The following is a 55969-nucleotide window of genomic DNA, read 5'->3' on the forward strand; positions in this document are numbered from 1 at the left end:
ACCGTCGCGGTGCTGGACACGGGCATCGACGCCACCCACCCGGACGTGGCCGGAAGCATCGTCGGGGCGCTCGACTTCACCGGCAGCCCCACGGGCCCCAAGGACGGGCACGGGCACGGCACCCATGTGGCGTCCACGGTCCTCGGCAGCGGCGCCGCGTCCAAGGGGCTGCGCAAGGGTGTCGCCCCCGGCGCCAAGCTGCTGGTCGGCAAGGTCTGCGACGACGCGGGGCAGTGCCCCGACGACGCGGTCATCGCGGCCATGGACTGGGCCGCCCACTCGGGGGCCAAGGTCGTCAACATGAGCCTGGGCGGCGAGCCGACCGACGGCACGGACCCGAAGAGCCAGGCGCTCAACGAGCTGAGCCGCGCCACGGGAACGCTGTTCGTGGCCGCGGCCGGAAATTCGGGTTTTGTCGCCCAGAAGGTCGTCACCCCGGGTTCCGCCGACGAGGCCCTGACCGTGGCGGCCGTCGACAAGAACGGCGACATGGCCGGTTTCTCCAACCGCGGACCGCGGATAGGTGACGGTGCCGCCAAGCCCGACATCGCGGCGCCCGGCGTCGGCATCGTCGCGGCGCGCGCCGCGGGCACGTCCATGGGCGCGCCGGTGGACGAGTACTACACCGCGTCCGACGGCACCTCGATGGCCACCCCGCACGTGGCAGGCGCCGCGGCGATCGTCGCCCAGCAGCACCCGGACTTCTCCGGTCAGCAGATCAAGGCGCTGCTGATGGACACCGCCGACGACCTGGGGCACGACCTGTACGCCCAGGGCGCCGGCCTGGTGGACCTGGCGACAGCCACCAACCCGCGGGTCGTGCCGAAGGGCAACCTGAACTTCGGCCGCGAGGCCTACCCGCACGCGCCGGTGACCAAGAAGATCACCTACACCAACCGCGGCGACGAGGCGACCACGTTGCATCTCACGATGCCGGTCTCCTTCGCCGACGGCACGCCCGCCAGGTCCGGCCTGTTCACTCTCAGCGCGGACAAGGTGGTCCTCCCGGCGGGCGGCTCCGCCGAGGTGTCGGTGACGCTCGACGGCAGTGTGCTGGGCACCGACGGGGCGTACGGGGCCTACAACGGGGTGCTGACCGCCCGGGACGACTCGGGCGCGATACGGCTGAGCTCGGGCGTGCACAGCTTCGTCGAGGACCAGAAGTTCCCGCTGACGGTGAAGGTCGTCCCGCCCGCGGGCGCCACCGACGTCCGCTACGGCACCGCCACCTTCATGCCGGTCGACGACAAGGTCTACCTGCACCCGGCCCTTGTGGACACCGCCACCGGCGCGGAAACCGTGACGGAGCAGCTCTTCCGCGGCGCCTATGCGGCGGAAATGCCCGTCAGCTGGCGGGACGCATCGGGTGAGTGGCAGCAGGCCGCACCGTTCGCACCCGAGGTGAACCTCACCAAGGCGACCACGGTCACCCTGGACCTGCGCGAGGCCAAGCCGCTGAGCGTGCGGTACCCGGAGTCGACCGAGACCTACTCCGCGTCCGCAACCGCCAACCGGGTCTCGGCGACCGGCGCGTGGTCGCACAGCACGGTGCTCCAGGCGGACTACCAGGCCGGCGAACCGCACTGGTGGGTGCTGCCGACCGGCAAGGTGAGCATGGGCGCCTTCACCCATGACTTCTACAGCTCGCGGACGACTCCCGTCGTCACCCTGCGGGCCACCGGCGGCGCCGCGCCCATCAGCCTGTCCGCTCGCTATGTGACCCCTGACGTCTCGCTGGGCGAGACGCAGATGTGGTTCGGCAACGACGGCGACCCGGTCTTCCGTGAGGCCGCGATCCCGGTCCCGCGACTGCCGGTCAAGGGGCACCTCCCGGTGGTCTACGGGGGAGGCGGGTCCGCCGCCGAGCTGGCGGACGTCGACGCCCGGGGCAAGCTCGTCCTTCTGACGCCGTCCGACATCTGCGCCGGCACGTGCGACTTCACCAAGCTGCGCGACGAGCGGGTGGCGGCGGCGGCCGCCGCCGGCGCCGTCGGCGTGCTGGTCGCGGCCCCGGAGCTCACCTCGCTGGGCCGTCCCTCGGAACTCGACCAGTGCCTGGTCGGGCCGCAGAGCTGCCCGGCGCTCCAGACGTACGGCGCCCTGCCCGTCGTGAGCGTGCCCTACGCCGAGGCCGAGGGACTGATCAAGCGCCTCAAGGCCGACCGGGGGCAGGTCAAGATCGATCTGGGCGGCAGCGCCGTGCCGAAGGTGTACGTCGCCCGGTACCACGACGAGGGGCAGATCCGGCCGAACGACTACCGGGTCGAGAAGGGCGACCTGGACAAGGTCGACCTCTCCTTCCACGCGGCACGGCCCGGAGTGGTCCACCAGCTGAGCTGGATGCAGCACCTCAAGGCCACGCCCAACACCTCGCAGGTGTCCCTGCCCCAGCCGGCGACGCAGCAGAGCATGACCGTCTTCGTCAAGCGGCAGGACGACGCGATCAGCCGGTTCACCGCATCCTGGGCCGAGCCCGGAACGGACTCCTTCCTGGAGCACAACCGCCAGGAGATGAGGGACATGGTCCTCACGGGCAGCGACGCCATCCACTGGAACGCGGGCCCCTCCGTACCCGGAGCGGTACCGCAGGTGCGGACCGAGTCCGGCTTCACGGTCCCGGTCGGACTGTGCGCGGGCTGTCGGCAGGGGGACACCTTCTATCCCACTGTCTACCTGACGGGCAGCGGGGGCGGGCGCCAGGCGCTCATCGGCATCATCGGCGACGAGCTCATCCAGCACACCTTCTCGGATGTCCCGAGCTGCGGGCCGGTCGTCTCGCCCACCTTGCCGAACCTCGACTACACCTGCGACGTCAAGCTGCGCGACGCGTCCGGTGACGAGATCGAGCGCCGCACCGAGCACCTCCCCGACGAGAGCTACGAGCTCCCCCTGTGACGGCACCCCAACACCTCAAGGAGACCTACACGATGAACACCGGTGTGCCATCAGCACGGCGCCGCAGAGGAGCCCTCGCGGTGCTCGCCGCCGCGGCGGTGCTGGCGCTCTCCGGCTGCAAGGGCGGTGACCTCGTCTCCTACGACCTGCCGGCGAAGTCGGCCCGGTACACGTTCGAGGCGCAGACCGACGGCGTCAAGACGGTGTGGGAGTACACCTCGGCCACGGCGACCAAGAACGGCGCACCGTCCCTGAGCCCGTGCATGGGCGATGTGCTCGGCAGCAACAAGGCGGCGTGCCGGCCGGAGCCGCTGATCTTCCTGCGCTACGACTTCGACCTGGCCCTGGACAACACCGCCCCGGCCGGCAAGAAGCACGAGATCACCGTCGTCGCCTACTACCAGGAAAGCCTCACCGCCTTGCCCAAGGTGACGTCCCTGAAGGCGGAGACCACCTTCGACGGGGGCAGGACGTGGCACCCGGCGACCACCAGGGCCGCCGGCAAGGACACCTTCACCGCGACGATCGACAACCCCCTGCGGGACAAGGCCCCAGGCGGTGTCGGACTGAGGATCAGCGCGACCGACAGCCAGGGCGACACCGTCAGGCAGACCATCCCGACGGCGTACACCCTGCGCTGACGGGGATCCGCACGACGCAGGCAGGGCCCGCCGGAGGTGACCGGCGGGCCCTGCCGTGCGGTTCGGGACTACTTGAGGAGGTAGGCCTTCACGACGGTCTGCCGGAAGGAGTTGCCGGCGGTGTCCTTGACGTACGTGCGGAAGCTGACGGATCCGCCCTTGGCGTTGCGCGGGTGGTCCACGGTCACGGTGCGCTCGGTGCCGGAGCCGGCGACCTCGGCCGGGCGCCAGGTCCTCCCCTCGTCGTAGGAGACCTCGGTGGTGAAGGTGCGGATCGCCACCTCCGCGGCGCCCACGGGACGCTGGATGACCACCGGCACGCGGAGCTTGTGCCCGGCCCGGGCGCGGTTCCACTCGTCGAGCTCGGGGGCCATGCGCACCGCGTACAGCGGCAGCGCCTGACGTGCCGTCGGGGTCTGCGACCGGAACCGCCACTCGGCCCGCAACTGCGTGGAGACGGAGCTGCGCGGGGCCAGATCGCGGTCCTGCTCGAGCGTCAGGCGGTAGTCGGCGGGCTCGGTGTCCTCCGGCACGGCGGCGTACCCGTAGAGGTAGGGGACCTCCTCGCCGTTGCGTGACAGCTCCCACTTCGGCTCACTGCTGCTGCTTGTCCCGGCCAGCAGGTCCATGCCTCCGTTGGCGGCCTCCTGGACGCCGAACCACATGTCACCGCCCTCGCGGTAGGTGTCCATCTGCTCGGGCGAGAAGCCGACGGCCTGCACCGCCTGGTTCCAGCGCTCCTCGAACGCGCCCCCGGCCCGGTAGCCGCGCAGGGTGCTCAGGTACATCTGTCCGCGCGGGCTGTCCGGGTCGAAGATGTTCCACTGGTCGAAGCCGGTCTGCCAGCGCAGGCCATCGGCGGCCGAGAAGTAGTCGACCCGCCGGTCCGGCAGGCGCAGCCCGTCCATCCGCTGCAGGGGGAACCGGACGTTGTCGACGTACATGTAGAGCAGGCGCGTCGCGGTGGTGCCGGGCGCGGTGGCGGCGAAGGTGGTGGTCACCGCGGCCAGTTCGGACTTGCGGGGACGGTAGCCGGGGTCGGCCGGGATGGCGCCGTGCACCGGCCGGGTCAGGTAGTAGGCGGAGGAGGGGTTGCCGCCGCCCGGGGCGGGTTCGCCCCAGACCGAGCTCACCAGGTAGGTGAACGCGGAGTCCTTGGCCCGTGCCGTGGGGGTGGCGTACAGGTTCTCGATGTGGTCGTCGCCGACCGCGTCGTTCACGGTGACGGACAGCAGTTCGTCACCCTGGCTGATGGTGCCGATCTCCGTCGAGATGATCCGGGCGGTCCGGCTGGGGGCGGAGATCGTGACGGGCTTGGCGGCACGGGCGTCGATGACCGCCGACCGGTCGGCGGTCGTGACGACCTTCGGCACACCCACGACGGTGGCCTCGGTGAAGTCGCCGTCGAAGAAGAAACCGCTCACCGAGTAGGTCCCGTTGGGCAGGCGCAGCGCGGTGCCGGCCTTGCCGAGCAGTTCGCGCTCGTAGGTCCTGCCGTCGGCGGAGTCGATCAGCAGGTAGGCGTACTCGGGGGCCTCGCCGGCGCGGTCCTTCAGCTCCAGGCGCAGCTCGTGGGAGGGCTGCTCCAGGTCCATGCCGAACGGGACCCGGACCGACACACCGCCGTCGGTGGTGGTCGCGCGGACGACACCGCTGTAAGCGGCGTACGCGGTGGTGGCCCGCGGGTCCACGGTGAGGGTCACGTCCGCGCTTTCGCCGGCCGGCACGGTGACCTGATCGGCGCTGAGCCGGAAGAGCCCCTGCGGCGCGGGCTCGCCGAGTCTGCCGTGGCGCGCGGTGTGCGTCAGGTGCAGGGTGACCGGCGCGGTGCCCGGGTTGCGGTAGGTGATGGTCTCGGCCACCGGCGGCCGTTCGCCGTCGGACCACTGGAGGAGGCCGAAGTCCAGGGCGGTGGGCTCGGCGGTGACCTGCTGGTCGACGGCGCGGGCGAGGTCGACGCGGCCCGCGCCCTGGTAGTAGGCGCCGAGCTCCTTGGCGCCGGCGGTGGAGTGCATCAACTGCCGCTTGACCTGCTCCGGAGTCCAGTCCGGGTGCTGCTGGAACATGATGGCCGCGGCGCCGGCGACGTGCGGGGTGGCCATCGAGGTGCCGCTCATCGCGACATAGCCGTCATCGGCGGAGGTCCCGCCGGCCATGGCGGCGGTGACGTTCACACCCGGGGCGATGAGGTCGGGCTTGAGCCCCGAGTCACCGGTGCGCGGACCGACCGAGCTGAACTCGGCGCGGTCGTCGTCGGCCTCGGCGGCGCCCACGGCCAGGGCCCGGTCGGCGGAGGCCGGCGAGGAGACCGGGCTGCTCGCCCCGTTGTTGCCGGCGGCTGCGACGACCAGCGTGCCGTAGTCACGCGTGACGGCCTCGATCATGGCCTCCATCGCGTCGGTGTCGGGGGTGTCGGTATCGCCCAGGCTGAGGTTGACCACCTTCGCGCCCTGCCGGGCGGCCCAGGCGAGCCCCTCGATGACGGCGGAGTTGTCGCAGCTGCCGTCCGCCGTGCAGACCTTGCCCGCGAGGATCCGCGCCCCGGGCGCCACACCCTTGTACCGGCCCCCGGAGGCCGCACCAGAACCGGCCACCGTGGACGCCACATGGGTGCCGTGACCGTTCCGGTCGGCGGCGTCCGGCTCGCTGGTGAAATTCGCCGAGTCCACCACCAGCCCCTTCAGGTCCGGGTGGTTCGGGTCGTAACCGGTGTCCAACACCGCGACCTTGACCCCGTCACCGGTCAGGCCCTTCTCCCACGCGTGCGGCGCGCCGACGCGCGGCACCGTCGTGTCGAGCTGCACCTTGGCGCGGCCGTCGAGCCACACCCGGCGCACCCCCGCGCCGAAGGCCGCCGCGCCCGCCTCGCCGGGGGCGATGCCCTTCCAGAAGGCGCCCGCGTCCTCGCGGCGTTCGGACAGCGTGGCGAAGGAGGTCCCGGCGATGGTGTCGACCTCGCCGGCGCCCGCCGCGGACAGCCGCCGCTGGGCGGTGGCGGCGTCACCGGTGTACTGGACGATCAGCGGCAGACTCTCGCGCCGCCCGTGCTCGCCGTTCGCCAGCGCCGTGACGTTGAACAGCGCACGGTCCACGCGGTCCGCGGCGAGCAGCGGCAGCGCGTCGACGGGTATGACCGTCCACTCGCCGCGGTGCTGCCGCTTGACGAACCTGATGTCCGCGCGGCCCTCGGCGGGCTCGACCGACACGCTCTGCCTGCCCGAGGGGTCCGTCTCGAGCGTGACCTTGTCCCCTGTGATCAGGGTGACCTGCCGCCGCGCGGTTCGGTCTCCTTCGGCCTGGCCCTGCGCCGTCACGGTGCCCGGCCCGGTTCCGTGGGCGGTGCCGGGGGTCACGGTCAGTCCCGCCAGCAGGGCCGCGAGGGCCGCCGCCGCCACCAACTGCGGCCGGGGGCTTGTGACACCCGTCCGCCATCTGTTGTCCATGTGCCTCATGGGGGCAGCGTGACCCCCGGTGCCCGCCGTGGTCAGCCCCATGGAGCTGGCGTTCACAGGACAAGTCACCTTTGCGCCACGGCGCGCAGCGTCCGACGGGGCCTCGCGCGGTCGAGAGGCCGACGCGGTCGGCCGGCCCTCGTCGCCGTCGCGCCGTCACATTCGTGCGAGCGGCCTCGTCTACGTGGTGTCGGAGCCCGTGCGCCCGCCCGTCCCCGTAGTGCGAGGAGAACCCACGATGACCGGTCAGCCGACCGCTGAGGACCTCACCTGCCCGGCCGACGCCGAGGAATCGGCGGTCGACGACCTCACCCGCCTCGTCGAGGCCGTCGCCCGCTCCACCGGCGACTCGCCGGAATCGGTCGTGGCGGGGCTGTCGGACGACATCGTGGCCGGGCTGTTCGTCTTCCTTCGGGCGCACCGCGCGGACGAGGCCGGCCGGCGCGCGGCGCGGCAGCCCGGCGTGCGGTGAGCGCGGCCGGCTGCGGTCCTTGCACCATCGCTTATGCACTGGATGTATAGACGGCATGTATAGTCAGGGGTCATGGTCACCACTCTCGCGCCCCGCCGTGGCGGCACAGCCGCCGTCCAGGCCGCCGCCGTGATGGCCTTCGGGCTGCTGCTCGGCTGGGCCACCTATCGTCTGCACGGCACCTCACCCTGGTTGGAGCGGGCGACCAACTCGTCGTCGACGTGGATCCTGTGGACGGCCGCTGCGGGTGCGCTGATCCCGGTGAGGGCCCTGGCCGTCTGGGGTGGCGCGGCGATGATGCTCGCCACCTGCTGCGGCTACTACACGGCATCCGCACTCGGGCACACCTTCGGAGCCGGGGGGCTGGGAACCGCCGCCGTGTGGGGTGCGGCGGGGCTCGCCGGAGGACCGCTGCTGGGATGGGCCGGATGGACGGTGCGGCGCGGGCAGGGCGCCGTCAGGGCCGTCGCCGGGGCCGTGATCGCCATGGTGGTGCCGGCTGAGGGCCTCTGGCTGGGGCTGACCCTCCGTTACTGGGGAGAAGCGGCCGTCTTCCTGTCCGCCGGCGCGCTGCTGACCGCCCTCCTGACCGTCTGCCTGGCGCGCGCCGGGGTGCGCCGCTTCTGGTTGTGCCCCCTGCTGACCCCGGCGGGCGCTTTCGTCCTCTACCTCGCCGAGCTCTACGTCCTCGACGCGCTGCTGTGAGGAGGGCTGAGGTGTCGGGCCCCGCCGCCTGCTTCCGGGTGGGGCGGGGCCGGGCGCCGGTGGGCGCGTCAGTCGAAGAGTTCCTCGACGAGGTCCTCCGCGGCCTCACCGCCGATCTCCTCGGCGATCTCCTCCACGATCTCCTCGACGATATCCCCGAAGATGTCGTCCATGTCCTGAACCCTCCCTGACTGTCGCGCGGCGCGCTGTCCACCGACCCGGACAAGCCCGTGATCGTCCGTTCAACGTACCGCTTCCGGGCGGGGGTTGCCGCATGCGGGCGGTGAGGCGCGGATCGCGTCAGAGGCCGTCGGCCGGCCTCGCCCGCCGCGCCCGCCGCGCCCGCGACGACTCCGGCCGCCGGCCGGAAGCCGCCCCGCCGTCCGCGGGAAGCCTCGTCGGCGGGCTCGCCCCCCTGGGTGACCCGCGATGGTGACGTCGCCTCGCCCGCGTCGCCCGCCGCCCCTGCCGCGCCCGCCTCGCCCGTCGCGGTCAGCGCGTGGCGACGGGTCGGCCCAGGTCGATCCACTCGCCGTTGCCCGCCGTGCGCAGGCGCCGGGCGAGACCGGCGTCGTCGAAGGCCCGCTCGATGTCGGAGCGGCCCTCGCTGAAGTGCGCCCATCCGTCGCAGTGAGCGGCCACCACCACCGGCGACCCCAGCACCGCGGCGGCGGCGCTGGCCCGCTGCGCGGTGAGCGTCAGCGGTCGGCCGCGCATCTTCGACGGCACGCGCGCGGCGCCCACGAACAGCACGGCCACGTCGACGGGCGGCATGCGGCGGGCGACCTCCGCCACCACGGCGAGTGAGGCGTTGTCACCGCTGACGTAGACGGTGGGGAGTCCGTCACCGGACAGGACGAAGCCGGTGACCTCGCAGTTCACATGGCCCTGCTCGTCGCGCTCCCCGTCGTCGGGGCCGTGCTGGGCGGGGACCGCGTGGACGGCGACGGTGCCGCCGGAGGGACGGGGGATCTCCACGCTCTCCCAGAGCGGCAGCGCCTGGGCCGGGGGGCCCAGACGCCGTGCTGCGGCGGGGCCGGTCAGCACCAGGGGCGTACCGAGGGCGAAGGCGCGGCCCCGCGTGTCCAGGTTGTCGGGGTGGAGGTCGTGGCTGACCAGGACGGCGTCCACCCGTCCGAGGTCGTCCTCCGCGGCCGCGGGTCCCGCGGTCTTGGTGAGGTATCCGTGCTCGCCCGGGTCGTCGAAGGTGGGATCGGCCACCAGGCGCAGCCCGCCGATGTCGATCACCGTGGTGGGTCCCCCGAGGACGCTGACCGCCCCCGGGTGGCGGGCGGGAGTGACCCGATCGTTCATGACGGCACCTTTCCGGTGGGGATGTCCCACCGTACCCGCTGACGCCGGTCCTGCCGTCCGTCGCCGCGTTCCGTCGCGCGGCCCCCACCGGCAGGCGCCCCGCGGCGGCGGCTGCCGCCCCGTCAGGGGCCGTGCGCCCTCGGACGCCGGGGTCGGCGACGGCCGGTGCGGCCGTCGGCACCCGGCGGAGCGGCAGGCCCGGCGAGCGGCTGGACCGAAGCGGTCGCTCGTCGCGGGTGACGGCAAATCAAACTACTTGCCCGTAATTTCCTTCAATGTTCTACTACTAATTGCACGGGCAAGCACCGCGGTGTGGGGACGCCCCTTGCCCGGAACATGGGGACGCGGCCTTGCGGTGATGAGCCACCGCGAGGCCGCACATGGCATGCCGTGCGGAGCCCGTTCTGTCGCGGCCCGTCACAGCACCTCGAGCAGGCGCTCGGCCAGTCGGACGGCGAAGGCCCGGTACCGCCCGGTTGCGCGCCTTCCCGGAGACGGGGGCCGCTTCGCTCCTGCGCTACTTGCCCGGCGTTCCGGAATCGCGCAGGGCCGAGAACGCGGCGCGCAGTTCCCTGGTGAAGATGCCGGGGACCTCCCAGGCCGCGAAGTGCCCGCCGCGAGGCGCCCTGTTGAAGTAGACGAGGTCGTGGTAGGCCCGTTCCGCCCAGCTGAGCGGTGCCTGGTAGATCTCGCCGGGGAACACCGTGATGGCCGCGGGGATCGACACCGACACGGCGTTGAAGTTGTTCGCGTTGTTCTCCCAGTACAGGCGTGAGGAGGAGACCGCGGTGTCGGTCAGCCAGTAGAGGCTGATGTCGTCGAGGATCTCGTCCTTGGTGAGCACTCGAAGCGGGTCGCCGTCGCTGTCGGTCCACGCGGCGATCTTGTCGTACATCCAGGCGGCCAGACCGGCGGGGGAGTCCGTCAGCCCGTAGCCCTCGGTCTGCGGGCGGGTGACCATCATCGCCGAGTAGCCCGAGCCCCTCTGGTAGAAGGCGTTGAGCTTGTCGTACGCGGCCTTCTCCTCCTTGGACAGGCCGCGTGGCGCCGGGTCCTGGCACTGCAGCTTCTCGGCGATGTCCGGGGGGACGGTGGCCGGCATGGTGACGTGGATGCCGATCAGGCCGGGAGGCTTCTGCGCCGCCATCTTGTCCGACACCACCGCGCCCCAGTCGCCGCCCTGCGAGACATAGCGGTCGTACCCCAGGCGCCGCATCAGCACCGCCCAGGCGCGGGCGATGCGATCGGGGTTCCAGCCGGTGGTGGTGGGCCGCTCGGAGAAGCCGTAGCCGGGCATCGAGGGGATGACGAGGTGGAACGCGTCCCGCGCGCGGCCGCCATGGGCGGTGGGATCGCTGAGCGGGCCGATGACCTTGAGGAATTCCAAGACCGAGCCGGGCCAGCCGTGGGTAAGGATCATCGGCAGGGCGTCCTGGTGGCGGGACCGTACGTGGATGAAATGGATGTCGAGCCCGTCGATCCTGGTCTTGTACTGCGGCAGCGAATTGAGCTTCCCCTCGATCTTCCGCCAGTCGTAGTCCTTCGCCCAGTAGCGCATGAGGTCGTGCATCGTGCCCAGTCGGACGCCCTGAGACCCGTCGCGGACGGTCTCACGGTCGGGCCAGCGCGTCGCATCGACGCGGCGGCGAAGCTCGGCGAGATCCGCTTCCGGGATGTCGATGTGGAAAGGCCGAACGCCGGCGTCGTCCGCCGCCGCCATCGCCGTCTCCGACCTGCGCGATGCCAAGCCGAAGGCCCCCGTGGTCGCGGCGGTCGTCACGGCGGCGGAGGAGAGCAGAATCTTTCGCCTGGAAAGCACATTGGAAAAGCCGGGCATGTCAGATCTCCGGTCGTCCCGATGATGGTGGGCAGTCCCGTGCCGCCTCCCTCATGGGCGTCGACGGACATGCCGCTCGGAATCGCCGCATGTCGAGGGAGCGCGGCGAGACGAGACGCTATGAGGCCTTTCCTGCCCCTGCAACTCGTCAGCGCGGGCCGGTACCCCGCGGCCCCTGGCGCCGCCGAGTGCTGACGCCGCCGACGTGTCATCGTGGTTCTCACGACGCTGCGGGCACGCGCGGGTCACCTCGCGCGGCCCGCGCCCGAGACGGCAGGGGAGACCGAGTGGCATCGTTGCGCGACTTCGCGGAGCTCGCCCGCACCGAGCAGGGCCTCGGCGTGGTGTCGACGCTCCGCGCCGACCGGAGCATCCAGTCCTCCGTGGTCAACCTCGGGGTCATGGGGCATCCGCTCGCCGATGGCGAGGTGGTGGCGTTCGTGACGTACGGCAGGGTCAAGCTCGGCAACCTCAGGGAGCGCCCGCGGCTCGCCGCCTGTGTGCGCTCCGGGTGGCGCTGGGTGACGGTGGAGGGCGCGGCCGGGATCATCGGCCCCGATGACCCGCACCCGGCGTTCGACGCGGACAGGACCCGCCTGCTGCTCCGCGAGATCTTCACCGCGGCGGGCGGCACCCATGACGACTGGGACGAGTACGACAGGGTCATGGCCGCGGACCGCCGGGCGGCCGTCCTGGTGCGCCCCGAGAGGGTCTACGGCGTCTGAACGCGTCCGCCGCCGCGCTCTGCCGGACCGCGACCGCGGACGGGGCACGCCGACGCCGCGGTCACGGCTCGGCCGGTGCGCGGGGCGGTGCGCTCGACGCAGGGTGACGCGGGGCACGGTGGGCTGTTGCGTACCCTTGCGGCATGCGCATGCGCCCCACATTGAGCTGGACGCCCACCGAGGACCTGCCGCCGGGCACCGCGGACGTCGGTCCCGTCGCCGAGGCGCTGGACGGCGGCGGTGTGCTCGTGCTCAGCGGGGCGGGCATCTCCACCGAGTCCGGCATCCCCGACTACCGGGGCGAGGGCGGCAGCCTGAGCCGGCACACCCCGATGACCTACCAGGACTTCGTCGGCGGCGCCCAGGCCCGGCGGCGCTACTGGGCCCGCAGCCACCTCGGGTGGCGTACCTTCGGCCGCGCCCGCCCCAACGCCGGGCACCGGGCGGTGGCCGCCTTCGAACGGCACGGACTGCTCAAGGGAGTGATCACCCAGAACGTCGACGGTCTGCACCAGGCCGCCGGCAGCGAGGGCGTCGTGGAGCTCCACGGGAGCCTGGCCAGGGTCGTCTGCCTCACCTGCGGCGCCCTCACCTCGCGCGGCGAAGTCGCCCGGCGGCTGGAGGAGGCCAACGCCGGCTTCGAGCCGGTGGCGGCGGGGATCAACCCCGACGGGGACGCCGACCTCACCGACGAGCAGGTCGGCGACTTCCTTGTCGTGCCCTGCGCGGTCTGCGGCGGCGTCCTCAAGCCGGACGTGGTGTTCTTCGGCGAGTCCGTGCCGCCCCGGCGGGTCGAGCACTGCCGCGAACTGGTCCGTGGGGCGACCGCGCTGCTCGTCCTCGGCTCCTCCCTGACGGTGATGTCCGGGCTGCGCTTCGTCCGGCAGGCGGCCGAGGCGGGGAAGCCGGTGCTGATCGTCAACCGGGACGAGACCCGCGGCGACCGCTACGCCCTCAGCCGGGTCGCGCTCCCGCTGGGGGCCGCCCTCACCGCCGTGGCCGACCGGCTGGGCGTCCCCCTCGACGGCCAGGAGGCTGGGGCCCCGGCGAACCGGTGACGGCGGGCCGGGGCCGTGCCGGGTGGGTGCGGCGCGAGCACGGGGCCGGTCCGTCCGCGGTCGTTCGCCGCCGACGGACCGGCCCACTGCTGCACGGATGCCCGGGGCCCTGAGAGGGCCCCGTCTCAGCGCAGGCCGAAGGCCCGGATCACCGTCTGGTGCACGGCGTTGCCCGCCGAGTCCTTCGCGGTCGCACGCAGTGAGACGAAGGACGCCTTGTGCGGGGCGTCCAGGCGGAAGCGGCCGTCCGCGCCGCCGCCGGCGGCCTTGTGCCAGGTCCGGCCGTCGTCGTAGGAGAGCTCCAGGCCGGCCTTTCCGATCGTGCCGGTGAGCCCGGCGCCCCACAGGTGGGCGGCGGTGACGGACAGGGCGTCGTGCCGTCCCGCGCGTCCCGCGGCGTCCGTGCCGACCCGGTAGTCGAGCTGCAGCAGCGGCAGAACTCCGGTGGCGGCGTCGGTCGGCGCCTCCGAGACGAAGTCCCACTCGGTGCGTGTCCGCGTGGAGTACGGGGTGTAGTCCACGTTCCGCTCACTGGTGACGACCAGCCTGTACGGCAGCTTGCCGGCGCTCGGCGCGTCGCCGAAGACGTTCGTGAAGTTCCCTTGTGCCAGTTGGGTGGCGCCCTGGTACAGGGTCTGCTGCTGGGTACCGGCCGGGTCCTGGTTCCACCCGACGTGGTTGCCGCCGCCCCAGCCCGGGATGTCGATGTACATCTGGTCGCCCTTGCGGGAGGGCGGGACGTTGTTGAAGAAGGTGTCGTTGAGGAAGGGGCGCTGGATCGGCTTGAACCACTCCTCGGACTGCCTGCTGCCGGCCCGGTAGGCGGTCCTGGCACCCTCCTCGAAGCCCACCGATTCGGCGTTCACTTGCTGGTGCCAGCTGACGCCGTCGGTCGACACCCAGTCGGTCCGCTTCCCGTTCGCGGGCTCCGGCATGAGGGGGCCGGAGGTCCAGTCGACGCCGTCGAGCCACTCGTAGCGGAACTCGCTGCCGGGTACGTCCCGCTTGGGGCTCGCGAAGGTGACGTCGATCCGGGCCAGGTTCTTCGCGTCGCCCTTGACCGTCATCTTCGACGGGATCTCGTTGTGCCAGACGTGCGCGAGGTCGTAGACGTACGGGCTCGCGGTCTCGGATTCGACGGTGATCGCGGTCTGGCCGGCCTCGACCTGCCGGATCAGCTGCTCGCCTTCGTCGGCGCCGAGCAGACCGACGTCGAGAGCGACGGCCCGCTGGCCCCATGGCGCGTAGGAGCGCAGCGGACGGCCGTACCCGTTCTCCACCACCAGCATGAGCTTCGCGCCGGCGGCGATCGCGTGTGCCGCCTGGTCGATGTCGCTGACCTCGTCGCTGTGCCGGACCACCACGGCCTTGCCGCGGGCGTCGAGGTGGGCGTAGTCCGCGCTTGAGCCCTGGCCCGCGAGGACCAGCGGCAGTTCGTGGGTTCCCCTGGCCAGCGGGGTGACGCCCTCCTGGCGGAGGATGCCGGTGAACTCGGTCGAGCGGGTGGACACCGCCAGCGCCGGCTTCTCGCTGCGCCAACGGGCCGTCAGCTGGAAGTCCCCGTGGGTGACCTTGCGGCTGGTGGGCTGCGCCCAGATGCTGTCGTAGTACACGCCGTCGGCGGACAGACCCGACCTGACGCCGTTCATCACGCGGTTGTAACCCAGCTTCTGGAACGTCACGTCACTGCGCTGCGGGGTGGTCATCTCGATGCGCTTGGCCTTGGACGCGTCGAACGTGACCGTGGCGTCGTGGTCCAGCATGACGTCGGGGTCGCCCAGCAGGGCCAGGCCCTTGGAACGGGGACCGCCGGCGCCCTGAACCTCCTGGTAGGAGAGCACCGAGTACAGGTCGTCAGGCAGGAACAGCTCCTCGGTGCCCGAGGGTCCGACGGACAGGATGAAAGGGTTCGTGTCGCCGGCCCGGAGCAGCCAGAAGTCGCCGGACGTGGGATTGCCCTCGGAGTCCTTGAACCTCAGGGTCAGTTTGTGCATCGTGGCGAAGCCGAGGGCGACGGCGGTGTGCGCCACGGGCCTGCCGACCGTGTCGGTCGCGATGATCCGGCCCGAGTAGTGGTTCCCGGAGGTGCCCGCGGCTCCGTCGATCGTCACCGTGACCTCGGCGGTGCCGTGTGCGGGCACGACCACGTGGGAGGCCGACAGGCGGAACATCCCGTCCGGGGCCTGCGCCGCGTCGACGGACAGGGTGAGCGAGACCGGCGTGGCGGTCATGTTGGTGTAGGCCACCGGGCGCGAAGTGGCGCCGCCCCCGGCCTGGGCCGCGTAGGCGGTGGCCGAGGCGAAGACTCCGGCCTGTGCTGCCGCCGCGACGTCCAGCCGGCCGCTCCCCGCCTCGAAGGCGTCGTATGCCGGGGTCTGCCGGGAGCTGCTGGCCAGCAGGTCCTTCAACTGCGCACCGCTGAGGTCCGGGTGGGCCGCGGCGAGCAGGGCGGCGGCGCCCGCGACGTGCGGGGTGGCCATGGAGGTGCCGCTCATCGACTGGTAGGCGCCCTGGCCGTTGCCGGTGAATCGGGAGTTGGCCGCGAGGATGTCGACGCCGGGGGCGGTGATCTCCGGCTTCAGCGCGCCGTCGATGCGGGGGCCCCGGCTCGAGAAGGACGCGAGGGAGTCGGCGGAGTCGACCGCGCCCACGGTGAGCGCGGACGTGGCCGTTCCCGGTGCGCCGACGGTGCCCGGACCTCCCACGTTGCCCGCGGCGACCACGAACAGCGCGCCGGTCTGGGCGCTCAGCCGGTCGATGGCCTGGCTTATCGGGTCGGTCCCGTCGGACGGCTGGTCGGTGCCGAGGCTCATGTTGATGATCTTGGCGTGCTGGTCGAGGGCCGCCCACTCCATGCCGGCGAGCGCATAGGAGATGTTTCCGCCGCCGGAGTTGTCGAGCACCTTGCCCACGTGCAGCCGGGCGCCCGGCGCGACGCCCTTCTCCTTGCCGCCGGAGGCCGCACCGGTGCCGGCGATGATCGAGGCGACGTGGGTGCCGTGCCCGGCATAGTCGTCGGTGTTCTCGTCCGGCACGAAGCTCTGCCGGCTGACGATGCGGTCCGCCAGGTCCGGGTGGCCCGCGTCGACGCCGGTGTCGAGGACGGCGACGTCCACGCCCTCGCCGGTGTCACCGCCCTGCCAGACCTGCGGGGCGCCTATCTGCGCGGTGCTGTCGGCGAGGTCGGCGCGGATGGGCGCGTCGAGCCAGATGTGCGCGATGCCGCCGCCGAAGGACGGCCGGGTGTTCCGGGCCCTGGCGCCGTCCCCTGTGGCCGTCCCGGCCACGGACTTCCAGAAGTCGTCCGCGCGCGAGCGGTCCGCGGTCAGGGCCGCGCCCTGGATGCTGTCGAGATTCCGCACCCTGGTCGCGCCAACGGGAACGGCGGACGCGCGACGCGCGGCACCGGCCTGCGTGTAGGAGACGATCAGCGGCAGCCGGTCGCTGTGCGCGTCGTCGTACCCGTCCGCTACGAGGTCGGTGATGTTGAACAGCTCCCGGTCCAGGGCGCCTTGGGCCAGGTAGGGCAGCACGGACACGGGGTAGACGTACAGGTCGTCGCCCGCCGTGACGATGCGGGTCGGCGTCGGCAGCCCGTCGGCGCCGCGCACGGTGACGGTGCCGCCGGACCGCCCCAGCCCTCGCGCCGCCTGACGGGTGCGCACCACGTCGCCGGTGATCAGCGTGACGGAGTGCTCGCCGGCGGGCACCTCGGCCGCGGCGGAGGCGGGCGGGGGAGCGGGAGTGCCGGAAGAGGTCGCGGCTCGCGCCGTGACAGGGTTCACGAGGGCGAGCACGGAGGCTCCGGCGATGGCCGGGACGCTCCAGCGTCTCAGGTGTCTGTTCAAGGTGTCCCCGGTAAGGGTCCGGGCAGAGGGCGATCGACCTCTGCCGTTCAAGGGCGCCGGCCGTTGTGGATCGGCACGCCTGGGCCGGGTGATCATATGGACGTTTCACATCGCTGTGAAGAGTCATGTTTTTGTGGTGAACCTTGGGGCAACGACGCGAGCCGGTCCAGCCGGCGGCACTGGGGGAGATTCGCGCCCGCCGGAGTCGTCGCGCGCGTTCGGGCCTGCGACTGCGGCCGGTTGAGCCGTGCCCGGTGGCCCCGTGACCGCCGCCCCCTGGGAGTACCGAGGGTGCGTGCAGCGCCTGTCGCGTGACACCCCTGCCGCGAGCGACTTCGCCGCAGCCATGGCGGTTCCGCGTCCCAGGCGCGTGCGCGAGGCGGAAAGCCGTCCTTCCTCGATCGGGCGGCTACGCGTCGGGGCAGGAGTCGGCCGTCCGCGTTCTCGTCCAACCGTCGCCGATCACCTTGACGCCGCTGTACGTCAGGAAGCCCCCCTTGCCGGCGGGCGGCTTGGGCTTCACTTCGGCGCCGCCGCCCCCCGACGAGCGCGCGGCGAGTGAGCTGCCCACCGCGGACACCGTGCAGGCGAGCTGCAGCATGGCCGGATCCGTGAGCGGCGTGACGCCTTCGGGCAGCAGCACCAAGACCGTGCCGTCGGACTCCGTCGACACCTTCGGCCCGTACGTCACCACGGGCAGTTCCGTGGTGACCTTCTTCGCGGTCTCGTCGTGGTTGGGTCCGCCGAAGAGCATGTCGACGGCGCCTTCGAGGTTCCCGGGCTCGGTGGTGTCGCGCGCGTGGGCGATCAACCGGCCGTCCCGCAGGAAGTAGAGATAGACGGTTCCCAGCTCCGCGGTCCGCGAGCGGGGAGGCACACCGCGCGCCGCCTCGCCCGCCTCGATGACGCCGGACGGGGGGACCCCGCAGGCCGTCAGCGTCGTCGCGGCGGTCAGCCCCGTCACGAGCGCCGCCAGCCGCGCCCGCTTCACCGGGCACTCCCGCCGGCACCGGCGCCGCCGCCGACGGTGTGCTCACCGGTTGCCGCGGCGGCGGAGTCGCGGTGCAGCGGGAGTTCGACCGTGAACACCGCGCCGCCCCAGGGCAGGTTGGCCGCAGCGACCCGGCCGCCGTGCAGGCGCACGTTCTCCGCCGTGATGGCCAGGCCCAGCCCGCTGCTCTCGCTCCTGGTGCGCGAGCTGCTCGCCTTGTAGAAGCGTTCGAAGATGTGCGGCATGGCTTCCTCGGCTATCCCCGGCCCGTTGTCGGACACCTCGATGACGGCCCACGCCGCGCCCGCGGGCTCCTCCCGCATGCTCATGCCCAGCCGCACCGGCGGCTCCCCGTGCCGCAGGGCGTTGCCGACCAGATTGGCGAGCACCACGTCGAGCCGGCGAGGATCGACCCGCGCCCGGAGCGCGCCGGGCGCGGGCAGGCGGGTCTCCACCCGGCCCTGCCACCCCCGGGCGGCCAGGGTGTGCTGCGCGAAGTCCGCCAGGTCGATCTCGTCGACGTTGAGTTCGGCCGCGCCCGCGTCGAACCGGGAGATCTCCATCAGGTCGTTCACCAGCACGCTCAGTCGGCTGGTCCCCTCGCTGATGAGCCGCAGCGCCTCGCCGGTCTCCCGGTCCAGCCGCAGCGCGTTCTCGTCCAGGACGTCGGTGACCGCCGACATCGCCGCCAGCGGCGTGCGCAGTTCGTGGGAGACGTCCGCGACGAAGCGGCGTGCCTGGGCCTCCATGCGGCGCAACTCCGCGACCGACCGTTCGAGCGCTGCCGCCGTGTGGTTGAAGGACTGCGAGAGGTCGGCCAGTTCGTCGGATCCGTTGACGGCCAGACGGACGTCGAGGTGTCCCTCGGCCATCCGGCGCGTCGCCCCGCGCAGGGCCCGCACCGGACGGAGCACGCCGCTCGCGGCCACCAGCGCCAGGACGACGGCCAGGGCCAGCGCGACCAGTGTGGCGTGCTCGATGGCGCTGACCATCGCCTTGACATAGGCCTGTTCGGTATCCTGCGGCACGACCAGGTACATCACGAGCCCGGAGAAGCCGAATTGCTTCCCGCCGTCGTCGTAGGTGACCGGCATTCCGACGACGAGCCAGGGGCGCCCGCCGTCGTTCACCCGCTGGAACACCGCGGCGCGCTTGGTCGCCACGGACCGGCGCAGTTCCGGGGTGAGCTTGTCGAAGTCGGTACTCGGCGCGGAGGCGCGGAGGCTGCCGTACGTCGCCAGGACCCGCCACCCCTGCGACTGGTTGGAGCTGAGCACCTGGCTCACCGCAGCGTCCAGGTCCGACTGGTCCGGCGGCAGGGGGATCGTGGGCGCCTGGTCGTTGACGCCGGCCCGGAACTGCCGGATCACGGCGTCCTGGCTCTGCTGCAGCACCCCCGTGCGGGCCTCGCGGAAGGTCACGGCTCCGGTGCTCAGGGCGCCGGCCATGGTCACCAGGACGAAGGCCACGACCAGACGGAAGCGCAGGCCGCGCAGCGGGAGCGGGAGTTTCGCCAGTGCCGCCCGGTGGAAGCGCCTCCACCCGGGGCGGTGCCCGGGCTGATCGTGCCGCTCGGCCGCGACGTCCTCCCACCCGCGTGAGGACCTGCGCGACCGTACGGTTCCACGGCGGCTCACGTGGTCCCGAAGCGGTAGCCGAAGCCGCGGACGGTCTGGACGTACCGGGGGGCGCCGCCGAGCTTGCCGCGCAGTCGCTTCACACAGGCGTCCACGAGCCGGATGTCGCCGTAGTAGCTGTGCTCCCAGACCGCCTCCAGCAGCTGCTGGCGGCTGAAGACCTGTCCGGGCGAGGCCGACAGGGTCAGCAGCAGCCGCAGTTCGGAGGGGGCGAGTGCCACGTTCTCACCCCGGTGCGTCACCACGAGCCCGGCGCGGTCGATCATCAGCTCCCCGTGCGACTCCGCCCGGGGCCGGACGGTGTCGGGGGCCGACGCGTCGTGCCTGCGCAGTACGGCGCGTATGCGTGCGTCCAGGACCCGCGCCTGCACCGGCTTGACGACGTAGTCGTCCGCGCCGGCCTCCAGCCCCACGACGACGTCGATGTCGTCGCCCTTCGCGGTGACCATGATGATCGGCACCTGGTCCCGCTCACGTATGCGCCGGCACACGTCGAGACCGGATATCCCCGGCAGCATGAGGTCGAGGACGACGACGTCCGGACGGAAGGGGTGGAGCTGTCGCAGCCCGTCTTCGCCCGTGGGGGCGGCGAAGACCTCGTGCCCTTGGTGGCGCAGTCCCAGTTGGACGGCCTTACGGATATCTGGGTCGTCTTCGACAATAAGGACTCGTGGCACCTCGCCAGTCTAAGCAGGCGAGGATCGGCGACCGGCCCGGACGGGGGCCCTCCCGCGAGCTGTTACAGAAGGGTCATACGCGGGGTGCGCGGCTGACTTCCCGTGCGTAGGCTGCCGCAAGGGGCTCGTTATCCGTTCGTTATTGCGCTGCCTCACGGCGATCATTTGAGATGACCAGCTTGGGTTGCCATGCACGCTACCCACCGCGCCGGACGCCACCGCTCCTCCCGTCGCAGACGCCGTCAGCGCCGCCGGGGCCGGAGCTACCTGGTCGGCGCGCTGGTGCTCACCGGACTCCTCGGGTCCGTGGCGTTCTTCCTGGGCGACGGGCGCGGCGAGGCCGACAGTGGTGCGGGGCAGGCGCGGGGTGCGGTGCCCGTCACCTCCCCGCCGACACGCACCCCGACACCGACACCCACGCCCACGCCGACGCCCACCGTGAAACCGACGCCGACGAAGATCGATGTGCCCGCGACGGGAAGCGGCTCGTTCGTCACCGCGCAGGCGAGCGGCGAGAAGGTCGGCCGGGGTCCGCGTCCGCTCCGGTATGTGGTGAAGGTCGAGACCGGTCTGGACATCTCACCCGACCAGGCGGCCGCCGAGATCGCCGACATCCTCGCCGCCGCCCGGGGCTGGAGCCGCAACCCGGCTTTCGCGTTCCAGCTCGTCGGGGCCGGACAGCCGCATGACCTCACGTTCCGGATCGCGACCCCGGGGACAGCGGACGCCCTGTGCTGGGAAGGCATCCACCAGGACACCCAGGGCGAGTACAACTGCGAGGTCCCCGGCGGCGTCGTGGTGAACCTCAAGCGCTGGGTCGAGGGCTCGCCCATGTTCGACGGACCGATCCACGACTACCGGGCGCTGATCATCAACCACGAGATGGGGCACTTCCTGCAGTACACGCACTCGACCTGCGCCGGCCCCGGACAGCTGGCCCCGGTGATGATGCAGCAGATCAAGGGCCTGCACGGATGCGTCGCCAACGCCTGGCCCTACGACAAGAAGGGGCGCTTCGTGACCGGGCCGCACGTGCCGTGAAGCACGCCCACCGGGTCGGGGCCGCCGCGGTCGGGAGCGCGCGCTGATACACGATCGACGCACGACCGAGCGGCCTCGGATGCCCGCTGCGGAACCGCCTCGCGCATCATGGGGAGGTTGTGTACACGCGTCCGATGGGAAGACATGCCGGTTTCCGTGACTGAGGAGGCGGCGGCCCCCGCCGCCGTGGCCGTCCTGCTCGTGGAGGACGACGAGGTGATCCGGCGGTCGGTCACCATGGCGCTGGAACGCTACGGCTACCGCGTCGTCTCGGCCGCCGACGGCCTGACCGGACTCGAGATGTTCCGGGAGGCGCGCCACGACCTGATCCTGCTGGACGTGATGCTGCCGGGCCTGGACGGCATCGGGCTGTGCCGCCGGATCCGGGAGACCAGCATGGACCCGATCCTGATGATGTCCGCGCGCGGCGACGCCCTGGACGTGGTCTCGGGCCTGGAGGCGGGCGCCGACGACTACGTGGTCAAACCCGTGGACACCGCCGTCCTGGTGGCCCGGATCCGCTCCCTCATGCGGCGGGCGAGCTTCGCCCCCGGCCCCGCGGCGGCTGCCACGGGCTCCGCCGCGGCCGCCCCCGGACCCGCTCCGGAACCGGCGGCCCGGCCGGAGCGGCCGGACGACCCCGCACGGCTCGTCTTCGGCGACCTGACCATCGACACCGCGGGCCTCGAGGTGTCCCGGGCGGGCGCACCCGTCGCGCTCGCGCCCACCGAACTGCGGCTGCTGCTGGAGTTCGCCGCGAACCCCGGTGTCGTGCTGGACCGGAACACACTGCTGCGCAATGTGTGGGACTACGGCTGGGACGGCGACAGCCGGGTGGTCGACCTCTGCGTGCAGCGGCTCCGGAAGAAGGTCGGAGCCGAACGGATCGAGACGGTCCGCGGCTTCGGATACAAGTTGCGGCGCTGAGATGGAGACCGTACGCGACCTGCTCAACTGGCGTTCGCTCCGCTGGAAGATCGCCCTTCTCGTCACGGTGGCCTGCTGTGCCGTGGCGCTGACCGTCGGGGTGCTGGTCCACCGCAGCACACTGGCGCGGTCGATGAACGACGGCGGCGCGAAGGCCGTCGCGCAGCTCGACCGGGCCCTGGAGGACTACGGGCGGGACGGCGTTCCGCCCGTCGGGCTGGTGACGGCGCCCGACGCGGTGCCCGGGCCGCTGCTGGACGCGGTGCGCCACGCGCAGGGGCCGGGCATCCGGCACGCCACCTGGTACGAGGGTGACGGCGGCGGGGACCATCCGCAGATGTGGGCGGCGCGGATGTACGAGGGCCGACCGGTGGCGCTGCCGACCGACATGACGTCCGACCTGCTCACCCGGCGCGCCCTCGACCGGCACATGTGGAAGTACTCCCTGGTCGTGCTGGCCGTCGTCCTCCCGTTGACGGTGCTGGCGGCGGAGCTTCCGCACCGCAGGCTGCGGCGCGTGGCGCGAACCGCGCGCCGCATCGCGGCCGGTGACCTCGCCGCGCGGACCGCAGGCGGCCACCCCGCCGGCCGTGGCGGCGACGAGATCACCGAGATTTCCGCAACCGTGGACTCGATGGCCGACAGCCTGCTCGGGCGGCTGACGGCCGAGCAGCGCTTCACCGCCGACGTCGCCCATGAACTGCGCACCCCGCTGATGGGCCTGGTGACCGCGAGCGGGCTGCTGCCCGAGGGGGAGGCCGCCGACCTCGTCCGGGACCGGGTGGGGGTACTGCGAGCCCTGGTGGAGGAACTGCTGGAGATCTCCCGGCTGGACGCGGGCGCCGAGCGGGCCGAACTCAGGCCGGTTCCGCTGGGCGCGGTCGTCGAGGACCTGTTGGCCCGCATCGGACTGCCGACGCGGTTCGACGCGGACGGCGCCGGGTCTGTCAGCACCGACCCCCGCCGGGTCGACCGGATCGTGGCCAACCTGGTCGTCAACGCCCACCGCCACGGCGGCGCACCCGTCGAGGTCGCGGTGGCGGGCGCCACTGTGACCGTGCGGGACCACGGCCCTGGCTTCCCGCGTGAGCTGCTCGCGGACGGGCCCCAGCGGTTCCGCACCGGGGCGTCGGAGCGCGGGCGGGGCCACGGCCTGGGGTTGACCATAGCGCTCGGGCAGGCACGCGTCATCGGCGCGTCGCTGTCCTTCGCCAACGCACCCGGCGGCGGCGCCGTCGCCACGCTCCGGCTGCCCGCGGCGCGCGGAGGCACCGCGGGGCCGCCGCGCGGCGGTGCCTGCACGCACGGGGCGGCGTGATGCGCGGCGGAGGACCGGGTGAGCGGTCGATACACGGCGGATGACCGACTGAGCGGCGGCGGAGACACAATCACCGCGGGGCCGACATCGGCGACCCCCAGGGTGGGCGGTGTGCGTGACAGCCACGCCGTTCCCCGTGGAGGTGCCCCGCTCATGCGCTCAGTGTTCGACCACCCCGAGCCGGACACCGGACGTCCTCGGCGGCAGCCCGCCGTACTGACCGGGCCATGGCGCGGGTCACCCGGCCGCCGGCGGGTGCCCGTGCCGATCGCAGCCGGTGTCGTCGCCTTGGTCACCTTGATCGTCCTGACCCTGCTGGTGATGGCCACGGCATACGGCGGGAGCCGTGGACGCGGCGGGTCCGGCAACGGCGGGTCCGGGAACGGCGGGAGCTGGCCGGCGGCCTTTCCCGTGGCCCGCATCGACCACATCCTGGTGCGCGGCATGCAACCGCGCTCGGCCTGGACCCTCCCCGCCGACGGCAGTGACCATCTGCCGGTGGCGGCAGCGATCCGCCTGTAGGGCCCGAACGTGCCAGGCTCGGGGCCGGGCCCGGGCGGGAGCCGTCCCGTCGGCCGTGGCCCCGCCACTTCCCGGCTCCGGGGACAGAACCTGCCTGGTAACGGTGGTACCAGGCACGTCGCCCGACCGCCTGCGGCTACGTTCGAAGGTTGGCCAACGGATCACCTGAGCAGATGGGCCACCGGCCGCCGGCGCCGCCTGCGACCGCGCCCTGGAAACGTCGCGGCGTCCGAGGGCGCGCGCCGCTTCGGGAGTACCGAGCCGTCATCGCCGGTATCTCCGACCGTCTGCTCGCCCAGCGCCTGAGGGAGCTCGAGGCCGGGGGCCTCATCGAGAGATACGTCATCCCCAGCACTCCCGTGCAGGCCCGCCACGAGCTCGCTCCCGACGGCGAGGCGCTCGTCGCCGCGCTGCAGCCGCTGGGACGTGGCATGCGCCGACCGCGCCGCTTGAGATAGGTATGACCCCGTATGGATGAATTTCGGACATTATGGTTAATAAGCATGCAAAATCTTCAGAGGTAGTGCAGAGAGGTGCCACATGACCCGAGGAGCCGAGGCAACCACCCGACCCACTCCCCGCGCCGACGTCGACCTCGCACGTGACTGCGGTGCGTGTCTGGGCTGGGGGACGGTCGTCACCAACAATGGCCGCCACGAACTGTGCCCCGACTGCCAGGACGGCGGACTCGTCACACCAGGGCGCGTCAGGGCCGTGCGCCTGCGCCCCGGCTCCCGCTACGTCTCCCCCCGCTGACCGGTCGCCCCGCCTTCCCGCCCCCTTGTACCGGCTGCTGACCGGCCCCGCGCCATGCCCCGGCGCGGGGCCGGCGACACCCGCCCGGGCGGCCCCGCCCCGAGGGCGGATCCGGCAAGCAGGAGCGGGGCCGCACCTCCAGGGTGCGCCGGAGGCGTGCCGGGCACCCGCCGGGTGGCGACCGCTGCGGGACACGGGCTGCGCCGCGCGCCATAGACGAAGGTATAGGTGCCGTCTCCTGCCGTGCCTCCGGTCACCCGTGGAACACAGACTTTCTGCCGAAGTACGGGCCCCAGCCCGCCCCATACCGTCGGGGACATGAGCCACACGCGTACAGAACCCCTCTCACCCCCCTCCCTCACCCAGCGCCCCGCGCTGCTGCTCGTCGGCCTCGCCGGTGTCGCGCTCCTCCTGCTGGGCGGTGTGCCGCTCGCCGAGCGGTTCCTCGCCCACGTGGCCGTGTGGGGCGCCGCCGTGAGCGTCCCCGGACTGCCCCACCTGGTGCTCGTCGTCGCGGGCGCCGGGCTGTGCGCCCTGTTCGCACGCCGCCGCCCTGGCGCGGCCGATCCGGCCGCCCACCACCACTGAACGACGGACTCGCACAGGAAGAGCACCCGGACCACCACGTCATGACCACATCCCCCAACGTCCCCGCCATCGAGACCGTCGGGCTGGGCAGGCGCTACCGCCGCGGATGGGCGCTGCGCGACACCTCCTTCCGCCTGCCGGCCGGCCGTGTGTGCGGTCTCGTCGGCCCCAACGGCGCGGGCAAGACCACCCTGCTGTCCCTGGCCGCCGACCTGATCACGCCGACCACCGGCACGATCACCCTGTCCGGACACCGGCCCGGCAGCGTCGAGGCCCGCCAGAGCACCGCCTTCCTCAGCCAGCAGAAGGCTCTCTACCCGCGCTTCCGCGTCAGCGAGGTCCTGCGCATGGGCGGTGAGCTCAACCCCACCTGGCACCACGAGACCGCCGAGTCCGTCATCGACGCCGGCCAGGTCCCCATGGACGCCCGGATCGGCACCCTCTCCGGCGGGCAGGCCACTCGCGTCGCCTTCGCCCTCGCCCTGGGCAAGCGCCCCCGGCTGATGCTGCTGGACGAGCCGATGGCCGACCTCGACCCCTTGGTGCGCCACCAGATGACCGACATCCTGCAGGCGGAGGCCCGGCGCAACGGCTCGACCGTCGTCATGTCCTCGCACCTGGTCTCCGAGCTCGAGAACGCCTGCGACTACCTCGTGCTCGTCAACAACGGAACCGTGCGGCTGGCCGGCGAGGTGGACCTCCTCCTCGCCGAGCACCGGCAGCTCACCGCGCGGCCCGGGGAGAAGCTGGACCTGGAGGGCCACCAGGTCATCGCGACCTCGAACGCCGACGGCGGCAGCCTCAGCGCGCTCGTCCGGGCCCCTCACCCCTCCCCGGCCGGTTCGGAGCACCGACCCCCCACCCTCGAGGAACTCGTCCTCGGCTACCTCCGGACGCCCGACGCGCCCGCCCTCCTCACCCCCAGCGCACAGATCACCGACGACATCGAGGTGTCCGCATGAGCACCGCGACCGTCCGTCCCCGCACCGCCGTCCGCCGCGGTCCGCGACTGCGCGGACTGATCTGGCTGGCCTGGCGGCAGAACCGCATCGCCTTCTGGACAGGACTGGCCTTCGCGGCCGCCGTCGCGGTGTACGCCCTCGTCCAGCACCACCACGTGGCCGCGGCGGTCCAGCACCTTCAGGCGTGCGAGGGCGGCGACCAGCTCACCCAGGAGTGCTCCCGCCGCATCAACACCTTCGGGAAGCAGTACCAGCGTCCGATACGGCGGCCGCTCCAGGCGATGCTGCTGCTCCCGTTCCTCTTCGGCCTCTTCCTCGGCGCTCCGCAGTTCGCGCAGGAGATGGAGTCGGGAACGTACCGCACGGTCGTCACCCAGTCGGTGACCCGCATGCGCTGGTTCGCGGCGAAGCTGGGCGTGCCGCTCGCCATGACGGTCGTCGTCAGCGGTGTCGTCGCCGCCGCCATGACCTGGTGGTGGCACCCGGTCGCCGAGGGGATGGGCGCGGCGTTCTCCTGGTTCTGGTGGTACCCGTTCTACGGTGTGGGGCCCGTCGTGGTGGGCCTGAGCGTCCTGCTGTACCTCCTGGGGGCGACCCTCGGGCTCGTCCTGCGCCGCACCGTCCTGGCCATGGGCGCCACGCTCGCCTTCGGCGCCGGGCTGTTCGCCCTCCTCGAGGCGGTCCGGCCGCACCTGGTGCCCGTTCGTACGGTGAACGTGCAGCACGTCGCCGAGGCGCCGGTGCCCGACGGCGCCTGGGTGATCGCGTCGGGCTCGCTGTCCACGGACGGGCACCGCGTGGCACTGCCCTTCGACTGCTACGCCTACGACAACATCAAGCAGTGCCTGGCTTCCCGCGGCATCTCCGGCGGCTGGGCGGAGTACCACCCCGCGTCGCACCTGTGGCCGCTGCAGTGGACGACGACGGGCGTGTGTGTGGCGCTGGGCGCCGTGCTCGTCGCCCTGGCCGTGTGGTGGACCCGCCGCAACCCCGCCTGACCGCGGCGGCGTGCAGGTGGGCGCGGGGCGGCGGCCTCCAGCGCGTAAGCGCTCCCACCGCTGACGCCGGTCACCGCCGGCACACCGATGCCTCGGTGTGCCGGAGGTCGGCGCCGGTCGGACTCACTCCTCGCCGTGCCCGTGGCGTCCCCGCCCGGGAAGCATCTCCTGGACCTTCGCCTTGAAGCCCTGCCGGATCATGGCGGCGCGGTCGGAGTCCCCCTTGAGCATGGAGGCGCTCGCCGCCTCGATCTGGTCGAGCGTGGCGTGCGGCGGGATCGGCGGGACCGCGGGGTCGGTGCGGAAGTCCAGGACGAAGGGCCGGTCCGCGGCCAGCGCCCGCCGCCACGAGTCCTCGACCTCGTCGGGTTTCTCCACGCGCAGGCCGTCCAGGCCGATGGAGCGGGCGAAGTCCGCGTAAGGGACGTCGGGCAGGTCCTGTGAGGGCAGGAACTGCGGAGCGCCGGACAGGGCGCGCATTTCCCAGGTCACCTGGTTGAGGTCGCCGTTGTTGAGGACGGCGACGACCAGTCGCGGATCAGTCCAGTCGCGGTAGTACTTGGCGGCGGTGATGAGTTCGGCCATCCCGTTCATCTGCATCGCGCCGTCGCCGACCAGGGCGATCGCCGGCCGGTCGGGATGGGCGAACTTCGCGCCGATCACGTACGGCACTCCGGGCCCCATGGTGGCGAGCGTGCCGGACAGCGAACCGCGCATGCCGCCGCGCATCCGCAGGTGCCGGGCGTACCAGTTGGCCGCGGAACCGGAGTCGGCGGCCAGGATGACGTCCTCGGGCAGGAGGGCGTCCAGAGCGTGCACCACGAACTCGGGGTTGACGGGCTCCGCCGCCACGCCGGCCCGCCGTTCCATGACCTCCCACCAGCGGGCCGTGTCCTTCTCGATCTTCTTCCGCCAACTGCCGTGCTTCTTGCGCTCCAGCCGCGGCAGCAGCCGCGTCAGCGTCGCCTTGGCGTCGCCGACCAGATTCACCTCGAACGGGTAGCGCAGCCCCACCATGAACGGGTCGACGTCGATCTGCACCGCGCGGGCCGTGCCGAACTCCGGCAGGAACTGCGTGTAGGGGAAGCTGGAGCCGAGGACCAGCAGGGTGTCGCAGTCCCGCATCAGCTCGTAGCTGGGCCGTGTGCCGAGCAGCCCGATCGCCCCCGTGGCATAGGGCAGTTCGTCGGAGAGGACGTCCTTGCCGAGCAGTGCCTTCGCCACTCCGGCGGCGAGCGTGTCGGCCAGCCGCTCCACCTCCGGCCGCGCGCCGCGCGCGCCCTGGCCGATCAGTATCGCCACCTTCTCGCCCGCGTTGAGGACCTCGGCCGCCCGGTCGAGGTCGGCGTCGTCGGGCACAGGGGCGGAGGAGGACATGCCGAGGCTGGAGGGCACCATCTTGAACGCGTGCTCGGGCGGGGAGTAGTCGAGTTCCTGGACGTCGGCCGGGATGATCACGGCGGTGACGGTGCGGCGCGCGGCCGCCACCCGCAGGGCACGGTCGATGACGTTGGGCAGCTGCTCGGGGACGGTCACCATCTCGACGTACTCCGAGGCGACGTCCTTGAACAGGCTCAGCAGGTCCACTTCCTGCTGGTAGGAGCCGCCCATGGCACTGCGGTCGGTCTGCCCGACGATCGCCACCACCGGCACGTGGTCGAGTTTTGCGTCGTACAGCCCGTTGAGCAGGTGGATGGCGCCGGGGCCGGAGGTGGCCGCGCAGACGCCGACCCGGCCGGAGAACTTGGCGTAGCCGACCGCCTCGAAGGCGGCCATCTCCTCGTGGCGGGCCTGCACGAACCGGGGCCTGTCCTCGGCCCGTCCCCAGGCGGCGAGCAGTCCGTTGATTCCGTCGCCCGGATACGCGAAGACATGCTCGACCCCCCATTCCCGCAGCCGCCGCAGAACATGGTCGGACACTTTGCCGGACATGGGGATCCGCCTTTCTGTCGGCTTCGGCTCTCTGCCGGCGCCGCCGGCGGGCGTTCCGGCCGGGGACAGACGGCCCGCGTCCGTACGCCTGCCTGCTCGCCGTGCCGGGCGCCGCAAGGCGGGCCCGCGACACTCCGCTTCGGCGCCCCCTTCACGCGTGCCCCGCGCGCCCGGTCTCTAACGCCTGCGGCGGCTTGATCGCCCGCCCCATTCGGCGGGCGCGCGGTTCACCGGCGGCCCCATGGGTACCCGATGGTCCTGCCGTGAAAAGACGAGCGCAAGGAAGTGATCGACATGCGGGCCACCGTGTGGCACGGCAAGCGCGACGTACGCGTCGAGACCGTGCCCGACCCCCGGATCGAGGAGCCGACCGACGCGCTGGTGCGCATCACGTCGACCGGCCTGTGCGGTTCGGACCTGCACCTCTACGAGGTCCTCGCGCCGTTCATGACGCCCGGCGACATCCTCGGGCACGAACCCATGGGCGTGGTCGAGGAAACCGGCGCGGAGGTGGACGGCCTCCGGCCGGGCGACCGCGTCGTGGTGCCGTTCCAGATCGCCTGCGGCACCTGCTACATGTGCCGTCAAGGGCTGCCCACGCAGTGCGAGACCACCCAGGTCACCGAGTACGGGTGCGGCGCGCGGCTCTTCGGCTACACCAAGCTGTACGGACGCGTCCCCGGCGCCCAGGCCGAGTACCTGCGTGTTCCGCAGGCCCAGTTCGGGCCGATCAAGGTGCCGGACGGACCGGCCGACGACCGCTTCGTCTACCTCTCCGACGTCCTTCCCACCGCCTGGCAGGCGGTGAAGTACGCGGACTTCCCCGAGGGCGGCAGTGTGGCCGTCCTGGGCCTGGGGCCGATCGGGGACATGTGCTGCCGCGTCGCCCGCCACCTGGGCGCGGGCAAGGTCATCGGCATCGACTTCGTACCGGAACGGCTGACCCGGGCGCGCCACGACGGGGCGCAGGTCTTCAGCCTCGACGAGTACGAGGACCAGGAAGAGCTCGTCAAGGCCGTCCGGGACGCCACCGACGGCCGCGGCCCGGACGCCGTCATCGACGCCGTGGGCACCGAGGCTCACGGCAGCCCCCTGGGCAAGGCCGTCCAGCAGTCCGCCGGGCTGCTCCCGCGTCCGTGGGCGGCCAAGCTGATGCAGAGCGTCGGCGTCGACCGCCTCGGGGCGCTGCACCTGGCCATCGAGCTGGTCCGGCGCGGCGGCACGATCTCGGTCAGCGGCGTCTACGGCGGCATGACCGACCCGCTGCCGATGCTCACGCTCTTCGACAAGCAGATCCAGCTGCGTATGGGGCAGGCGAACGTCCGCAGGTGGACCGACGAGATCCTCCCCCTGCTCACCGACGAGGACCCTCTGGGCGTGGACGGCTTCGCCACGCACCACGTCCCGCTGGAGGAGGCCCCGCAGGCCTACGACATGTTCCAGAAGAAGGCGGACGGCGCCGTCAAGGTCCTGATGGTGCCATGACGTCCGCGTCGCCCGGGCGGCGCGCCAAGGGGCGCGGCCGGGGCCCGTCACCCGTATGTCCCATCAAGGCGGTGGCCACGGTGCCGATATCGCGGGAGTGCGCTGAGGATCTCCGTGACGAGACGGCCCGAGTCCCGCGTCCACGGGAGACGTCGCCCGTGGACGCCCAGCCCGACCCGCGATCGCCGTGGGAGCGCGGAGTGGACGAGGGCGACGTGCTGTGTCTCGTCGTACGGGAGCTGTGCTCCCGCGGTCTGCTCGCGCTGAGACTACCGGGCACGGGGGCGGCGGCGGCCGACCATCCCTCAGCGCCCGCGCGGTGACCGGCGCGGGCTGCCCCGGGGTCAGCCGGCCGACTGCCGGTTCCGTGTGGACGATGGCTGCCGCTCACCGGTCCCGCCCTCACGCCGCTTGGACGCGGCGGTGCGCCGACGGTGGCTGGTGTCGCACCAGGGGTACGTGCGGCTGCGCCGGCAGGCGCAGAGGGCCACGACGAAACGGTCGGAACGCACGACCCGTCCGTCGTCCAGGACGACCTCGACGGGGCCCTCGATCAGGATCGGGCCGTCCCTGGTGAGCGTCACCCTCGTCGGGTACGGCTCATCGCTCGCGTTCGGCACGGACCACCACCAGCTCTTCCTTCTCCTCGCCCGGGGCTATAAGCCCGCGCGCCTCCAACCACCGCGCCCGGGCGCGCAGCACCGGCCCGAACGGGATGTACCGGCGCTCGGTGACCACCGCCCGCAGTCCGGCGTGTCGCAGCCGGCCCAGGGTGCGCTCCACCCCGCACAGGCCCGAGTGGACCATCAGCAGGACGCCGCCCGGTGTGAGCAGCGGTGGCGCGTCGGAGCAGATCCGGTCCAGCAGCACCCGGCCGTCCGCACCCGCGTCCCACGCCAGGGCGCGTCCCCGGGTGGGCGGGCGGGCGCGCGGAGACGGCACATAGGGCGGATTGGCCATGATCAGGTCGAAGTGGCGATCCGTGACGGGGGCCGTGAGATCGCCGCGCAGCACCTTCACACGCCGCCCGTTGAGCCGGGCGTTGAGCCATGCGGTGAGCACCGCGCCGAAGGAGGCGTCGACCGCGGTCACCTGGGCCGCGCCGTGCTCGATGGCGGTCAGGGCCAGCGCGCCGGTGCCCGTCCCCAGGTCGAGGACGGCGGCATCCGCCGCGAGGGTCTCCCGCTTCAGCGCGTCTTCCAGCAGAAGCGTGTCGTCCTGGGGGCAATAGACCCCCGGTGGGCACAAAAGCCACATGGAGCGCTTGTACCCCATGGCGGGTGGGCAAACGCGGTTCGTCCCGTCCCGTGGTCCGGTCCCGGCCCGGCAGGGCACCCTGGGCGGGGCGCGGGACCGGGTGCGACGTCCACGTGGACGCCGGAGACGGGTGACCGCCACGCTCGGACCGTCGCGCCGCCGCGGCTCCGCCGGACTCGAGACGTGCCACACGGCGGCCAGGGGCCGGCGCGCCGCATGGGATGCTGGTGCCTGGGTAAGCCAAGAGACCGAGGTTCCGCCCCGAGGACTGGAGAGCATGGACGCCGTTGTACCGGACACCGGACCGCCCGTCCCGGCCGGACCCGGGGCCGCGCAGGGCGGCCTGCTGGACGCTGTGCTGGCCCCCGCCTATGTGGTGGACGGCGACGGAGTGATCGTCGCGGTCAACAGCGCCGTCGAGCGGCTCCTGGGTCGGTCGGGCGCGGAACTCCTCGGCCGAAACGCCCACGACCTGCTGCACCGCGACATGCACGGCGGTGCTGTGCCGCACTCTCGCTGCGAGTTGCGGGACGCCCTCGTCACGGGGCGGACGAATCAGAGCGACGTGGGGTGGTTCGCCCGCGCCGACGGCAGCCTCATCGGACTGTCCTGGTTCATGACGCCCTATGTCCTCGGTCCGGGACGGCCCGGAGCCCTGGTGCTGCTCCACCAGCGGCAGGACGCTCCGGAGCGGGAGGAAGGGGAGGCGCGCCCCGGCACCCTGACCGAACTCGACCGCCTCGCCCTGCTGGCGGATACCACCACCCGGCTCACCTCGACCCTCGACGTGGAGGAGGCGTTGCACCGGCTGGCCGTGCTGACCGTGCCCCTGCTGGCGGACTGGGCCGTCGTCGACCTGCTCACCGAGAACGACGAGGTGCGGCGGGCACTGGTCGTGCAGCACAAGGACGGGGTCCTGGTGCAGCGCGGCGACCTCCAGGGGCCGATGCCCCCCCTGCCCCAGGAGTCCCCGATGCCGCTGTCCCGTGCGCTGCGCGGCGCGGCCTCCAGCGTCGCGTGCCCCTCCACGTACCAGGGGCCACCGGACTCCGGTATCGCCGTCGAGCAGCACCGGCTCTTCGAGGCGACCGGTATGCACTCCGCGGCCATCGCCCCGATCCGCGGCCCGCGGGACGTGCTCGGAGCGCTCACCCTCGGCCGTTCCGCGCGCCCGGACCCCTTCACGGCGGCCGACCTGCCTCTCCTGGAGGACATCACCCGGCGGGCGGGCCTGGCGCTGGACAACGCGCGCCTCTACCAGCGGCAGCGCAAGGTGTCCGAGACGATGCAGAGGCATCTGCTGCCCCAGATGCCCACCATCCCCGGTCTGTCGCTGACGGCCCGGTACGTGGCGGCCCCCCAGGCATCGCAGGTCGGCGGTGACTGGTACGACGCCTTCCCGCTCGCCGACGGCGCGACCGCTCTCGCCATAGGCGACGTCGTCGGACACGACCTCGACGCGGCCGGTGGCATGGCCCAGGTCCGCAACATGTTGCGGGCCTTTGCCTGGACACAGCCGGAGTCGCCCTGCGATGTGGTCAGCCGGCTCGACCAGGCCCTCATGCACATCGCCCAGGTGCCGATGGCGACCATGCTGCTCGCGCGGCTCACCAGCGCGGAGGACGGCCTGTGGCGACTGAGGTGGACCAACGCCGGCCACCCGCCGCCTCTGCTGGTGGACTGCGACGGCCGGAGCCGCTTCCTCACCGAGGGCCACGGCATCCTGCTCGGCACCGGCGCGGGAAGGCCGCGCGAGGACGCCGTCGTCACCCTGCCCCCGCGGTCCACGCTGGTGCTCTATACCGACGGACTGGTCGAGTCCACGCGGCACCCCATCGATGACGGCCTCGAGCTGCTCCGCAGGCACGCCGCCGGCCTGGCCCGGCGTCCCCTGGACGCGTTCAGCGACGCGCTGCTCGACCGGGTCCGTCCTCAGGACAACGACGACGACGTCGCCTTCCTCGCGCTGCGCACACCCGACCCCGAGTGAGGGTCCGCACGCACGCCGAGGACGGCCGAGGGCGGCGTGCGTGGCAGGGGGAGCGGCCGTCCGAGACGGCGGCAGCGACAGTGCCGGGTTTGCCCCGGGGTGTGACGGTAAGCCGCTCCTTATGAGGCTTATGAGGCATACGAGCGAAAAGCGGGACTCCCCGAACGGTCCGCTGCCCGCCGCGATCGACGCCCTGGAAGGCCAGGAGTGGCTCGACACGGCCGCCACGGGCGTCCGCCGGGCGGTGCGCGCGCTGCCCCTGGGCAAGGGGCGCGACGCATTGCGCGGCCTGTGGCTCGGCCACCCCCTGCATCCTGTGCTGGTCCAGGTGCCGATCGGCGCCTGGACCTGTGCCGGGATACTCGACCTGCTGCCCGGCGAGAGCCGCGCCGCCCGCCGCCTGGTGGCGGTGGGTCTGGCCGCGGCCGGGCCCGCGGCGCTGGCCGGCTGGGTGGACTGGGCGGAGCAGCGCCCCCGCCAGGCCCGCGTGGGCCTGGTGCACGCGGCCGCCAACGTCGCCGCCGTCGCGACGTACACCGCTTCCCTCGTCCACCGCTACAGGGGCCGGCCCGTGCTCGGCCGGGCCCTCGGTTTCGGCGGCATGGCCCTCGCCACCGCGGGTGGTGTGCTGGGCGGCCACCTCGCCTACCGGCAGGGCGCGGGCGTGAACCATGCGGAGGCGGTGCCCGTGCTGGTCGAGCCGGGCTGGCACCGCGTCGGGGTGCCGGAGGACTTCCCGGTCGGCGAGCCCGTGCAGCGCATGGCCGATGAGGCGGCGGTGGTCGTGGTCCGGGAGTACGACGGGCGCTTCCACGCACTGGCCGGCCGCTGCAACCACATGGACGGCCCCCTGCACGAGGGAAAGGTGCTGGAAGGCTGCATCGAGTGCCCCTGGCACGGCAGCCAGTTCCGGCTCTCGGACGGCGCCAATGTGCAGGGACCGGCGACCGCGCCGCAGCCGCGGTTCGACTGCCGGATATCGGCCGACGGACAGGTCGAGGTCCGGCTCGCCCAGAGCTGAGCCCGGCGCAGAGCCCGCCGCGAAACCCGCCGCAGACGGCACACGAGCGCGTGCCCGTGGCTTTCGCGCCGGGCCGCGGGGTAGGCGCACGGCATGGCGGACTACGACGCCTCGCCCTACGTCCCCGAAGACGCCGACCTCGCGGCACTCAGCAGCGCGGCCGCCCGCTGCCACGGCTGCCCGCTGTACGCGGATGCCACCCGGACCGTCTTCGGGCAGGGCGAGCCCTCAGCGAGTGTCGTCCTGGTGGGCGAGCAGCCGGGGGACCACGAGGACCGGCAGGGCCGCCCCTTCGTCGGCCCGGCCGGAAGAATCCTGCACAAGGCGATGGAGGAGGCTGGGATCGACCCGGGCGACGCCTATGTGACCAACGCCGTCAAGCACTTCAAGTTCACCGTCCCCGAGGGCGGCAAGCGGCGGATCCACAAGCAGCCCTCGCTGCGCGAGGTGAGCGCCTGCAAGCCGTGGCTGGACGCGGAACTGGAGCGGATAGCCCCGCGGGTCGTCGTGGCCCTCGGCGCGACCGCGGCGAAGGCTTTGATGGGGCCCGAATTCCGGGTCACAAGGCAGCGCGGGAGACTTCTCACCCCTGGCGTACCGATCGACGGCGCTCATATCGTCGCCACGGTCCACCCCTCCGCCGTGCTGCGCGCCGGCGACAACCGCGAGGAGATGTACGCGGGGCTGGTCGCGGACCTGCGCGTGGCCGCCGACGTTCTGGGCTGAGCACATGGCGGACGACCTCGGCCGACCCCGGTCGCGCCCGTTTCCGTCCCGTCCCGCGGGGCAGCCGCACAGAAGATGGGGGGACCGTCCTCAGGGAGGTGCGCCATGAGTACGCCGCCCACCGGCAACCGTTCCGCCCCTTATGGCGGCACCGAACACGCCGAACACAAGGTGCCGCCCACGGAGACGCCTCCGGCGGAGAGCAGCACGACAGAAGGGATCTCCCTGCCTGAGCGCCCGGAACTGCACAACGCGTGGGGTTTCACCCCCCTGGTGCTGATCCTCTGCGTGGTCGCCGTCTTCGTCGCGGGCGTGATCGCCATGATCGTCGCCCTGTCCTCGTAGGCACTCGAAGGCGCCGCCGCTGTGCGGCGCCGCGAGGGTGCGGTCCGGCTTCCGTCCGGCGAGACGCCCCATGTGGTGACTTAAGGCGATGTGACCTGTAGCAATGTGACACGCGCCATTTTCACCTGTTTGGGTGAGGTTGTAGATTTCCTTCAGCGAAGGGCGCCCTGATGCTTTCAGTCGGCGTGCCCGCCACGCCGAAGGAGCAGTCAATGGGTGCCGACCTCACCCCCGTCACGACCGCCACGACGCAGTGGCTCCTGCGTTCCTACCCCCACGCCGGCGGTGTCCTCGGAGCCGCCCTGGCCGAGGCCCAGGCCCGGCAGGCAGTCACCGTCGCGGCGTGGCTGCGGTACCCCACGACGACGGAGGCCGCGCTCGTCACCATGGCCGGTCCAGGAGGCTCGGGGCGCCTGGACCGGTTGGTGGGCGCAGTCGAATGGGCCGGCGAGGAGGAGTCGGCCTGGCGGTCCTGGGTCGACGAGGTGGTGGCGAGTTGGGCGGCGTGCCTGCTCGGCCGACCCGACCTGGCGCAGGAGGCGGTGGCCCTCGTGGCGCACCGGGAGCACATGGCAGGGCTCGCGTTCGACTTCCGCCGCCTGCTCTCGCCCGACGACACCGACCTGAGGGCCGCGGCGCTGCTCCGGCATCCCGACCTGCTCGAACCCGTGGCCGTCCTGCACCGCGACGCCCTGACCCTGCGCCTGGGCCTGTCCCGGGGGTGGTCCGACGCGGCCTGAACGGCGCCGGACCATCCCCGGTCCGGGCTCAGTCCCCGGTCAGGAGCACCAGGAGCGGCACGGGGACGCAGACGGCCGCTGCCAGCAGGGCGACGGTGACGACCGTGCACAGCAGTCGCTGCCGCAGGCTGCGGTAGCGCTCCTCGTACGCGTCCCGCAGAGCCCCCTCGCGCCGCGAGAGACGTCGCAGTATCACGCCGGTCAGATCGAGGCGGTCGGCGACGTAGAGCCGGAGCACCTCCTCCCGCTGGCCGGTGGTCAGCCACGGCATGCGGTCGGCGAAGGCCCCCGCGGCGATCCGGGCGTCGCCTGCCTCCGCGTGCCAGGACAGGAAGTCCTCGCAGCGAGCGATGCCGTCCGCGGCGGCCGGATCGCCTGCCTTCTTGGCCGGGCGCATCATGCCTGCCCCTCGTCGAGCGGCTTCGCGACTCCCTTGCCGGGCTCGACGACGTCGCGGCGGCCGGCGTTGAGTTCCTGGTCCATGGCGGCGACGTCGGGGTGGTGGAGGTCGAAGGCGGGGGACTCGGAGCGGATCTTGGGCAGGGTGAGGAAGTTGTGCCGCGGCGGCGGGCAGGAGGTGGCCCACTCCAGGGAGCGGCCGTAGCCCCAGGGGTCGTCGACCTCGACCGGCTTGCCGTAGCGGGCGGACTTCCACACGTTGTACAGGAACGGCAGGGTGGACATGCCGAGGAGGAAGGCGCCGATGCTGGAGACGGTGTTCAGGAACGTGAAGCCGTCGGCGGCCAGGTAGTCGGCGTAGCGGCGGGGCATGCCCTCGGCCCCGAGCCAGTGCTGGACGAGGAAGGTGCCGTGGAAGCCGATGAAGAGCGTCCAGAAGTGGATCTTGCCGAGCCGTTCGTCGAGCATCTTCCCGGTGAACTTGGGCCACCAGAAGTGGAAGCCGGCGAACATCGCGAAGACCACGGTGCCGAAGACGACGTAGTGGAAGTGGGCGACGACGAAGTACGAGTCGGTGACGTGGAAGTCCAGCGGCGGCGAGGCGAGGATCACCCCGGTCAGGCCGCCGAAGAGGAAGGTGACGAGGAAGCCGATCGACCACAGCATGGGTGTCTCGAAGCTCAGTGACCCCTTCCACATGGTGCCGATCCAGTTGAAGAACTTCACCCCTGTCGGCACGGCGATCAGATAGGTCATGAACGCGAAAAACGGCAACAGGACCGCACCCGTGGCGAACATATGGTGCGCCCACACCGTGGCCGACAGCCCGGCGATGGAGATCGTCGCTCCGATAAGGCTGACGTAGCCGAAGACGGGCTTGCGGGAGAAGACCGGGATGACCTCCGTGACGATGCCGAAGAACGGCAGCGCGATGATGTACACCTCCGGGTGTCCGAAGAACCAGAACAGGTGCTGCCACAGCAGCGGCCCGCCGTTGCCCGGGTCGTAGACGTGCGCGCCGAACTTGCGGTCCGCGAACAGGGCGAGCAGGGCGGCGGCCAGCACCGGGAACGCGAACAGCACCAGCACCGAGGTCAGCAGGATGTTCCAGGTGAAGATCGGCATCCGGAACATCGTCATGCCCGGGGCGCGCATGCAGATGATCGTGGTGACGAAGTTGACCGCGCCGAGGATCGTGCCGAACCCGGACATCGCCAGGCCCAGGATCCACATGTTGCCGCCGACATAGGGAGTGCGTTCGCCGCCCGATAGCGGGGTGTAGGCGGTCCAGCCGAAGTCCGCCGCGCCCTCGGTGGTGAGGAAGCCGGCCACGGCGATCAGTGAGCCGAACAGGAACAGCCAGTACGACAGCATGTTCAGCCGGGGGAAGGCCACGTCGGGGGAGCCGATCTGGAGCGGCATGATGGCGTTGGCGAACCCGGCGAACAGCGGGGTGGCGAACATCAGCAGCATCATCGTGCCGTGCATGGTGAACGCCTGGTTGTACTGCTCGTTCGACAGGATCTGGATGCCTGGGCGCGCCAGTTCGGCGCGCATCACCAGCGCCAGCACACCGCCGAACGTGAAGAAGCCGAAGGCGCTCGCCAGATAGAGCGACCCGATCTTCTTGTGGTCCGTCGTGGTGAGCCAGTCGACGACGACGGCACCCGGCTTGCGCCGCTCCCGTTCCGCCCCCTGTGTCGGTTCCACCTGCAGTGCCATATCTGGTGCCGCCCTTTCACCTGGATCGCGATGCCCGCCGCCTTCGCCGTGCGTCACGGTGTTCGGGCGCCTTTGCACAGGTCCTTCGTATTGCGGTCGCCTGCCACCGGAGCGGATTGCCTCTTTGGTGGGCGTGGTGCGAACACGGATGAAATGACCGGAAGCGGGCCTTCCCCTCCGTCCTGCAGGGCCGTAAGGGCGACCCGCACTCGGTTCGTCCGGCGCTTCGGCCGTCGTGCTTCGCCGATCTGGTATGCGTTGACCGCGATCCAGTCCGGTGGTGGCCCGCAGGGCGGTGCACTCGACCTCGCCGAGTGCGCCGCCGCCTTCCGAACCGCCGGGCGGCCGGACCAGGGCGCGTCGTTGCGGGGGAAGGGAACAGACGATGCCCACGGGCGTGGTGAAGTGGTTCAACGCCGCCAAGGGCTACGGCTTCATCGCACAGGACGAGGGCCTGACGTGTCCGCCCACTTCTCCGGCATCTCCGGTTCCGGCCACCGCGAGCTGCGCGGCGGGGATCAGGTGACCTTCCGGATCGTCCACGGGCGCAAGGGTCCGCGGGCGGAGGACATCGTCCGCCGCTGAGGCCGTGGCACCCGCCGGCACGGGCAACGGCCCGCCCGCCATACCGTGCGGCGGGCGGGCGGCTGCCCCAGGTCACTCCTCGCGGTCCATGGCCTGGCGGATGGCGTCGCGGGTGCGGTCCATCAGGGCCGCGACCGGTCCCACGGCGATGTTCTTCGCGGCGGTCTCCACCCCCGGGTGGGGGCGGGTGGGCGCCATCTTCTCGGCGGCCTTCACGGCCTTCGCCATCATCGCCAGCCGCTGCGGGCTGGTCCTGTGCCGCAGCTGCGCGAACTCGTACCGCTCCTCGGCCCTGGCGTGCCTGAGCACGTCGTCCCGCAGCGCGAGCAGCGCGGGCATGAACTCCGGGTCGTCGGTGTCCATCTCGTCGAGGGTGGAGAGGGCCTCCTTCGCGGCCCGCTCCTCCTCCAGCCGGTCGTCGACCACCTGCTCACCGCCGTCGAAGGCCGTGCGCGCCGCGGGGTGGACGACCTCCTCCTCCGCGGTCTCGTGCACGGCCAGCAGCCGCACAAGCCGCTGGAAGGCGTCCCGCCGGGCCTCGCCGTCACAGGTGCGTACTTCGTCGAACAGATCGTGGATGTCGCCGTGCTGGCGCGTCAGCAGCGCCACCACGTCGTCGCCGGCCACCGGGTCGCCGGGCTGAGCCTGCTGCGTCACGGGATCTCCTCTCGCAGAATCGGTCGCGCCCGCTACCGCTGCGGGTCCACGGGGTGCGGGCCTTCCGTCTCCTCCCGGTAGTCCCGGCCGAACATCTCCTGGTGCTGGGCCATCACCCGGTCGCTGGGCGGCGCCTCGCCCTCGTGGAGGCGTTCCTGCATCTGCTCGAACCGCTCGTGCGCCTCGCGCACATAGCCGGTGCCCAGGGTCGTCAGGTCCATCTGGGTCTCCAGCAGCTCGCGTAGGTACGCCTTGTTCGGCTCGAAGGTCAGCACGTTCGGCAGCGCGGGCGCCAGAACCTCCTCGGGCTCCCGGCCGTCGTGGCGGCGCATCAGGTCGCAGGCCACCCGCAGGTGCTCCAGCTCCATGTTCAGGTGCAGCTCCCAGATGGCCTTCACCTTGGGATCGCTCTCCTGCTCCATGAAGGAGTAGTAGAGGTAGCACTCGTTGTACTCGTGGTTGACCAGCTGCTCCCACCACGTCTCACCCGGGTCCACGAGGGACTCGTAGTGCGTGACGTGCTCTTCCTCGATGAGGCCGATCTCCTGGTACAGCTGGCGGGCGATCGGCTCCATGTAGGTGGGGCCGGTGTTCATGTAGAAGTTCATCGTCTGCTGCTCCGCCGCCATGATCGTCAGGGCGTGGAGCTTGGACAGCGGATTGACGCTGGTGCGGTCGTACGGCTCGCGGACATTGTCGACCGGGTTGCGGTGGTGCAGCGGTGTGGGCCGTCCGGGCATGACCTCGGTCAGGCCGTCGACGATCGACTCGGCCTTGCGGTGCTCGATCATCTCGTACAGGTTCGCGTACCGGTACAGGTGGTCGAAGTCCTCCAGCACACCGAACTCGTAGGCCTGCTTCAGGTACGGGTCCGGCTCCATGCGGGCCACCCAGGCGGTCAGGTCGACCGCGACCTGCTCGTAGGCGATCGTCGTCTCCAGCACCGACGACACGCCCGGCAGAAGCCAGTTCACGGCCTTCTGCTGCTGTGCCTCGATGTACCGCGTCCTGGCGAGTTGCTGCTTGACCTGGACGTCGTCGCAGTTGCGGGCGAGGTGGTGGCCGAAGAAGATCGCCTCCGTCTCGATCCCGTTCATCGCGATGATGCGACACCGCGTGTACGGGTCCGCCGCGTCCGGGTCGATGGGCTCCACGTTCAGCTCCCGCCAGCTGCGCAGCTGACGGTCGAGCGGGATGCCCCGCTGCTCCAGGGGGTTGAAGGTCACGGCACTACTCCTGCTTCAGCGCCCTCACCGTGGTGAGGCCTGGGGTTCGTTGCCGGGACGGCCTCATGTGCGAGGCAGTCCCGTGCTGTGGTCGACTGCGCCGGCGAGGCGCCCCCCTGTGCTCCCGCGAGGCGGCTACGTCCCGTAGCCGGGCCCCGGCCGTACGGCGGGGCCGGCGCACGGCCCAGGAAGGATCGGGGAGGTCGGACCTGGCGTTGCGGCGCCGTGAACAGCCTGGCAGCCCCCATGCGGAGCCGCACTCGGGGTGCCCGCGTCCGTGTGAGGAGGCGGTGCACGCCGGGCGGGCCGGCTGCCCGCAGAGGTGAGGAATCGGACGAGACGGCAGGGGCAGGCGCATGAGGGCAGGGGTGGGTGGGGTGTCCCGAGGAGGTGTGCCATGGCCGAACGCGATGTCGGCAAGGGCGACCAGGTGTCGTGGAAGAGCCACGGCCAGAAGGTGACCGGACGGGTCAAGAAGAAGATCACGAAACGGACCCGGGCGGCGGGTCGGACCGTCGACGCCTCGCGCGAGGAGCCGCAGTACGAGGTGGAGAGCGACAGGTCAGGGCGCACCGCGGTGCACAAGCCCGGGGCGCTGCGGAAGGAGGACTGAGCCATGGCCGAGGCCGAGCGGCGCGACGACCGGAGGCAGACCGTGGCCGCCTTCGAGGAGGCCGTCAACATGACCGCGGCGCAGCTCGAGAAGTGGCTCGGCACCGAGGCGTCGCAGAGCGTCGGACAGAGCGACGGACACGGCGGTGGTGAGAGCGTCGGCCATGCCTCGGGCCGGCGCATCGTCACACTCCTGCGCACCAGGAAGGGCGATCTCAGCGACGACGACCTGGCGCACATGCGCAAGGTCGTGGGCTACGTCCACCGCCACATCAAGCAGCGGCCCGGCGGCGACGTCACCGACACCAGGTGGCGGTCCTCGCTGATGAACTGGGGCCACGATCCGCTCAAGTGACCCGGTTCGCGCGGGATGAGGCCACTGGTGAGCGAGGCCCCCCGCTCTGACGGACCTGCCGCCACCTCCCACCGCTGTCGCGTGGTGCCTCAGGGGCGTCGCCAGGAGTCGTCCCCGAGATGGGAACCAGCCATCGGCCCCATGCGCAGCATGCCGCCGTCGACCGCCCAGGAGGCGCCGGTGACGTAAGCGGCGTCGCGGCCGGCGAGGAAGGCGATGACGGCGGCGACCTCCCGGGCGTCACCGGGACGGCGCAAGGGGATGCCGGGCCGTGGCACGGCGTGGACATCGGCGTCCTCCTGGCCCGTCATCGGGGTGGCGATCTCCCCGGGTGCCACGGCGTTGACCGTGATGCCGTACTCCGCCAGCTCCAGGGCCATCACCTGGGTGAGCAGACCGAGGCCGCCCTTCGCCGCACAGTAGGGGGCGGCGCCGACCCGCGGCTGGTGCTCGTGGACCGATGTGACGTTCACGATGCGCCCGCCGCCGCCCTGGGCGATCATGCGGCGGGCCGCACGCTGGCCGCACAGGAACGGCCCGACCAGGTCGACGTCGACCACCTCCCGCACCGTCGCCAGATCCAGTTCGAGGAACGCCGTCATGGTGCCCGTACCGGCGTTGTTCACCAGGATGTCGACGCGTCCGAGACGGTCGACGAGCCCGTCGAGGACATCGGCGGCCGCGGGGAGGTCGGTCAGGTCGAGCCGGCTGACCTCGGCCCGCCGGCCGTGCCGGCGGACCTCCTCCGCGGTGGCCTCCGCCCCGTCGCGGTCGCAGTGGTAGGTGATGCCCACGTCCAGGCCGTCGGCGGCCAGGCGCACCGCGGTGGCGCGGCCGATGCCGGAGTCGGCCCCGGTGACGACCGCGACGCGGCCCGTCGCGTCCGCCGTCACGGCCACGAGGGCTCCCTGCGCGGCACGACGACCAGTTCCGACAGCGCGCTGCCGACGGGCACCGACAGGGCGTACAGGACGGTGTCGGCGACGATCTCCGGGCTCTGCAGCAGAGAGACGTCGGCGTCGGGGAACCGCTCCAGGATGAACGGGGTGTGCATGCCGCCCGCGATGACACCTGTCACCCCGATGCCCGGGCAGTCGCGCTGCGCCTCCTGGAACAGGGTGTGGGTGAAGGCGCGCAGGCCCGCCTTGGAAGCGGCGTAGGGTCCGGCCTCGGTCCAGGTCCGGGTCGCCGCGGTCGACAGGATGTTGACGATGTGCCCGCCGCCGCGGGCGACCATGCGCCGGTAGGCCTCCAGGACCAGGTACACCGGGCCGAGCAGATTGGTGGTGACCACCCCGGTCACCTCCTGCGCGCTGAGGCGCTCGATCGGCTTCGACACGTCGACGGCGGCGTTGTTGACCAGGATGTCCACCGGCGTCCGCTCCTCGTCCAGATCGCGGAAGACGGTCGCGACGGCCGCGGCGTCGCGGATGTCCAGTTCCACCACGCGGGCCGAGCCGCCGTCGCGGGTGATCCCGTCGCACACCTCCTGGGCCAGGTCCTTGCGTACGTCCGCCACGAGTACGGGCGCCCCGGCGGCCGCGAGGCGGCGGGCGACGGCCGCGCCCAGTCCGCGCGCCGCGCCGGTCACCAGGGCCTGCCGGCCGTACAGGTCGACGTGGACCGCCTCACTCATGCCGATCCGCCTTTCGCTCGGAGACCCGGGAGACCGGGAAGGGACGTGCCGCGGCGGCGCCGCCCTGTCGCTCTCCACTCTGGGCGCCGTCACGGCCCCGGGCATGCCGGGCAGGGCAACGGTGTGCCCGGCGGCGTGGGGCCGGGCTGTGACCAAGCCCACGCGATGCCCCGGAGCCCAAGGCGCACGCGGGCTGCGGCGGCGCGGACCGGGCGCCCGCGCCGCCGCGTGGCCCCGCTCACAGGGGGCGCTCTGACACGCTGGGCGGCGCCATGGCCGGGTCGGACCCGATGCCGTGGCAACCGTCCGTCGGCGAAGGCGCCGCGCCGCTCCCGCGGCATCGCGGGGGTCGCGGCCCTCCGCCCTCGCCCGCCTTGTGCGCCGCAGGGCTCGTCCCCGATCACACATCACCATGTCCCTCTCCTCGTCCGTCCCGTCCGCCGCCGTGAGCGCCCAGAGCGCCGAAGGCGCCGCGAGCGCCGCCCCTGCCGCGGCCGGCGACTCCCGTTCCCCGTGGCGTTCCCTGCGCTACCGGAGCATGCGCTGGTGGTCCGTCGCCAACTTCGTGTCGAACACCGGCACCTGGATGCAGCTGACCGTGCAGAACCTGCTCGTGCTGCACCTCACGGGCTCCGCCGCCGCCACGGGCCTGTCGATCTCGGTACAGGCCGCTCCGGGCGTCCTGGCGAGCCTTTTCGGCGGCGCCGCGGTGGACCGGTGGCCGCGGAAGCTCACCGCCGGAGTCAGCCAGCTGCTGCTCGGCGTGGTGGCCTTCGTCACGGCGGCCCTCGTGGCCACCGGCGGCCTGTCGATGGGCGTGCTGATGGCGCTGGCCGCGGTGACCGGCGTCATCGCCACCGTCGACGGGCCCGCCTGCGCGCTGCTGGGCAACGACCTGGTCCGCAAGGAGGACGTGCCCTCGGCGATCGGAGTAGGCTCGCTCATCACGAACGCCGGCCGGCTGGCCGGCACCGCCCTGGCCGGGGTGGCCGTCGCCGGGTTCGGCACGGCCGCGGCCTACGCCGCCAACGGGCTGTCGTTCTGCTTCGTCGCCGCTGTCATCCCGTTCCTCCGCCCGGTCGGCGGCGCGCTCACCCGCTCCAGGGGCGGCGCCCGCCCGGCGCCTCGTGCGCGGGCCGCGCAGGAGCAGGAGGCGCTGACCGTGCGGCAGGGCCTGGCCTTCTTCGTGCGCCGCCCTCGGCTGATGGCTCTGGCGGGCGTCACCACCCTCAGCGCCGTCTTCGGCCGCAACTACCAGCTGACACTCGCCGTCCTGGTCACCGGGCCGCTGGCGGCGGGCGCCGGCGCCTTCGGCACCGTCTCCACGGTGCTGGCGCTGGGCGGAATCTGCGGCGCGGTGCTCGGCGCGCGCTTGCGCCGGCCCTCGGTGCGCCTGGTCGGCGTGCTCGCCGCGGCGGGCGGTCTGCTGCAGATCGTGGCCGGGCTGTCGCCGTCCTTGGCGCTGCTGCTGGTGATGGTGCTGCCGATGGCCCTGGTCGAAGCGGTGTCCGACACGGCCGGCACCACGGTGCTGCAGACCGACCCACCGCCGCACCTGCGGGGCCGGGTGCTGGGCATCTGGGGGAGCGTGCGCACCCTCAGCGGGCTGGCCGGACCGCCGGCGCTCGGGTTGTTCATGCAGCTGGCGGGGGCACGGGGAGCCCTGGTCGGAGGCGGGGCGCTCATCGCCGCCACCGTGGCGGCCGGCTGCCTGGTGCGGCAGCGCCGTACGGCCCGTCCCGTGCTCGTGCGGCTGTGGAGCCGGGCGGGCGCCGCCTCGCGAGCGGCGCTCAGGACCGCGGCGTAGCCCACCGGCGGCATCACGGCTCGATCTCCGCACGGGGCGGCCCTCGCCGGACGCGGGCGAGGACCGCCTGGGGGAGCGCGGCCGGGCCGTGGCCGTCGGGAATGGCGCGGCGGAAGATGGCCTGGGCCGACGCTGACGCGTTCCCGCACTTCGCTCCGGGGTGAGCGTAGCAGTGTGCGTTCGCCTCGCTGCAGAACGCGGTCGCCGAGACGCCGAAAGCCGCACCTGGAGTCGGAGGAAGCCCCCGGCCGGCCGCGCCCCGTCCCCGGCAAGGCGCAGGGCCGCACAGGTACACCGTGACCTCAGGACGTCCAGCGGATGCACCGGGTGCCCGTCTGGCGTGAGATGGAGACGGGATGTCGTCGCGGATCGGCGGGACGGATGGGTGCCAGGGAAAGTGACTCGGCCATGGACGCGCTGCTGGACGCGTTGCACCGCGCAGAACCGGGACGGCTGCCGCACGTCGTGCAGCGGCACTACGCGGACCTCGGGCTGGAGAAGACCACCATCTATGTGGCTGATCTTCAGCAGAACGTCCTGGTGGCGCTGCCGGACGACGAAGGCGGCCGGCCTCCGCAGCAGCTGCCCATCGACGCCAGCCTGGCCGGTTGGGCCTACCGGTCCGAGTCCCCGCGCATCGAGCCGGGCGAACATGACACCGTCGTGCTGTTCGTGCCGATCATCGACGGAGTGGAGCGGCTGGGCGTGCTGCGCGTCGAGACGAGCGCGCTGAACGCCGCGACCGTCCGGCGCTGCCAGTCCGTGGCCGCCCTGGTGGCGATGGCCCTGGCGACCAAGGGCGCCTACAGCGACGTGCTGGCCCGTACGCAGCGCGCCGCGCCGATGGGCGTGGCGGCGGAGATGGTGTGGGCGTTCCTGCCGCCCCGCACCATCGGCACCGAGCTGATCACCTCCACCGCCGTGGTGGAGCCCGCCTACGAGGTCGGCGGCGACGTCTTCGACCACTCGGTGGTCGACGACGTCCTGCACACCGCCGTGGTAGACGCCATGGGCCACGACCTGGCGGCCGGCCTGACCTCCTCGGTGGTGCTGGCGGTCTGCCGCAACGCGCGCCGCGCCGGCGCCGACCTGCCGGAGATCCTGGACACCGTCGAAGAGCACCTCCAGCGGCTCTTCCCCGAGCGCTACGCCACCGGGACCTTCCTCAGCCTGCAGACGACCACCGGGCGTCTGCGCTGGGTCAACTGCGGGCACCCGCCGCCCTATCTGCTGCGGGACGACGCCCTGGTGCCCGGGGCGTTCCACAGGGAACCCGGACTGCCGCTGGGGACGGGTATCGGAGCGGCAGGACAGCGGCAGGTGCACGAGGTGCGCCTGGAGCCGGGCGACCGCGTCCTGCTCTACACCGACGGCGTCACCGAGGCCCGGCTGACCGGGAGCGCCTTCGGCGAGGAACGCTTCATCGACTACATCAACCGTGCGGCCGCGGCCGGGGAGCCGGCGCCGGAGGTGCTGAGGCGCCTCGTCCACGCGATCCTCGGATCGCAGGCCGGGCGCCTGAGCGACGACGCGACCATCCTGCTCTTCGAATGGCATCCCCTGCGCCAGGCCCAAATGCCCTGACGGCACCTCTGGCGCCCGGCGACCGGATAGGGTCGCGCGGTGATCATCTGGCTGAACGGAACCTTCGGCGCAGGCAAGACGACGACGGCGGCCGAGCTCACCCGGTGGGTGCCCGGTGCGCGGGTCTTCGACACCGAGCACGTCGGCTACATGCTTCGGCACGTGCTCGAGAAGGCCGTTCCGGTGCGGGACTTCCAGGAGTGGCCCCCGTGGCGGACCCTCGCGGTCGCCTCGCTGGTCCAGGTGCACGGCTATGTCGGCGGGACGCTGGTCGTGCCGCAAACCGTGCTGGTGGAGGCCTACTGGCGGGAGATCGAGGCCGGACTGGAGCGGGCGGGCCTGCCCGTACGGCACGTCGTGCTGCACGCGGACCCGGACACGCTCACCCGGCGGATCGAGGGCGACACGGTGGAGACCGGCGCCCGGCGGTGGAGGCTGGACCACCTGGCGGAGTACGAGAAGGCCCTGCCGTGGCTGCGGGCGGCGGGGACCGTGGTGGACACCACCGACCAGCCGCCGGTAGCGGTGGCGCGGCGCATCGCGGAGTCCGCCGGGTCCTGAAGACCGGCGGCCGCCTTCTCACGGGGCGCGGTCCTCGGCCCTACCCGGCTCGTCCCCGGTGGACGCGGACGCGGGTGGTGCCGTCCGGGGCACTCACCGGGCGTGGCGCCCGCATCGCGTCGCGGGCGGCGTGCAAAACCTCGTCCACCGTGATGCGCAGCAACCGTTCGTCGGGCCGCAGGCCGTGCGCGTCGCCCGGCCGGGCCGCGCCGTGCCGGTCCCCGTGCCAGAGCACACGGTGGCAGGGGCGGTGCGGAGGGCCCCACAAGCGCGGCGACACGGGGCCGAAGAGCACCACCGAGGGGGTGCCGAACGCCGAGGCCAGGTGCGCCAGACCGGTGTCGCCCACGATGACGCACCGGGCGTGCGCGACGAGGGCGGCCAGGCGGGTGAAGGGCACGTCGGCGGTGCCGCCCAGCACGTCTCCCGCGGCGAGGCCCGCTCGGTGCGCGACCCGCCGGGCCAGCTCGGCCTCTCCGGCGCCCGCGGTGATCACCACCCGGTGGCCCGTGCGCCGCAAGCGGTCCGCGACAGCCGCGAACTGCTCCGCGGGCCAGCGCCGTGCCGGTGCGTCGGCGCCCGGGTGGACCACCACCGCACCGGGGGCCGGCGAGGCGGCGCGCGGCCGGAGCAGGGCCAGGTCGGAGGGGTCGGCGGGTAGGCCGTACCAGGTGAGCAGACGGCACCAGCGGGCACGCTCGTGTTCGTCCTCGTGCCAGACCGGGCCGACCAGGGCGGGGCTGCCCGGACGGGCGTAGGCGAGCAGCCGTTCCGGCCGCAGGCGCTGGAGCAGGAGGTGGCTGGGCGGCCCGTTGCCGTGCAGGTCCACCGCGAGCCGGGGCGGTGGGCCGCGCCAGGGGAGGGAGTCTGGGACGGCCCGGCCCGGGGCCGCCGCGGGCAGCAGGCGGTCCACCGCCCCCGTCGCGGCGCAGACGCCCGCCAGTCGCGCGGGGGCGGCGAGCACCAGCTCGTGGTCGGGCAGGGCCCGGCGCAGCGCGCGCAGGGCCGGGACGGCGGTCAGAAGGTCGCCCAGGCCGAGGGCGCGCAGCACCAGGACCCGCGGCCGTGCGGGGCCCGTCATGGCGCGGGGGGTCGCACGCTGGCGGCGGCGCGGTGGGCGAGCCGGGTGGTGGAACGGCCGTTCAGGTAGGGCAGGACCACGCACTGACCGCCCCAGGACCGTACGGCCGCGGCCTCGGGAAGCGCGTCGGCGTCGTAGTCGCCGCCCTTGGCCCACACCTCGGGGCGAAGCCGGCCGAGCAGCGAGGTGGGGGTGTCCTCGTCGAAGACGGCGACGGCGTCGACGCATTCCAGTCCGGCCAGGACGCGCAGCCGGTCGGCCAGCGGCGACAGGGGCCGTCCCGGGCCCTTGAGCCTGGTGATCGACGCGTCGGAGTTGACGCAGACGATCAGGCAGTCCCCGATCCGGCGGGCGCTCTCCAGCAACCCGACATGGCCCGCGTGCAGCAGGTCGAAGCAGCCCCCCGTGGCGACCACGGTGCCGCCGCGCGCGCGGACCTGCTCGGCGAGCGCGAAGGGGTCGGTCCGCGCCTCGGCCCGGACGGCGGGCTGGGCGTGGCCGGTGCTCCACAGGGCCGGGTTGCCCGCCCCGCCATCCGCCACGAACGCCGCGGCCTCGGCGACGCCGCGCTGGACGGCCTCCTCGGGGAGGCAGCCGTCCGCCAGTGCCCCGGCGGTCTCGGCGGCGAAGCAGTCGCCGGCGCCGCAGGCGTCGCCGGCGGCCCGGTACGGGGCCGGCACCAGCATCGGTGATGCCGCTCCCGGCCTGGTGAGCAGGACGCCGCGTTCGCCGAGGGTGACGGCGACGGCCGCCGCGCGCCAGCGGCCGGCCAGTTCGGAGCCGGCTTCGGCGCAGGAACGCAGGGAGGCGTCGGCCGCGGCTCCGTCGGCGAACGCCCGCACCTCGGCGGCGTTCGGCGTGACGAGCCGCGCGCCGGGCACGGGGGTCTGCCCCCGCGGATGGGGGTCCCACACCACCGTCGCCCGGCGTCCCAGCGCCGCCAGGTGCTCCCGGACGGCGGTGGCGGTGCCCCTGCCGTAGTCGGCGACCAGGACGGTGTGCGCCTGCCGCAGCGCCTCGGCGACGGCCCTGCCGGGGCGGCCCGGGGCGCCGTTTCCCCGGTCGACCCGGACCAGGGGGCGCCCGTCGGCCAGGACCCGCGTCTTGACGGGCAGCGTCCCGTGCAGCGGGAGTTCCACCACCCTGACCCGGGAGGTCAGCAGACGGCGTACGGTCGCGCTGGCCGGGTCGCCGCCGAGTGCGGTGACCAGCAGCACCTGCCTGCCGCCGCGGGCGGCCAGCACCGCCGCCAGGGCGGCCCCGCCGGGCCGGTGCCGGTCATGGGCCACGTCGACGACCGGCGCGGGGGCGTCCGGGGCCAGTCGCGCGCAGACCCCCTCGATGTCCTGGTCGAGCAGGGCGTCGCCCACGACCACCAGCGGTGCCCGGGCGGTCATGACGTCCTCCGGCGCACGGCGGCGGGGGTGAACGGGTCGGCCCCGGGAGAGGTGAGGGCGTCGTCGAAGCACGCGCACAGCAGATGGACGGCGACCAGGTGGGTCTCCTGGATGGTGGCCGCACCGTCGGCGTCCACGCACAGCGCCTCGTCGGCGGCGTTCGCCAACGGGTTGGGCCGGGGCCCTGTCAGGGCCCACACGCGCAGGCCGGCGGCCCGTCCGGTCCGGGCGGCGGCGAGCAGATTGGGGCTGCGGCCCGAGGTGGACAGCAGCACCAGCACATCACCGGGGCGGCCGTGCGCGGCGACCTGGCGGGCGAAGACCTCCTGGTACCCGTAGTCGTTGCCGATGGCGGTCACGCTGGACGTCTCCGCGTGCAGGGCGATGGCCGAGTACGCCGGACGCTCCTGCTGGTAGCGGCCGACGAGTTCGGCCGTCAGATGCTGGGCCTGGGCGGCGCTTCCGCCGTTGCCCGCCGCGAGGAGACGGCCGCCGAACGGCAGCACCGCCGCCAGGTGGGCGCCCCAGGCGGCGACCTGTTCCACGTTCTGCCGGCGGAACCGGGACAGGGCCTCCTGCAGGGACTGGCAGTGCCGCTGCACGCTGTCGCGTGTGTAGTCGCTCATCCCGGTCCTCCTCGGTCGGCTGGGTGGTTGGTGGGGCGGCCGGTCAGTTGCGGGCCGCGGCGGCGGGCGTCCCCGCGCGGGAGGTGAGGACGTCCTGGTAGACGCGCTCGGTGGACTCGGCGACGCGGGACCAGGAGAAGCGGCTGAGGACGCGTCGCCGGCCTGCCGCCCCGCAGGCGGCGCGGGCGGCCGGGTCGGCGAGCAGCCCGCGGACGGCCAGCGCCAGAGCGGTGGGGGAGCGGGGCGGGACGAGCCGTCCGGTGCCGGGGTCGGTGACGGTGTCCAGGTGGCCCCCCACGGTCGTGGCCACCACCGGGCGGCCGCAGCTCATCGCCTCCAGCGGGACGATGCCGAACGGCTCGTAGTCGGCGGGGCAGACCACCAGGTCCGCGCCGCGCATGAGCAGCGCGATCTGCTCGCCGGGCACTCCGCCGGTGAAGCGCACCCGGTCGGCCACCCCGCTCGCCAGCGCCAGGCCCCGCAGCCTGCGCACCTCCGCGTCCTCGTGCAGACGCTCCCGCGCGGGGCCGCCCACGACGACCAGTTCGGCGCCGGGCAGCCTCGGCAGTGCGGCGATCGAGACGGCGGCGCCCTTGCGGGGGACCATCCGCCCCACCTGCAGCAGACGGTACCGGTACGGGCCGCGCGGGGCGGCGGGCCCCAGCGGGGTGAAGCGGTCCGTGTCCACCCCGCAGGGCACGACACTCACCCGGTGCTCCGGTATCCCCATCGCGGCCAGTTCCAGCACCTCGTCACGGCATGTGGCGATCACCCGGTCGCAGCCGATGCCGACTTCCGTCTCCCAGACGACGCGGGAGGCGGGACTTGTGTCGGCGGCTCCCTGGTGACGCCGCTTGACCGTGCCCAGCGCGTGGTAGGTGTGCACCAGCGGCAGGCGCAGCTGCCGGGCCGCCTGCAGACAGGCCACGCCCGACATCCAGAAGTGCGAGTGGACGACGTCCGGCGGCCGCAGCCGCCAGGACCGTGCCAGGTGACGGGCGAACTCGGTCATATGCGGGAGCAGTTCGTCCTTCGGCACCGGATGTGGCGGGCCCGCCGGCACATGATGGACCTCCACGCCCGGGCACAGCGGCACCAACTGCGCCAGGTCGGGCGCGTCCCGGCGGGTGTAGACGGTGACGCGGTGGCCGCGTCCGGCGAGCGCCGCGGCCAGCCTGGCGACATGCACGTTCTGACCGCCCGCGTCGACGCCGCCCAAAGTGGCGAGCGGACTCGCGTGCTCCGACACCAGGGCGATCGCCATGGAGTCGGCGGTGTGGCGACCGTTCATGGGCACACCTCCTTGAGCAGGCGCTCCCAGTCGTGCAGGAAGCGTTTCAGTCCGTAGCGCTGGAGCGCCGCCTGACGGGCCCGCGCGCCGTCCTCGGCCGCCGCGGCGGGGTCGTGCACATAGCGGCGGGCCGCGGCGGCCAGCACCTCGGGGCGAGTGGAGACGGTGCCGGTGCCCGGGGTGACGGCCTCGACGACCTCGGTGGTGGCCAGGGCCACGACGGGCATGCCCAGGTGCATGGCCTCCAGCAGCGACAGCCCCAGTGACGTCCAGCGCACCGGGTGCAGGTAGAGGCGCCGCCGCGCCATGGCGTCGTGCAACTCGAACTGGGGCAGGTCGGCCGTGCGGCACCGTTCGGGGGGCACCTCCAGGTGCTCGGCCAGTCCTTCGGTGCGCATGCCGAAGACATCCAGTGGCACGGCCTCGGACAGCGACAGCAGCAGGTCCGTTCCGGTGAACCGGCCGCGCCGGACGGGTTCGTTGACCACGACCGCCGCGCGGGGCAGGGTCCCGCTGTAGCGGTGGCCCGGGTCCACGATGCCGTGCTCGATGACCACCGCGCGGGTGCTTCCGTTGTCCCAGAACAGGCGGTTGAAGTGGGTGACGTGCACCAGGGTGAGGTCGTCGCGGTCGGCGAACGGATGCCGGGTGCAGGGCACCCGCCCGGCCGGGGCATTGTGCTCCAGATAGACGGCGGGCACGTCGCGGCCCGGCAGGCGGCCGTCCAGCCACCGTGCGGCCAACTCGAGTTCGTGCGGCCGCTGCAGGAGCACCAGGTCCACCGGTTCCTCCCGCAACCGCGCCGGGGTCACCTCCCGGACCGTCGCGGGCCAGGGGAAGGTGGCGGCCCGGCCGCGTCCGTCGGGACCGCGCCCGTCGGTGACGGGTACCAGGTAGGTGTGCGGTCCCTGGACGAACGCCGTCGTCCAGGATCCGTGCACGTGCCACAGCAGAATGTTCACGGGAGTGCGCCTCCTCGGGTGCGGCCGGTCAGGCGGTCGACGGCGGCCAGGACCGCCGCGTCGTCCACGGCGTCCAGACAGGGATGTCCGGGGACGGGGCAGCGCCGGGCGCGGCTGCCCGCGCAGGCGGCTTCCTGATCGCCCAGCAGCACGTGCGGCACTCCGTACGGGCGCCACCGCCCGGCCGGCACGACGGGGGAGAACAGGCAGACCACCGGCGTTCCCACGGCTGCGGCCAGGTGCATCGCCCCGGTGTTGCCGACCACCACGGCCCGCGCGGAACGCAGCACTCCGGCGAGTTGGGGCCAGTCCGTGGCGCCGCCCAGGTCCAGCCCGTGGTCACCGGCGACCGCGGCGGTCAGGTGCTTCTCCTCCCGGCTGCCGGTGACCACCACCCGGTGGCCCGCGGCGGAGAGCGCCGCCACGGCGCGGGCGGCCCGGCGGACGCTCCACCGCCGTGCCTCGACCGCCGCGCCGGGGTGCACGACGACGTACGGGCCGGGGCCGGTCAGACGGGCCGTGCCGGGCGGCCGCAGGATGCGCAGCCCGCCGTCGTCGCCGTGCGGCAGCGGGAACCCGGCGGCGCGGGCCAGGTCGAGCGCGGCGGCCGCCTCGTGCCTGCGGGGCCGCCTGGTGTGCCGCAGGTCCAGCAGCGAGCCGGGGTAGTCCTCGCAGTCCGCGCAGACGTCGCCCACGCCCGCCAGCTTGAGCAGCAGGGCGACCGGCAGGGGGCTCTGGTGGAAGGAGACCAGGATCAGAGCCCGGTCGAACCGGCCCGCGCTGATCCGCCGCACCACCTCGCGCGTCGCCTCCGCGGACACCGGGGCCGGGTCCAGCCCCACCCAGGGCGCGTCGTGCACCAGCACCTCGTCCACGCCCGGCAGCATCCGCGCCGCCGGCAGGCCCAGGGGCCCGCACAGCAGGGCGGTGTGCGCCGAGTGCGCGGCGACAGCGCGCACGGCCGGTCCGGCCAGCAGGACGTCCCCCGCACTGTCCAGCCTGACCACGAGGGTGCGCGGCGTGCTCACCGTACGGCTCCCGCCAGCACCATCCGCACCGCCTCGAGAAGATTCTCGGCGGTGGACCGGGCCGCCCGGATCTCTCGCGGGCGGGTGGCCGGGGTGGGCACCAGGATGCCATGCGCGCCGGCGGCCTCGGCGGCGGCCACGTCGGAGCCGATGTCCCCGATGACGGCCACGTGCGCGGCCGGCACCCCCAGCCAGTGGGAGGCGGCGAGGACGAGGCCCGGCGCGGGCTTGCGGCAGCCGCAGCCGACGAGGTGCGGGCACACCGCCCACACGGCGAACGGCCCGAGCAGCGTCTCCGTCCGCCGCCTCACCGCCAGGATCTGATGCTTCGTGAGCAGGCCGCGGGCGACCCCGGACTGGTTGGACACCACGCCGACGGGGATGCCGCGGTCCCGCACGGCGTCGACGGCCTCCCGCGCCGTGGGCATGGGCTCCACCCGGTCCGGGTCGCCGTTGTAGGGCACGTCGGCGACCAAGGTGCCGTCGCGGTCGAAGAGCACCGCCTGCGGAAAGCCTCGGGGCGGCGGTGTCGAGGCGCCGGGGAAGAGCCACGGCCCCCACATGCCGCCGAGTGGCGGGCCACCCGAGGTCCCGGTGGTGAAGCGGGCGGTCATGTCCTCACCTCCTCGGCCGGCTGTTCCGCCGCCGCGGGCGCCCGCGCCGGGAGCCGGCGCAGCGGCGCGACACGCCGGTGCTCACCTGGCCGCGCAGCCAGTGCCAGGTGGCGGCGGGCGGGATCACCGCGCTGGTGAGCGCCATCGCCGTCACCTCGGCGCGCGACCGCGGGCCGGGGGCGATCCGCGCCCAGGCGAACTCGGCGGTGCCGGCGAGCCAGAGGGCCGCGCAGCCCGCGGCGGCGGAGCGACGGCCGAACGCCGCCAGCGGGAGCGCCGCCGCCGCGGCGGCGGTGATCAGCACATGGCGGCGCAGCCGGCCGCGCGGCGCTCCTGCCCGGCCCCACCAGTGCCGTCCATGCAGACGGGTCATCAGCACGTCATCGGCGTTGCCCGCCTGCAGGCGCACCGAGATCCACCGGCCGGCCGGGCGCACCGGGTGGACGGTGGTGCGCCGCCCGGCGGCCAGGGACCAGCCGGCGTCGAGGACGCGCAGCGCCAGGTCGGCGTCCTCGCGGAAGGCGCGGCGGAAGCGTTCGTCGAAGCCGCCCACGGCGCGCAGGGCCTCGGTGCGGTAGGCCATGTCGGCGGTGATCCAGCGCGCGGTGGCCAGTCCGGCGGTGTTGCGTTCCCAGTCGGTGGCGGCCCGGCCCTCGGGCAGCGGCACCTGGATGCGGGCCGTGACGGCGGCGGTGCCGCCACCGGCCGCGGCCAGGTCGCCGGCCAGATCCGCGGCCCACGTGGGTCCCGGGACGACGTCGTCGTCGAGGAAGACCACCCAGGGCACCGAACCGGCCAGCCGCCAGCCGATGTTGCGGGCGGCGGCCGGCCCCGCCGCCCGGCCGCGGACCACGGTCGTGCGCGCGCGCAGGCCGGGGGACACCTGCAACGGCGGGCACTCGTCGCCGGGCCGGTCGTCGACCACGACCACGGCCGCGGGAGGGGGTCCGGCAGCCGCGTCGAGCG

The 55969-nt window shown here is 73.0% G+C and carries 51 protein-coding genes and 1 pseudogene (2 of these 52 cut by a window edge); 28 read left to right on the forward strand and 24 right to left on the reverse strand.

The window, feature by feature from the left end:
- On the forward strand, positions 1–2895 hold the 3' portion of the coding sequence (locus tag ACRWND_RS06285; protein WP_431946780.1) for a S8 family peptidase. The gene continues 741 nt to the left of window position 1, outside the view; the window shows 2895 of its 3636 coding nt (coding positions 742–3636); the start codon falls outside the window, past its left edge; the stop codon is at positions 2893–2895.
- Positions 2892–3536, forward strand: a complete 645-nt coding sequence (locus ACRWND_RS06290) for a hypothetical protein (RefSeq protein WP_431946782.1) — start codon at positions 2892–2894, stop codon at positions 3534–3536. The genes ACRWND_RS06285 and ACRWND_RS06290 overlap by 4 nt, the downstream gene beginning before the upstream one ends.
- A gap of 68 nt (positions 3537–3604) precedes the next feature.
- Here the strand turns inward: ACRWND_RS06290 and ACRWND_RS06295 are convergent, their stop codons facing one another.
- The gene (locus ACRWND_RS06295; protein ID WP_431946784.1) at positions 3605–6988 is read right to left on the reverse strand and encodes a S8 family peptidase; all 3384 of its coding nucleotides are present in this window, start codon (positions 6986–6988) and stop codon (positions 3605–3607) included.
- Positions 6989–7226: 238 nt separating this feature from the next.
- Here ACRWND_RS06295 and ACRWND_RS06300 point away from each other — a divergent pair, with 238 nt between their 5' ends.
- Positions 7227–7460: a hypothetical protein gene (locus ACRWND_RS06300; RefSeq protein WP_431946786.1), complete on the forward strand. Its 234-nt coding sequence runs from the start codon at positions 7227–7229 to the stop codon at positions 7458–7460.
- Between the two features lie 72 nt (positions 7461–7532).
- On the forward strand, positions 7533–8165 hold the full coding sequence (locus tag ACRWND_RS06305) for a DUF6518 family protein (protein ID WP_431946788.1): 633 nt from the start codon (positions 7533–7535) through the stop codon (positions 8163–8165).
- A 492-nt stretch (positions 8166–8657) separates the two neighbouring features.
- Here the strand turns inward: ACRWND_RS06305 and ACRWND_RS06310 are convergent, their stop codons facing one another.
- Together ACRWND_RS06310 and ACRWND_RS06315 are read right to left on the reverse strand one after the other, a co-directional pair.
- Positions 8658–9479, reverse strand: coding sequence for an MBL fold metallo-hydrolase (locus ACRWND_RS06310; protein ID WP_431946790.1), 822 nt, complete (start codon positions 9477–9479; stop codon positions 8658–8660).
- A gap of 517 nt (positions 9480–9996) precedes the next feature.
- Complete coding sequence (locus ACRWND_RS06315) at positions 9997–11316, reverse strand: epoxide hydrolase family protein (protein WP_431946791.1); 1320 nt, start codon at positions 11314–11316, stop codon at positions 9997–9999.
- A gap of 287 nt (positions 11317–11603) precedes the next feature.
- On the opposite strand from ACRWND_RS06315, the gene ACRWND_RS06320 reads away from it, so the two are divergent.
- Positions 11604–12041 carry a TIGR03618 family F420-dependent PPOX class oxidoreductase gene (locus ACRWND_RS06320; RefSeq protein ID WP_431946793.1) on the forward strand — a complete coding sequence of 146 codons (438 nt, stop codon included), beginning with the start codon at positions 11604–11606 and terminating at the stop codon, positions 12039–12041.
- A 143-nt stretch (positions 12042–12184) separates the two neighbouring features.
- The gene (locus ACRWND_RS06325; protein ID WP_431946795.1) at positions 12185–13099 is read left to right on the forward strand and encodes an NAD-dependent protein deacetylase; all 915 of its coding nucleotides are present in this window, start codon (positions 12185–12187) and stop codon (positions 13097–13099) included.
- 125 nt (positions 13100–13224) lie between these two features.
- Here ACRWND_RS06325 and ACRWND_RS06330 read toward each other — a convergent pair whose 3' ends face one another.
- The 4 genes from ACRWND_RS06330 to ACRWND_RS06345 form a co-directional block, all read right to left on the reverse strand.
- Complete coding sequence (locus ACRWND_RS06330; protein WP_431946797.1) at positions 13225–16947, reverse strand: S8 family serine peptidase; 3723 nt, start codon at positions 16945–16947, stop codon at positions 13225–13227.
- Between the two features lie 409 nt (positions 16948–17356).
- Entirely contained in the window at positions 17357–17938 is a 582-nt protein-coding gene (locus tag ACRWND_RS06335) for a hypothetical protein (protein ID WP_431946799.1), read from the reverse strand.
- Positions 17935–19575: an ATP-binding protein gene (locus tag ACRWND_RS06340; RefSeq protein ID WP_431946801.1), complete on the reverse strand. Its 1641-nt coding sequence runs from the start codon at positions 19573–19575 to the stop codon at positions 17935–17937. The genes ACRWND_RS06335 and ACRWND_RS06340 overlap by 4 nt, the downstream gene beginning before the upstream one ends.
- Complete coding sequence (locus ACRWND_RS06345; RefSeq protein ID WP_431946803.1) at positions 19572–20252, reverse strand: response regulator; 681 nt, start codon at positions 20250–20252, stop codon at positions 19572–19574. The genes ACRWND_RS06340 and ACRWND_RS06345 overlap by 4 nt, the downstream gene beginning before the upstream one ends.
- A 189-nt stretch (positions 20253–20441) precedes the next feature.
- Between ACRWND_RS06345 and ACRWND_RS06350 the strand changes: the two genes are divergently transcribed.
- The 9 genes from ACRWND_RS06350 to ACRWND_RS06390 all read left to right on the forward strand — a co-directional run bounded on the left by ACRWND_RS06350 (position 20442) and on the right by ACRWND_RS06390 (position 27364).
- Positions 20442–21293, forward strand: coding sequence for a DUF3152 domain-containing protein (locus tag ACRWND_RS06350; RefSeq protein WP_431946805.1), 852 nt, complete (start codon positions 20442–20444; stop codon positions 21291–21293).
- Between the two features lie 144 nt (positions 21294–21437).
- The gene (gene cseB / locus ACRWND_RS06355; protein ID WP_431946807.1) at positions 21438–22220 is read left to right on the forward strand and encodes a two-component system response regulator CseB; all 783 of its coding nucleotides are present in this window, start codon (positions 21438–21440) and stop codon (positions 22218–22220) included.
- Between the two features lies 1 nt (position 22221).
- Positions 22222–23538 carry an ATP-binding protein gene (locus tag ACRWND_RS06360; RefSeq protein WP_431946808.1) on the forward strand — a complete coding sequence of 439 codons (1317 nt, stop codon included), beginning with the start codon at positions 22222–22224 and terminating at the stop codon, positions 23536–23538.
- A 153-nt stretch (positions 23539–23691) separates the two neighbouring features.
- Positions 23692–24060: a hypothetical protein gene (locus ACRWND_RS06365; RefSeq protein WP_431946884.1), complete on the forward strand. Its 369-nt coding sequence runs from the start codon at positions 23692–23694 to the stop codon at positions 24058–24060.
- A gap of 173 nt (positions 24061–24233) precedes the next feature.
- Positions 24234–24518, forward strand: coding sequence for a winged helix-turn-helix transcriptional regulator (locus ACRWND_RS06370; RefSeq protein WP_431946878.1), 285 nt, complete (start codon positions 24234–24236; stop codon positions 24516–24518).
- A gap of 82 nt (positions 24519–24600) precedes the next feature.
- Complete coding sequence (locus ACRWND_RS06375) at positions 24601–24816, forward strand: hypothetical protein (RefSeq protein ID WP_431946810.1); 216 nt, start codon at positions 24601–24603, stop codon at positions 24814–24816.
- Between the two features lie 318 nt (positions 24817–25134).
- Complete coding sequence (locus ACRWND_RS06380) at positions 25135–25404, forward strand: hypothetical protein (RefSeq protein WP_431946812.1); 270 nt, start codon at positions 25135–25137, stop codon at positions 25402–25404.
- Positions 25405–25445: 41 nt separating this feature from the next.
- Positions 25446–26366, forward strand: coding sequence for an ABC transporter ATP-binding protein (locus ACRWND_RS06385; RefSeq protein ID WP_431946814.1), 921 nt, complete (start codon positions 25446–25448; stop codon positions 26364–26366).
- Entirely contained in the window at positions 26363–27364 is a 1002-nt protein-coding gene (locus ACRWND_RS06390; protein WP_431946816.1) for an ABC transporter permease, read from the forward strand. Before ACRWND_RS06385 ends, ACRWND_RS06390 begins: the two co-directional genes overlap by 4 nt.
- 123 nt (positions 27365–27487) lie before the next feature.
- Here the strand turns inward: ACRWND_RS06390 and ACRWND_RS06395 are convergent, their stop codons facing one another.
- The gene (locus ACRWND_RS06395) at positions 27488–29296 is read right to left on the reverse strand and encodes a thiamine pyrophosphate-requiring protein (protein ID WP_431946818.1); all 1809 of its coding nucleotides are present in this window, start codon (positions 29294–29296) and stop codon (positions 27488–27490) included.
- A gap of 294 nt (positions 29297–29590) precedes the next feature.
- Here ACRWND_RS06395 and ACRWND_RS06400 point away from each other — a divergent pair, with 294 nt between their 5' ends.
- Positions 29591–30781, forward strand: coding sequence for a zinc-dependent alcohol dehydrogenase (locus tag ACRWND_RS06400; protein ID WP_431946820.1), 1191 nt, complete (start codon positions 29591–29593; stop codon positions 30779–30781).
- Between the two features lie 158 nt (positions 30782–30939).
- A complete protein-coding gene (locus tag ACRWND_RS06405; protein WP_431946822.1) occupies positions 30940–31104 on the forward strand; it encodes a hypothetical protein in 165 nt (54 codons plus the stop codon).
- A gap of 21 nt (positions 31105–31125) precedes the next feature.
- Here the strand turns inward: ACRWND_RS06405 and ACRWND_RS06410 are convergent, their stop codons facing one another.
- Together ACRWND_RS06410 and ACRWND_RS06415 are read right to left on the reverse strand one after the other, a co-directional pair.
- The gene (locus ACRWND_RS06410) at positions 31126–31365 is read right to left on the reverse strand and encodes a CDGSH iron-sulfur domain-containing protein (RefSeq protein WP_431946824.1); all 240 of its coding nucleotides are present in this window, start codon (positions 31363–31365) and stop codon (positions 31126–31128) included.
- A gap of 16 nt (positions 31366–31381) precedes the next feature.
- A complete protein-coding gene (locus ACRWND_RS06415) occupies positions 31382–32038 on the reverse strand; it encodes a HemK2/MTQ2 family protein methyltransferase (protein ID WP_431946826.1) in 657 nt (218 codons plus the stop codon).
- Positions 32039–32315: 277 nt separating this feature from the next.
- On the opposite strand from ACRWND_RS06415, the gene ACRWND_RS06420 reads away from it, so the two are divergent.
- From ACRWND_RS06420 to ACRWND_RS06440, 5 genes are all read left to right on the forward strand, one after another.
- On the forward strand, positions 32316–34028 hold the full coding sequence (locus ACRWND_RS06420) for a SpoIIE family protein phosphatase (RefSeq protein WP_431946828.1): 1713 nt from the start codon (positions 32316–32318) through the stop codon (positions 34026–34028).
- A gap of 130 nt (positions 34029–34158) precedes the next feature.
- Positions 34159–35049 carry a Rieske 2Fe-2S domain-containing protein gene (locus ACRWND_RS06425; protein ID WP_431946830.1) on the forward strand — a complete coding sequence of 297 codons (891 nt, stop codon included), beginning with the start codon at positions 34159–34161 and terminating at the stop codon, positions 35047–35049.
- 93 nt (positions 35050–35142) lie between these two features.
- Positions 35143–35775 carry a UdgX family uracil-DNA binding protein gene (locus ACRWND_RS06430; protein ID WP_431946832.1) on the forward strand — a complete coding sequence of 211 codons (633 nt, stop codon included), beginning with the start codon at positions 35143–35145 and terminating at the stop codon, positions 35773–35775.
- Positions 35776–35880: 105 nt separating this feature from the next.
- Entirely contained in the window at positions 35881–36120 is a 240-nt protein-coding gene (locus tag ACRWND_RS06435; RefSeq protein ID WP_431946834.1) for a DUF6480 family protein, read from the forward strand.
- A 212-nt stretch (positions 36121–36332) separates the two neighbouring features.
- A complete protein-coding gene (locus tag ACRWND_RS06440; protein ID WP_431946836.1) occupies positions 36333–36860 on the forward strand; it encodes a hypothetical protein in 528 nt (175 codons plus the stop codon).
- A 28-nt stretch (positions 36861–36888) separates the two neighbouring features.
- On the opposite strand, the gene ACRWND_RS06445 is transcribed toward ACRWND_RS06440, so the two are convergent.
- Complete coding sequence (locus ACRWND_RS06445; protein WP_431946837.1) at positions 36889–37260, reverse strand: hypothetical protein; 372 nt, start codon at positions 37258–37260, stop codon at positions 36889–36891.
- Positions 37257–38981: an aa3-type cytochrome oxidase subunit I gene (gene ctaD, locus ACRWND_RS06450; protein WP_431946839.1), complete on the reverse strand. Its 1725-nt coding sequence runs from the start codon at positions 38979–38981 to the stop codon at positions 37257–37259. Before ctaD ends, ACRWND_RS06445 begins: the two co-directional genes overlap by 4 nt.
- Before the next feature lie 385 nt (positions 38982–39366).
- Here ctaD and ACRWND_RS06455 point away from each other — a divergent pair.
- Positions 39367–39566 (forward strand): annotated as a pseudogene (locus ACRWND_RS06455) (cold-shock protein).
- A 72-nt stretch (positions 39567–39638) separates the two neighbouring features.
- On the opposite strand, the gene ACRWND_RS06460 reads toward ACRWND_RS06455, so the two are convergent.
- Complete coding sequence (locus ACRWND_RS06460; RefSeq protein WP_431946841.1) at positions 39639–40223, reverse strand: hemerythrin domain-containing protein; 585 nt, start codon at positions 40221–40223, stop codon at positions 39639–39641.
- A gap of 32 nt (positions 40224–40255) precedes the next feature.
- On the reverse strand, positions 40256–41449 hold the full coding sequence (locus ACRWND_RS06465) for a hypothetical protein (RefSeq protein WP_431946843.1): 1194 nt from the start codon (positions 41447–41449) through the stop codon (positions 40256–40258).
- A gap of 397 nt (positions 41450–41846) precedes the next feature.
- Between ACRWND_RS06465 and ACRWND_RS06470 the strand changes: the two genes are divergently transcribed.
- Positions 41847–42062 (forward strand): DUF2945 domain-containing protein, encoded by a 216-nt coding sequence (locus ACRWND_RS06470; protein ID WP_431946845.1) that lies wholly within the window; start codon positions 41847–41849, stop codon positions 42060–42062.
- A gap of 3 nt (positions 42063–42065) precedes the next feature.
- Entirely contained in the window at positions 42066–42416 is a 351-nt protein-coding gene (locus ACRWND_RS06475) for a DUF3140 domain-containing protein (RefSeq protein WP_431946846.1), read from the forward strand.
- A gap of 89 nt (positions 42417–42505) precedes the next feature.
- Here ACRWND_RS06475 and ACRWND_RS06480 read toward each other — a convergent pair whose 3' ends face one another.
- Together ACRWND_RS06480 and ACRWND_RS06485 are read right to left on the reverse strand one after the other, a co-directional pair.
- Positions 42506–43315, reverse strand: a complete 810-nt coding sequence (locus ACRWND_RS06480) for an SDR family oxidoreductase (protein WP_431946848.1) — start codon at positions 43313–43315, stop codon at positions 42506–42508.
- On the reverse strand, positions 43306–44052 hold the full coding sequence (locus tag ACRWND_RS06485) for an SDR family oxidoreductase (RefSeq protein ID WP_431946850.1): 747 nt from the start codon (positions 44050–44052) through the stop codon (positions 43306–43308). The genes ACRWND_RS06480 and ACRWND_RS06485 overlap by 10 nt, the downstream gene beginning before the upstream one ends.
- Before the next feature lie 538 nt (positions 44053–44590).
- On the opposite strand from ACRWND_RS06485, the gene ACRWND_RS06490 reads away from it, so the two are divergent.
- The 3 genes from ACRWND_RS06490 (at position 44591) to ACRWND_RS06500 (ending at position 48004) form a co-directional block, all read left to right on the forward strand.
- A complete protein-coding gene (locus ACRWND_RS06490; protein WP_431946880.1) occupies positions 44591–45859 on the forward strand; it encodes an MFS transporter in 1269 nt (422 codons plus the stop codon).
- Between the two features lie 381 nt (positions 45860–46240).
- Complete coding sequence (locus ACRWND_RS06495; RefSeq protein WP_431946852.1) at positions 46241–47443, forward strand: PP2C family protein-serine/threonine phosphatase; 1203 nt, start codon at positions 46241–46243, stop codon at positions 47441–47443.
- Positions 47444–47482: 39 nt separating this feature from the next.
- Complete coding sequence (locus tag ACRWND_RS06500) at positions 47483–48004, forward strand: AAA family ATPase (protein ID WP_431946854.1); 522 nt, start codon at positions 47483–47485, stop codon at positions 48002–48004.
- 40 nt (positions 48005–48044) lie between these two features.
- Here the strand turns inward: ACRWND_RS06500 and ACRWND_RS06505 are convergent, their stop codons facing one another.
- The 8 genes in view from ACRWND_RS06505 to ACRWND_RS06540 are tightly spaced (at most 43 nt apart) and all read right to left on the reverse strand, a layout consistent with a single transcriptional unit that may run on beyond the window.
- Positions 48045–49085, reverse strand: coding sequence for a glycosyltransferase family 9 protein (locus ACRWND_RS06505; protein ID WP_431946856.1), 1041 nt, complete (start codon positions 49083–49085; stop codon positions 48045–48047).
- Complete coding sequence (gene rfaE2 / locus ACRWND_RS06510; RefSeq protein ID WP_431946858.1) at positions 49082–50482, reverse strand: D-glycero-beta-D-manno-heptose 1-phosphate adenylyltransferase; 1401 nt, start codon at positions 50480–50482, stop codon at positions 49082–49084. The genes ACRWND_RS06505 and rfaE2 overlap by 4 nt, the downstream gene beginning before the upstream one ends.
- Positions 50479–51108 carry a D-sedoheptulose-7-phosphate isomerase gene (locus tag ACRWND_RS06515; protein ID WP_431946860.1) on the reverse strand — a complete coding sequence of 210 codons (630 nt, stop codon included), beginning with the start codon at positions 51106–51108 and terminating at the stop codon, positions 50479–50481. Before ACRWND_RS06515 ends, rfaE2 begins: the two co-directional genes overlap by 4 nt.
- 43 nt (positions 51109–51151) lie before the next feature.
- Positions 51152–52399: a glycosyltransferase gene (locus tag ACRWND_RS06520; protein WP_431946862.1), complete on the reverse strand. Its 1248-nt coding sequence runs from the start codon at positions 52397–52399 to the stop codon at positions 51152–51154.
- On the reverse strand, positions 52396–53361 hold the full coding sequence (locus tag ACRWND_RS06525) for a glycosyltransferase (RefSeq protein ID WP_431946864.1): 966 nt from the start codon (positions 53359–53361) through the stop codon (positions 52396–52398). Before ACRWND_RS06525 ends, ACRWND_RS06520 begins: the two co-directional genes overlap by 4 nt.
- Positions 53358–54389, reverse strand: a complete 1032-nt coding sequence (locus tag ACRWND_RS06530) for a glycosyltransferase family 9 protein (protein WP_431946866.1) — start codon at positions 54387–54389, stop codon at positions 53358–53360. Before ACRWND_RS06530 ends, ACRWND_RS06525 begins: the two co-directional genes overlap by 4 nt.
- Positions 54386–55003: a D-glycero-alpha-D-manno-heptose-1,7-bisphosphate 7-phosphatase gene (locus ACRWND_RS06535; protein WP_431946868.1), complete on the reverse strand. Its 618-nt coding sequence runs from the start codon at positions 55001–55003 to the stop codon at positions 54386–54388. Before ACRWND_RS06535 ends, ACRWND_RS06530 begins: the two co-directional genes overlap by 4 nt.
- A 4-nt stretch (positions 55004–55007) precedes the next feature.
- On the reverse strand, positions 55008–55969 hold the 3' portion of the coding sequence (locus tag ACRWND_RS06540; RefSeq protein WP_431946870.1) for a glycosyltransferase. It continues 82 nt past the right edge of the window; only the last 962 of its 1044 coding nucleotides appear in the window; the start codon falls outside the window, past its right edge; its stop codon occupies positions 55008–55010.

It is taken from the genome of Actinacidiphila sp. bgisy167, from assembly GCF_965342175.1.
In the GTDB taxonomy this organism is placed as follows: domain Bacteria; phylum Actinomycetota; class Actinomycetes; order Streptomycetales; family Streptomycetaceae; genus Actinacidiphila.

Excerpts from the sequence above, each read along its gene's own strand:
- ACRWND_RS06535 (WP_431946868.1), bottom strand. The coding sequence starts at position 55,003 with ATGACCGCCCGCTTCACCACCGGGACCTCGGGTGGCCCGCCACTCGGC.
- ACRWND_RS06470 (WP_431946845.1), top strand. The coding sequence starts at position 41,847 with ATGGCCGAACGCGATGTCGGCAAGGGCGACCAGGTGTCGTGGAAGAGC.
- ACRWND_RS06305 (WP_431946788.1), top strand. The coding sequence starts at position 7,533 with ATGGTCACCACTCTCGCGCCCCGCCGTGGCGGCACAGCCGCCGTCCAG.
- ACRWND_RS06300 (WP_431946786.1), top strand. The coding sequence starts at position 7,227 with ATGACCGGTCAGCCGACCGCTGAGGACCTCACCTGCCCGGCCGACGCC.
- ACRWND_RS06425 (WP_431946830.1), top strand. The coding sequence starts at position 34,159 with ATGAGGCATACGAGCGAAAAGCGGGACTCCCCGAACGGTCCGCTGCCC.
- ACRWND_RS06515 (WP_431946860.1), bottom strand. The coding sequence starts at position 51,108 with ATGAGCGACTACACACGCGACAGCGTGCAGCGGCACTGCCAGTCCCTG.
- ACRWND_RS06325 (WP_431946795.1), top strand. The coding sequence starts at position 12,185 with ATGCGCATGCGCCCCACATTGAGCTGGACGCCCACCGAGGACCTGCCG.
- ACRWND_RS06415 (WP_431946826.1), bottom strand. The coding sequence starts at position 32,038 with ATGTGGCTTTTGTGCCCACCGGGGGTCTATTGCCCCCAGGACGACACG.
- ACRWND_RS06400 (WP_431946820.1), top strand. The coding sequence starts at position 29,591 with ATGCGGGCCACCGTGTGGCACGGCAAGCGCGACGTACGCGTCGAGACC.
- ACRWND_RS06490 (WP_431946880.1), top strand. The coding sequence starts at position 44,591 with ATGCGCTGGTGGTCCGTCGCCAACTTCGTGTCGAACACCGGCACCTGG.
- ACRWND_RS06495 (WP_431946852.1), top strand. The coding sequence starts at position 46,241 with ATGGGTGCCAGGGAAAGTGACTCGGCCATGGACGCGCTGCTGGACGCG.
- ACRWND_RS06475 (WP_431946846.1), top strand. The coding sequence starts at position 42,066 with ATGGCCGAGGCCGAGCGGCGCGACGACCGGAGGCAGACCGTGGCCGCC.
- ACRWND_RS06420 (WP_431946828.1), top strand. The coding sequence starts at position 32,316 with ATGGACGCCGTTGTACCGGACACCGGACCGCCCGTCCCGGCCGGACCC.
- ACRWND_RS06445 (WP_431946837.1), bottom strand. The coding sequence starts at position 37,260 with ATGATGCGCCCGGCCAAGAAGGCAGGCGATCCGGCCGCCGCGGACGGC.
- cseB (WP_431946807.1), top strand. The coding sequence starts at position 21,438 with ATGCCGGTTTCCGTGACTGAGGAGGCGGCGGCCCCCGCCGCCGTGGCC.
- ACRWND_RS06390 (WP_431946816.1), top strand. The coding sequence starts at position 26,363 with ATGAGCACCGCGACCGTCCGTCCCCGCACCGCCGTCCGCCGCGGTCCG.
- ACRWND_RS06295 (WP_431946784.1), bottom strand. The coding sequence starts at position 6,988 with ATGAGGCACATGGACAACAGATGGCGGACGGGTGTCACAAGCCCCCGG.
- ACRWND_RS06385 (WP_431946814.1), top strand. The coding sequence starts at position 25,446 with ATGACCACATCCCCCAACGTCCCCGCCATCGAGACCGTCGGGCTGGGC.
- ctaD (WP_431946839.1), bottom strand. The coding sequence starts at position 38,981 with ATGGCACTGCAGGTGGAACCGACACAGGGGGCGGAACGGGAGCGGCGC.
- ACRWND_RS06370 (WP_431946878.1), top strand. The coding sequence starts at position 24,234 with ATGGGCCACCGGCCGCCGGCGCCGCCTGCGACCGCGCCCTGGAAACGT.
- ACRWND_RS06505 (WP_431946856.1), bottom strand. The coding sequence starts at position 49,085 with ATGACGGGCCCCGCACGGCCGCGGGTCCTGGTGCTGCGCGCCCTCGGC.
- ACRWND_RS06430 (WP_431946832.1), top strand. The coding sequence starts at position 35,143 with ATGGCGGACTACGACGCCTCGCCCTACGTCCCCGAAGACGCCGACCTC.
- ACRWND_RS06485 (WP_431946850.1), bottom strand. The coding sequence starts at position 44,052 with ATGAGTGAGGCGGTCCACGTCGACCTGTACGGCCGGCAGGCCCTGGTG.
- ACRWND_RS06315 (WP_431946791.1), bottom strand. The coding sequence starts at position 11,316 with ATGCCCGGCTTTTCCAATGTGCTTTCCAGGCGAAAGATTCTGCTCTCC.
- ACRWND_RS06310 (WP_431946790.1), bottom strand. The coding sequence starts at position 9,479 with ATGAACGATCGGGTCACTCCCGCCCGCCACCCGGGGGCGGTCAGCGTC.
- ACRWND_RS06380 (WP_431946812.1), top strand. The coding sequence starts at position 25,135 with ATGAGCCACACGCGTACAGAACCCCTCTCACCCCCCTCCCTCACCCAG.
- ACRWND_RS06365 (WP_431946884.1), top strand. The coding sequence starts at position 23,692 with ATGCGCTCAGTGTTCGACCACCCCGAGCCGGACACCGGACGTCCTCGG.
- ACRWND_RS06375 (WP_431946810.1), top strand. The coding sequence starts at position 24,601 with ATGACCCGAGGAGCCGAGGCAACCACCCGACCCACTCCCCGCGCCGAC.
- ACRWND_RS06435 (WP_431946834.1), top strand. The coding sequence starts at position 35,881 with ATGAGTACGCCGCCCACCGGCAACCGTTCCGCCCCTTATGGCGGCACC.
- ACRWND_RS06395 (WP_431946818.1), bottom strand. The coding sequence starts at position 29,296 with ATGTCCGGCAAAGTGTCCGACCATGTTCTGCGGCGGCTGCGGGAATGG.
- ACRWND_RS06360 (WP_431946808.1), top strand. The coding sequence starts at position 22,222 with ATGGAGACCGTACGCGACCTGCTCAACTGGCGTTCGCTCCGCTGGAAG.
- ACRWND_RS06520 (WP_431946862.1), bottom strand. The coding sequence starts at position 52,399 with ATGAACGGTCGCCACACCGCCGACTCCATGGCGATCGCCCTGGTGTCG.
- rfaE2 (WP_431946858.1), bottom strand. The coding sequence starts at position 50,482 with ATGACCGCCCGGGCACCGCTGGTGGTCGTGGGCGACGCCCTGCTCGAC.
- ACRWND_RS06350 (WP_431946805.1), top strand. The coding sequence starts at position 20,442 with ATGCACGCTACCCACCGCGCCGGACGCCACCGCTCCTCCCGTCGCAGA.
- ACRWND_RS06440 (WP_431946836.1), top strand. The coding sequence starts at position 36,333 with ATGGGTGCCGACCTCACCCCCGTCACGACCGCCACGACGCAGTGGCTC.